This window comes from Pseudoalteromonas sp. S408 (assembly GCF_005886645.1).
Classification (GTDB): domain Bacteria; phylum Pseudomonadota; class Gammaproteobacteria; order Enterobacterales; family Alteromonadaceae; genus Pseudoalteromonas.
Genome location: NZ_PNDY01000007.1, coordinates 1 through 57,671, shown reverse-complemented (window position 1 = coordinate 57,671; position 57,671 = coordinate 1). Strand labels below are relative to the sequence as shown.

Genomic DNA, 57,671 nt, shown 5'->3' with positions numbered 1-57,671 from the left:
TGATGGCGCAGCGGCAAAATATGGCTCTGATGCAATAGCGGGTGTAATCAATTTATCACTTAATAATTCAACAGGTGTAACAACGGGCTTTGTTCAGTATGGCGGCACAAGCGAAGGCGATGGCGATACGGTTACTGCAGGCTTAAACCGTGGTTTTGAGTTAGGTAGTGAAGGCGGTTTTATTAATTTATCACTGGAGTATCGAGATGCCGACGGGACTAACCGTGCAGAGCGCGATACAGGGGGTTCATTAAATGTAGAACCTGGAACGCTTTCAGAGGATGTTCGTTGGGGACAGGGTAACGCGGATAGCGAATTCACATCGCTGTTTTATAATATGGCACTGCCTGTTGGCGATAGCGAACTTTACTCGTTTGGTGGTTACTCAGAGCGAAGCGCGTTAGGTAATGGTTTTTATCGTAACTTTAATGAAGCGTCTAAAAACGTGACTCAAGTTTATAGTGATGGTTTTTTACCGCGTATATACAATGAAGCACAAGACCTTTCATTTGCAATAGGGTTTAAAGGCGACATAAACCCAGATTGGACTTACGATGTGTCGGCTGTATATGGTGAAAACGAATACGACTTTACCTCGCGTAATACCTTAAATGCGTCATACGCAGCTGAGTACTTATTTAATAACCCTGATGCAAGCGATGCTGATATTGCAGCCAATGCAGGCCCAACAGGTGGTTATTCAGGTGGATTTAGATTTGATCAAACTACATTTAATGCTGGTTTTAACGGTATTGTAGATATTGGTCGCAGTGAACCATTATACGTAACTATTGGCGCTGAGTACCGAAAAGAAAACTACGAAATAGTCCCGGGCAGCCAAGCGTCGTATGCCTGTGGCTTAGCTAATACTGACACTTCATACCCTTCAGTTAATGATGAAAACCAATTTGCGCAGTGTGGTTTCCAGGCTTACAACGGCCTTCGCCCAGAAGCGGCAAACGAGAGCGATCGTAATAGTTATGCCGTATTTGTTGATGTAGAAACAATGATCACAGATGCATGGAATGTCAGTGGTGCACTGCGCTTTGAAGACTTTTCAGATGCGGGTGACGATTTAATAGGTAAACTAGCAACGCGTTATGAGTTTAATAATGACTTTGCTGTTCGTGGTGCGGTATCAACTGGCTTCAGAGCGCCTTCATTACAACAAAGTGGTTATACTGCGTTTACAACGAACCTAGGTTCTGACGGTTCGTTAACCCAGTCATTTACTGCCAACACTGGTACGGCATTCCCAAGTGCATTAGGTGTAGATACGTTAAAGCTTGAAACTTCAACTAACTACAGTGCGGGTTTTGTTTACGATGTAAGTAGTGAGCTTTCGCTTACTGTTGATTTTTACCGTGTAGAAATTAAAGACCGTATAACACTAGGTAGTTTGCTGTCGGCCGACGACGTCTCGTTTAGTCCAGACGCGCTTGCTGCACTGCAAGCAACCGGTGCAGTACAAGCCAATTACTTCTCAAATTCCGTTGATTCTACTACGCAAGGTGTTGATATTATTGCTTCATACCGTACTGAAATCGACGGCGCTAATTTAGGTGTTACTTTCGCTGGTAATTTGAACGACACTAAAATTGATAACGTTAATGCTGAAGAAGGCATTCCAGAAGCGGTTGCCTTTGATGACTTACAACGTAGCTTTTTTACTGATGGGCAGCCAAGTGAACGTGCAACACTGACATTTGATTATGAGCGTGAAGCTTATACTACTACGCTTCGTTTTAATTACTTTGGCGAGACCGATGTAAAGTATTTTGGTAACGACCACATTTCATTACCCGGTGAGCTTTCGCCAACGGGCTCGTTTAAACCAACAAGTACTGTTGAAGCTGCTGTATTGGTTGATGTGAACGTAAGTTATGACATTAATGAGATGTTTACGCTTTCGGTTGGTGCCGACAACGTATTTGATGAAACACCTGATGAGTTAGGTGATGATGAAGTGCTAAACTTTATCACCAATGGTGCGTTTAAATACCCTGTACGTGCATTGCCTTATGGTTTTGACGGGCGTACTTACTACGCAAAAGTAAGCTTTGAATTTTAATTATTTGAGCTAAAAACTATTTAACCTGAGCTCTGGCTAGAGATAGATTTATTATCCAGCGTTCAGGTTCTTTACTAAGCGCAGTTATTTACTGCGCTTTTTTTATGCCTATTTATTATGAAAAAATAGCGTTGTGTAATGATAAAAATACTTGCAAGGTTGAAAATTAGGCATACAATCGCCACTTATTTAAGGACTTACTGTTGTTAGTGAGTACTCAATCTATAGGAAATCAAATGGCTAAAAAATCGAATAACAAATCGGTAAATAAAAGCGCAGTAGACACCGGTCGTGGTGTTATTAATCATAATGCGCTGGCGGCTTTAGTAACCTCTAAAGTGTTTAAACCACAAGTGGTAAAAGCTAAAAAAGGGAAAGGCTCGTTTAAACGCAGCAGCAAACACGTAGGACGAGAGTCTTATTTAATCGCGGCTTAAATAGCACCGATCAAATAAGACTTTTAAGTGCCTACTTTTTGCCAAACATACGTGTAAGTGTGTTGTCTTTATCAATAATATGGTGCTTTAAGGCGCCCACAATATGTAAACCTAACGCGATAAGAAGCGCATTTGCTGTAATACCGTGAACGGTTTTACCTAAATCTGACCAGCTTTCGCTAAATGGCATGCTTTTTTGTGGGTTTTCTGGGTTAGGATTATGCGGAATAATTTCTAGCCCAAATAAGTCTACGCCATGCCCGCCCATACCAGAGGTTATTAATCCTGAAATTGGCATTAGTAACATGCTAATTATCAATACGTAGTGAATAACTTTAGCGAGTATCATTTCATACTGTGGATGGGTATTAGTGTGTTTTGGCCAGCCATTTATAATGCGCCACGTTACTCTTAATAAAGCAAAAGCAAAGAGTAATACCCCAAACGATTTATGCCAGCTCATTAGAAAAAACGCTTTAAAGTTTTCCATGTACAGCCCTGAGCCTGCTCACGCGAGATGCGGAGCATCTAATTACTTAAATTATTAGATGTTGCAAAGCACTTAAAACCCTATTTTTGACTTATTGATCTTCAATAAAAATGCACAAAGAGAAGAGAATGAGGAGTAAATGAGAAGTGAAAGCTGCAGGCGCGAAGCTTGCTCGCGCAAGATGCTATTTACTTCTCTAAAAGCGAAGCGCCTCTTAATCTCTTTGTGAATGCATTAGCTTTATTTACGAGCTATCGCTCGTCACGCCAGCAAGCTGCGCGTCTACAGGGAATTTTACCGTTGAGTTAAATTTGGCGGTAGGCGTAGAGGTTGCTTACACGGGATGCGCAGCATCTAATAATCTAAGTCACTTTCTTTTAAATTATTTGCTATGGTTTTTGATGGGTTCTCACCAAAAAGCTGCGTATAGTCTTTAGCAAATTGCCCTGCATGCCAAAACCCCCAGTTTGCAGCAATGACTGAAATTGACTTGGTTTGACCAACTAATTTAAGTTCACGCCGTACATTATTTAAACGCGATAAGCGTAAAAATCGCAGCGGGTTAATACCTAATATACTTTCAAAGCTGTACTGTAAAGTTCGCCTGCTAACATGTGTGAGTTCGCATAGCTGTGTAATAGTCACTGTGCTCTGTGGATCAGCTTTAATATATTCTTTTACTTTGTCTACCACGGCTTTGCGATGCTTATAACTTGGCGCAATGTTGTGCTGCTGACTTTCAGTTTTTAATAAATTTAGCGCAAGCATGTAAAGCATTTCTTGTTGTAAATTGGCGTTTAAGCCATGGGCACCATGATTAACCATGCTGTTAATAATACTGCGCGCTCTGTTGAGAGTTGGGCTATTTACTGTGAGTCGCTCTGCGCCGAAGGCATTTATGTTTTGTAAATTAATACCGTGTAGTTGCGCCATGCATTCAATTGATTGCCAGTTAATCACTACCCCATAAATATTAAATTTTTCAGGTGTTATTAATTCAAAATCGCTGTGACTACTGCGGCACATAAATTGGTTATTTAGAACATCTAAGCCATTAATTTTACTTTCGCACGATGTTTTAGGAATACCCAACCAAATAGAGTCATCGGCAATAACACATTGCTGGCGAAGCGCACGCTCTGTGTACTCTTCAAATACGTGAATATTAGAATGGGCAACGCCTTCAATACAACCAAAAAAGCCACCCTCGCTGACCTGATCATACTTTTGTTGCCAATTGATTAGGTTACTTGCTTGTTCATCAATATCGTGAGTATGTACTTTGCTCTTTTGTGGTGCGTTAGATAAATGCTGATGCGCCATTTTGGATTCGCTCTTTATTTTGTATTGCTTATTGAGGAACTTTAACCGTGTTTTAAATACTTTAAGTTACTGAATTATATTTAAAAAACCGATTTGCCAAAATTCGATAGTGCTTTGGTACGAATTAAGCTTTTAGTACTTAAATGACAAATAACTATAAATAATGCTTTAGCAAAACCTGTACCAAGGTTTGAAAGAGTTAGATGAGGTAAAGAATGGGGCAAACGTATCGCTACACGCTTGGTACAAAAACCTACCAATTTAGAGATTTAGCCGAATTGATGGCTAAAGCGACCGCGCAGCGTTCGGGCGATAGGTTGGCTGGCGTTATTGCGCAGTCGGCGCAAGAACGAGCCGTGGCACAAATGACATTAGCTGAGGTGCCACTTAAAACATTTTTAAATGAAGCGTTAATTCCTTACGAAGACGACGAAATAACACGTCTAATTTTAGACGATCACGATGCACACGCATTTAAGGCAATAGCGCATTTAACTGTTGGGGATTTTCGTAATTGGTTATTGAGTGATTTTGCCACCCCAGGGGTATTAGCCAGTGTAAGGACCGCAATAACCCCTGAAATGGCCGCAGCAGTTAGCAAAATAATGCGTAATCAGGATTTAATTTTAATTGCTAAAAAATGCCACGTAACCAGTGCATTTAGAAATACGATTGGTTTGCCCGGGCATTTATCAACGCGTTTACAACCTAATCACCCAACTGATGATATTAATGGGATTGCGGCCAGCATGTTGGATGGCTTGCTTTACGGGAATGGTGACGCGGTAATAGGTATAAACCCTGCCACCGATAATGTAGCTCAGGCCATTAAGCTAATGACGCTAATGGATGATGTTATACAAAAATACGAAATTCCAACACAAAGCTGCGTGCTGACTCATGTAACTAATACGATTGAATGCATCGAAGCAGGCGCACCAGTTGATTTGGTTTTTCAGTCAGTAGGGGGCACAGAGGCAACAAACACAAGCTTTGGTTTTAATTTAAATACGCTCGCTGAAGCGCAAGATGCCGCGCTTAGCTTAAAGCGCGGTACGGTGGGCAACAATGTGATGTATTTTGAAACCGGGCAAGGTAGCTCGCTTTCAGCAAATGCGCATCATGGGCTTGATCAACAAACATGTGAAGCACGAGCATATGCTGTGGCAAGAAAGTTTAATCCGTTACTTGTTAATACAGTTGTGGGGTTTATTGGCCCAGAGTATTTATTTGATGGCAAAGAAATTACCCGCGCGGGTCTGGAAGACCACTTTTGTGGCAAGTTGCTTGGTATTCCTATGGGTTGTGACGTGTGCTACACCAATCATGCAGAAGCCGACCAAAACGACATGGATAACTTACTTACGTTATTAGGTGTAGCGGGGTGTTCGTTTGTAATGGGGATCCCTGGTTCTGACGACATTATGTTGAATTATCAAACCACGTCGTTTCACGATGCGTTGTATGTACGCCGTGTACTGGGTTCAAAACCCGCACCTGAATTTGAGGCATGGCTGAGCAAGATGAAAATAATGCAAAGCACTGAAAATGTGACTTTGTCAGACTCATTACCTGCGGCGTTTGTAAAGCCACTTAACGCGATTTCAGGAGGGAACTAATGGCAAATAACCCTAAAGCTTTAAATGTAAACACCAATCATAAAAGTAATGGCAAGGTGGTACATAATCCGTGGAGTGATTTACGCCGCTTTACTGATGCGCGAATTGGCCTTGGTAGAGCCGGGATTAGTTTACCGACTTCAGAAATGCTGGCGTTTCAGTTATCTCATGCCCAAGCCCGCGATGCAGTGAGTTTTCCGCTGGATATTAATCAAATGAAAAATAGCCTTGGTGTTTTAACTCCCCGCACTCCTATTTTGCATTTACATAGCCAAGCGGGTGATCGAGTAAGTTATCTTCAACGCCCTGATTTAGGGCGTAAGTTAAGTAAAAAAAGCCAAGATATTTTGCTTGATTTTATGGCAGAGCAAAAGCAAACCACACCTTTAAATTACGATTTGGCTCTTGTCGTGGTCGATGGTCTTTCGTCACTAGCAGTACAAAAAAATGCGCACCCATTTATTAGTGAACTGTTGGCACAACTGGGCAAAAATCAGCAACTTAAACTAGCGCCAATAACCTTAGTAGAACAAGGACGTGTAGCCATTGGCGACGATATTGGCGAGTTATTAAATGCGCAAATAGTCATGGTGCTAATAGGTGAGCGCCCAGGGCTTAGCTCGCCTGATAGTTTGGGGCTTTATTTAACATGGGCGCCAAAAACAGGGTTAAACGATGCGTGCCGAAATTGTATTTCAAATATTCGACCTGCGGGTTTGTCTTATGAAGAGGCGGCTCGCCGTGCTGTGTATTTAGTACGCGAGGCCAAAAAGCTCAAGTTAACAGGCGTTAACCTAAAAGATCGAACACAAGATAATGTAATTGAACATCAGCAACCTAATACCCACTTTTTAATTGGCTAATAGTAAGCAATTAAAAATTAAAACAATAAAAATGAAGCATCAACGGAGATAACAATGTCGAATAATAATTCAGAATACCTTGCCAAAAGGCAATTAAAAAGCGGTACCGCAGGCTGGTTATTACTAGCCGGTCTAGGGGTGTCGTATGTTATATCGGGCGATTTTGCTGGTTGGAATTTTGGCATAGCTGAGGCGGGTTGGGGTGGTTTTGCCATTGCAGCAGTGCTAATGGCAATTATGTATTTAACATTGGTACTTTCGCTGGCTGAAATGTCAGCAGCTATACCTGCAGCAGGAGGCGGATACAGTTTTGCTCGCCAAGCAATGGGCCCCGCTGGTGGCTATTTAACAGGCCTTGCCGTATTAATTGAATATGCTCTTGCACCCGCCGCTATTGTTATATTTATTGGCTCTGCGGTAGAAGCATTAACTGGGTTTAATGGCCCGTGGGTTTATGCGCTGTTTTACTTGGCATTTGTGGGCATTCACTTAGCGGGTGTAGGTGAGGCACTAAAAGTGATGATGGTAATAAGTGGGTTAGCGGTGCTTGCTATTGTTGCCACTGCGGTTGTGCTTGTAACTAATTTTGACGCAGCTAATTTATTTGATGTGGCGGTCAGCGACGCCGCTGGCGCAACTGAGTTTTTACCCTTAGGTTGGTATGGCGTATGGGCCGCACTGCCATTTGCTATGTGGTTATTTTTAGCCGTTGAGGGTGTACCACTTGCTGCAGAAGAAGCAAAAAATCCCGCTAAAGATGTGCCAAAAGGCATTATTGGAGCAATGGTATTTTTACTGTTCACTGCATTGTTAGTCGTGGTGTTAGTGCCCGGTGCTGCTGGTGCCAACGCCATGGGAGCAAGTGCAGTACCTTTAGTTGATGCGCTGAACGCCACGGGTAATACAAGCTTAGCCACGGTGGTCAATATTTTAGGCTTAGCGGGGTTGGTCGCATCGTTTTTTTCTATTATTTATGGTTATAGCCGTTTAGTGTTTGCCCTTTCACGAGCGGGTTATTTACCACAATCTTTGTCAATTACCACAAAGCGTAAAGTACCGGCTCGTGCGTTAATAGTGCCTGCTATTTTTGGTTTTATTGCCTCACTAAGTGGTGAAGGTGATTTAATGTTGGCAATGGCGGTTGTGGGTGCAACGGTATCTCACGCATTATTGGCATTAAGCCATATTATGCTACGTATTAAGCAACCTGAATTAGTTCGCCCTTATAAAACGCCTGGTGGTGTGGTTACATCGGGTATTGCACTTGTACTATCGCTTATTGCACTTACCGGTGTATACGCCTTTGACCCTCGAGCGTTTTTATACACGGTAATTTTATTTGCATTGGGTGCGGCATATTATTTTGGCTACAGCTCTAAGCATTTAATGGCTAAAACGGCTGATGAAGAATTTGCTATGTTAGCTGATGCAGAATCTGATTTAGCAATGGCGGTAAACGAGGGGTAATAAAGGTTAAGGAATACCAATCTGCAATAATACTTAATCATTTTGCGGGGCTAAACGTTCAACACGTTTTACCACCCTCAAAATAGATCAGTTAATTAAACGAATTGGTATAAACCGATAAGGCAGGCTAAAAACAGTGTTTTAGCCTGCTTTTTCTGAATTAGTCAATATGGGCGGTTGAATCTCTAACTACCAGTTCAGGGGTATATTGCTTGATAATGTCGCGTTCGTTGCCATTACGAATTTGCGCAATTAATAAGTTAGCAGCATCTTGCGCTATTTGGTTGTTAGGCTGGTGAGCAGTGGTAAGCTTAGGCCATGTTTGGCGCGAAAACGGGCTATCTTCAAAGCCTGTAATTGATAATTGACTCGGTATGTCAATTTCCATTAAGCGCGCTGCAAATAGCGCACCTGCAGCGATTTCATCGTTACAAGACACAATAGCGGTTGGCCGGTTGGTTTGATTTATTAATACTTTAGCCCCTTCAACACCTGACTCAAACGAGTACTCTCCGGCAATGATCAACTGCGAGTCTATTTCAATATTATGCTGCGTTAAAGCTGCTTTATAGCCCTCTAATCGTTCTTTAGTTGAGTTATGCTCTGAGCCACCTGCTAAAAAACCAATACGGGTGTGTCCATTATTAATTAAATGCTCAGTAATAGATTTCGAAGCGCAGTTATCGTCAATCATAATACACGGTGTTAACGTATCTGGAGCGCTGTGGCCCGATAGTATGCGCACAACTTTAATATTTAACTGCGTGAGTTTTTCTACAAAATTGGGCATTTCTGAAAAGGGCGGTGTGAGTAAAATACCTGCAATTCGCGTGCGTTTTACCATGTCGGTAATTTCATCTATTATTCGTGTTTCTTTCGCATCGCATGGGTGAATGAGTAGCTCAAAGCCTTGTTTTTTACAGGCATCTAAAATACCTCTTTGCATGTCTATGATGTAATAGGCATTAGGATTATCGTAAATATAAGCAATACTGTAAGCTTTTGTTCCTGCTAGGCTTCTTGCTGCTAAGTTTGGATGGTAGTTTAGCTTTTCAACCGACGCCATGACTTTTTCACGCGTATTGTCACGCACAGACGCTTCGTTGTTTATTACTCGCGATACCGTTTTTATCGATACCCCTGCATCTTTTGCCACGTCGTTTATTGTTGCTTTCATAAGCTTAATAGACCTTTAATATTATTTTTTTTGGCACTAATTCATTAGTTAATATCGACAGTTAAAATAGCGATAACTGCGCATTGGATATCATTTTTAATGAACAAATTATAAAGACATCCGTTGAGATTGATAGTTAATTTATTGAATGGGTATCGCAGATCATGAAAATCCTGAAATTTTTTATAAAAAAAATGACTAATTTATTATTTATAAAATACAACACATTATGTAATTTATATGATTTATTATGTAAATATTTTGTATCTTTTTTGCGCTCGTATGTAGCTATGAAAATAAAAACGGTGTAAAGTCGCTCCGTAATGACAACGCTGTCATGAGGTTTGGCACACAATGACATGACACCGTAGCGCGTTGTTTATTTATAAAAAATACTGACACTCAGACACTAGAACACTAAAAAAAATGAAACACCAATAAGGGGAAACCAATGTCAAATTCACTGTTTAAAAAGGGAATGCTAGCTAGTTCAATTGCACTTATTTTATCTGGTAGCCTATCTGCTGCGGCCATTGCACAAGATGCGCAATTAGCACAAGAAGAAATGGAAGTTATTGAGGTTAAAGGGATCCGCAGTTCACTAAAAGAAAACCTTAATGCAAAACGCTTTTCTTCAAATGTGTCAGACGTGATCACGTCTGAAGACATTGGCAAGTTCCCTGACAAAAACGTTGCTGAAACACTGTCTCGTATTACTGGTGTTGCAGTTAGCCGTGAATTTGGTGAAGGTGAAAAAATCAGTATTCGTGGTGCTGGCCCAAAATACAACCGAACATTGTTAAATGGTCAAACGGTAGGTACTGCTGATTGGTTTATTTTAGATGAAGCAAACCGAAGCTTTAACTACACCATGCTACCGTCAGTTATTGTAAAAGGACTTGAGGTGAACAAATCACCTGTGGCAAGTATTGATGAGGGCTCTATAGGGGGCACTATTGTACTTAAAACACGCCGCCCGTTGGATATGGATGCCAACTCAGTTAGTTTGTCATTAGAAGGGCAGTATTCAGAAACATCTGGCGAAACAGACCCACAGTTAGCGGGAATGTATTCGTGGAAAAATGACGATGAAACATTGGGTGTTATGGTATCGGCTGTTAAGCAAGAACGTAATTTAGAGCGTCAAGGTTTTGAAGTGCTAGGTTGGGTTGAAAGCGACGATGATGAGTATATTGTACCTCGTAACATTGGTGCACCTAAATTTATTCAAAGCCGGGAGCGCGAAACCTTATTTGCAACCCTCCAATACGCACCGAACGATAACTTATTAATGACGTTAAATTATCTAGATTCGCAAATGGATGTAGACAATCAAAATTCTAACTTAATTAATTTTGCGTTTGGCGACCGCGCTGAAATTATTGCTAATGCGACTAAAGTTAAAAATGGCGCTATTTTAGCATCAAGCGCAGGCGGTAATTATGCTTACAATTACATTAATCGCGTATCAAGTACTGAAACAGATCAAGTACATCTTGATATTGACTACCAAGGCGACGGTTACAGCCTTAATTTTGAGCTAGGTAAAACCGCAGCGAGTGGGGGGACTTACCGTGAAACGTCTTGGGAATATGTTGCTGTTGGCTCAGGCTATGATTACGACTTAACGGGTACACCCAATGTAAATTTGGGTGTTAACGCCGCCGATGGTAATAACTTTGCAGCTGGATGGATTTGGGGCGGGGCAAAACCGACTACCGATGAAGAAACCTTTGCTCAGGCCGATTTAACATACGATGTTGAGTTTGGCCCATTCACAGCAATAAAAACAGGTGTTAAATATCGCCAAGCAGAGCGAACTCAAGGGCGTCATGCTTATAGTTGGCATGCACCGTTTGCCGACGGTGGTGCAAATTCAGACAATTATCTAGATCACATTTTTGACACCTGCCCAACGCTTGCAACGTGTGGCTTAGATGCCAATGGCGCTACAAGTATTGATGCTGCTGTGACTGGTAATATTACTGAGCAAGTTTCACATAACCGTAAACTAATGGAAGAAATTGCCTTTAACGGTTTAAATGGAATATCTGCCAGTTATGCAATTCACGATAATTTAGCCGAAATTTGGGAAGTAGAAGAAGATATTTTAGCGCTGTATGTACAAGGTGATTTTTCTGGAGAGGGTTTCAGAGGTAATGTAGGTATGCGTTATGTAAGCACCGAGCAGACCTCTTATGGTTATGAATTTTCAGGTGATTCGTGGGGCTTAAATACAATTAATGGTGATTGGTTAACGCCAAGCGTTTTAAACTGGGTAAGCCAAGATAATGACTATGCTGAGTTTTTACCAAGCTTTAACATTGCTTTTGATCTAACTGAAGAGCAAATTCTTCGTATCGGTGCTGCACGTGTTATGGCTCGTCAAAATTGGGCCGATATTTCATCGTCAGAAACCTTCGGTTCATTAACCGGTGGTCGTGGCACAGGTAGCCGTGGTAATCCAAACTTAGCACCCACTATTTCAAATCAGTTTGATTTGTCATGGGAATGGTATTACAACGAGGCATCAATGCTATCGGTTGCTTACTTTGCTAAAGACTTAAGCTCATTGCGTTCTACCGTTACCGTAACAGAAGACCGTTATGATCAGGAAAACGAAGTATTTGTTCCTGTTGATTTTGCACAGCCGGGTAATGGGCTAGGTGGCACAATTCAAGGTATTGAGCTGGGACTACAACATGATTTTGGTGGTTTTGGTGTATCAGCGAACTATACATACACAGATGCAAGTGCTGATGAGCAGCGCGATACAAATCAGGTTGGAAGTGGCTTAGTCGAAGGGACATCGAAAAATATGCTTAACTTAATGGCATATTACGAAAACGACGATTACCAAGCGCGCATTATGTATAACTACCGAAGCGACTGGTATAAAGGTCTTCACTTTAATGGTGATGAGCTTTTCAATGACGCCTTTGGCCAGTGGGATGCAAGCGCCTCTTATAATGTAAATGAATACGTAACGCTTACTTTAGAAGCGGTTAACTTAACAGATGAAGAAATTGTTGAGTACAACACGAATGAAGAACGCATTATGTCTATTTACTCTAATGGACGCCGTTATGTGGCAGGTATTCGTGTTAACTTTTAAGTTAATATGAATAAGCATTTCAAAAGCCGAGTTTAGCTCGGCTTTTGGTTATTAATCACCTTGATACAGATTATGGTCTTTAATTATGCGTGCTTTAAAACAGGTCGCAACTTGGCATAATGTAACTCCAGCTATGTTTAAAAACGACATAGCACCACTAGCCGAGCCCGCTATTTTAAAAGGATTGATAAGTGATTGGCCGTTAGTAAAGCAAGTAACTAGCTGCACAGGCGAGAACCCTCATGCTTGGCTTAACATGTTAAGCGAGCATTATGTGGGTGGCAGTGTTCGAATGGCTGAAATACCGCGAAGTGAATCACCTCAGTTTTTTTATAACAAAGCGCGTGATGGATTTAACTTTACCCGCAAAGTTGCACCTTTTATGCAATTTATGCAGGTGTTATTACAAAATGCAGAGTTAATAAAGGTGGGTAATAACGCTGGTGCTGTTGCTATTCAAAGTGCCCCAGTTGTTGATTATTTTAATGACCTTGCAACAACTCACACTATGGCATTATTTGCAGATAAACCACAGCCGCGATTTTGGCTGGGTAATCAGTCAACGGTGGTGGCTCATTATGATGATGCAGAAAATATTGCCTGCGTAATTGCTGGTGAGCGCAAGGTTACTTTATTTGCACCGCATCAAATAACAAATTTGTATGTAGGCTCTATTGAGCATACGCCAGCGGGTGCGCCAGTTTCAATGGTGGATTTAAATAATCCCGATTTTGAAAAATTCCCCAAGTTTAAGCAAGCACTCAATGAGGCACTTGTCGCTCAGCTACAACCGGGGGATGCATTATATATTCCTACCTTGTGGTGGCATCATGTAGAGGCATTAAGTCCTATAAATATGATGATGAATTATTGGTCGGGCGGGTCTATTGCAAAGAGCAGCGAACCCGTGCCAATGGATGCATTATTGTTATCAATTATGGCCATTAGAGATTTACCCACAGCTCAAAAAAAAGCGTGGCAGGCTTTTTTTAACTACCATATTTTTGACTTTGAAGAGGCGCAAAATCAGCATATTCCTGAACAGCTTAAAGGAATTTTAAACCCGCTTACAAGTCAACAACGAGCGCAAGTTAAGCAGTGGCTTATCAAGCAGCTCAGTTAATAGATTAAAGGATACAGGCAATGACACTCAAATCATTACTGATAGCAGGCTGTATAGCATTGAGCTTAACAGCGTGTCAGGACACAAAAACACACAAACATAATGTTGAACTGGTTCAAGCGAGTAATAGCGCAATAGAGTCACTCGCTAATATGCTACAAATACAGTACGAACAAGTCGATAATAGACCGTCAAAATACTGCGATAAAACCATTGAAAACGGTAATTGCTTTGAAGCAAAGCTACACATTAAGGCAAGTGGTGCCGTTAATGTGGATGGGTGGAAAATTTACTTTAGTCAAATTACGCCTATTCAACAGGCTCTCAGTGATGAGTTTACTATTACTCATGTTAATGGTGACCTTCATGTAATTGAGTTAAAAGAGGCGTTTACGGGGTTTAAAGCAGGCGAAACCAAAACTATTACGTTTTATGCTAATTTTTGGTCGTTATCGCAAAGTGATGCAATCCCAAATTATATTTTGGTTAACCATAATGAGTACGCCAAGGTAATTACAAGCACTAAGCCCACTGTTGACCCTGAGACAGGTTTAGAGCTATTACCTCATGTTGTACCTTATAGTGATTACGAGCGACAATTTAAGCGTACTAAAAACGATGAAACACAATGGCTGACAGCAGAACGTTTGTTTGAGCGGAACACAAAGTATGATTTTTCACCTTATTTAACAGATGAAAATAAACAAGTAGCACAGCACATCATTCCTACTCCAACTCAGGCTACATTTAGTCAAACACAAGAGCTAGATATTAGCCAAGGCTTACGCTTTAACCTCAATGATGTAAATGAAAAAGGGGTAACTGCGGCCATTGAGCGACTTAAATTATTGGGTTTAACGACAAGTGAATCTGGTGTTGCGGTAAATCTTAATTTAACACCGACAAAAGATGGCTCACAAGGTAGTTATACATTAGCAATTAATGCCAGTGAAATAAATATAAGCGCCACTGATGAATCTGGTGTGTTTTATGCCTTGCAGAGCTTGGCGAGTTTATACCAAGTAAACAATACAACATTGCCAATAGGTCAGGTGAACGATGCTCCTCATTATGAATTTAGAGGCGTGTTGGTGGACGTGGCCCGTAACTTTCAAGACAAAGAATTTATATTAAAGTTACTTGATCAAATGGCTGCATATAAGCTTAATAAATTACACTTACATTTAGCCGATGACGAAGGTTGGCGTTTAGAAATCCCTTCTCTTGAAGAGCTTACTGATGTTGCTTCAAAACGCTGTTTTGACCTCTCAGAGCAGGAGTGTTTAATGCCACAACTTGGTGCTGGTATAGATACTTCTAGCCCGGTTAATGGTTTTTATTCAGTGGATGATTACCAAGAAATCCTTAAATTTGCGAGTGCGCGACATATTCAAGTTATTCCTTCATTAGATATGCCAGGTCATTCGCGAGCGGCTATTAAGGCTATGCAAGCTCGTTATAATAAGTACATAAAACAGGGTGATAAACAAAAAGCTGAACAGTTTTTACTTTATGATCCGCTCGATACCACCGTGTATTCTTCGGTACAGCATTACAACGATAACACCATCAATGTATGTTTAGATTCATCGTATGCGTTTATACGCGAAGTTATGGAGCAAGTTAAAATAATTCATAATGAAGCGCAGCACCCGCTAACGCGTTATCACATAGGTGCAGATGAAACAGCGGGTGCATGGGTATCGTCTCCAGCGTGTACTGAGTTTATTAAACAAAATAATTTGCCGTTTACCAAAGCTGAGCAATTAGGTAGCTACTTTATAGAGCGTGTGTCGAACATGTTAGCTGACATGAATATTGAAACAGCTGCATGGAGTGATGGCCTATCGCATACTAACCCAAATAATATGCCTAACATTGTGCAAGGTAATAGTTGGGATTTACTGATGTGGAATGGCCACCAGCGCGCACACCAATTTGCTAATCGTAATTGGCAGGTAGTGGTGTCATCACCAGATGTTTTATATTTTGATTTTCCTTATGAAGCCGATCCTCAAGAGCACGGTTATTACTGGGCTTCAAGGCATATTAATACAGAAAAAGTATTTCAATTTATGCCTGATAATTTACCCGTACACGCCGAATTTTGGTTAGACAGAGAAGATAGGCCTTACACCGCAAACGACACGGTTATAAAAAATGATGCAGGTGAAGTTGAGTTTGCACCGCTTGAAAAAGGTAAGCAATTTATTGGTATTCAAGGTCAGTTATGGAGCGAAAATACCCGTACCAATAATATGGCTGAGTATAAGCTTTTTCCTCGTTTATTATCGTTAGCACAACGCGCATGGCACAAAGCGCAATGGGCGGTGCCTTACGATCATGATGGCTTTGTTTATAGCCGAAATACGCAGCGTTTTACGTCTTCACTGAAGCAGCAGCGAGACCAACAATGGTTAACGTTTGCCGCTAGTTTAGGGCTTAAAGAGTTTAATAAGTTAGAGAGGGCAAATGTGCACTTTCGCATTGCTAACGCAGGAGCCAAAATTGAAAACGGCATGTTGTACGCTAACGTTGCTTACCCCGGTTTGCTAATAGAATATATGCAAGCCGGAGGACAATGGCAGACGTATAATGCGCCGGTAAAAGTAACTCAAGATGTGTGGGTGCGTACCAAATTGCCAGTATCTGGTCGTGTTAGTCGTACATTAAAAGTAACACAGCCGTAGCATACACACCCCTTAAATTATAAGGGGTGTAGAAACATAATTTGAATATAAATTAAATAATGACAACGCTGTCATTTGTGTTAGTATAAGATTCATCCGCTCTGGCAGCGTGTTTTATTTTGAGTGTTATGCAACACGGTCGAACAAGTAAAGAGGCAAAAATGATCACCAATACAATTAATAATGAACTCTTTGTTGGGATCGATGGGGGCGGCACTAAATGTAAAGCAATTATCGTTAACAGCGCGAATGAAATTTTAGGAACGGGTATTGCTGGGCCAGGAAACCCTTTACATGGATTTACACAGGCCATTAATTCTATAGAGCAGTCAGCTCAATTGGCTCTTAATGATGCAGGTTTAAGTGAAACCCCTTTATCTTACTTAGTGGCGGGTGTGGGGTTGGCGGGTGTTAACTTACCAAGCCTACATAAACAAATGATGCATTGGAAAAGCCCCTTCAAAACAATGTATTTAACTACCGATTTACTTATTGCTTGTATGGGTGCACATCAAGGTGATGATGGTGCAGTGATAATTGCTGGTACGGGTTCGTGTGGTTTTTCATATGTTAAAGGACAGTCTTTTATGATTGGCGGACATGGCTTTCCGCATGGCGATAAAGGAAGTGGTGCATGGATTGGTTTTACAGCATGCCAAAACGTGTTGTTGAGCTTAGATAAGCTAATGCCTAATAACACGCTGACTGAATGTATTTTAAAGTATTTATCGGTCAATGATGCCATGGAGTTAGTCGAAATTATTGCAAATAAACCGGCTGCATTTTTTGCTCAATTAGCCGGGTGTGTATTTCAGTCAGCTGCGGCAAACGACGATATTGCTATTAGTATTTTAAAAGAAAGCGGTGCCTATTTGAGTGACATTGCTCGTCAATTATTAGCCAAAAAATCACCAAGATTATCTTTTATAGGTGGATTGTCTTCGGTTATGACGCCTTGGCTAGACATAGATATTCAAGGTGTTTTATCTGCGCCTTTATCATCACCCGAAATGGGATCAGTACTTTACGCGAAACAACAGCAAGTTAACTACAGCAGTCAGGAGTTATGATGTATCACACATTAATGGAAAAAGAAGCGGCGCAAACGCCCGAAGTCATTAAACAGCAAATTCTTGCTAATCAGCCTCTAGTAGAAAAAATTGGCCAAAAACTACGTGATATTGCGCCTAAAATGGTGATGATCATCGGCCGTGGTTCGTCAGATCATGCTGGAGTATTTGGTAAATATTTAATAGAAATTGAAGCCGGTATCCCTGTTAGTTCAGCGGCGCCGTCGGTTGCCAGTGTGTACGGTAAAACACTGAAACTTGATAGTGCATTGGTGATTGTTATTTCTCAATCAGGACGAAGCCCAGATATTATTGCCCAAGCTAAAATGGCAAAAGAAGCTGGCGCTTACTGTATTGCACTGGTAAATGACGAGGCGTCACCGTTAAAAGACATTGTTGATGACTTTATTGGGCTTAAAGCGGGAGATGAAATATCGGTTGCGGCGACTAAAAGTTATTTATCTACGCTGTCAGCTTTAGTGCATTTAGTTGCTAATTGGACTCAAAATAATGAATTATTACAAGGGTTAAAGCAGTTACCTGAAGCATTAGATGCAATCATTGACTCACCAATACAACTTCAGCCAGACGCATTTTTGCCTGTTAAAAACATGGTTGTATTAGCACGCGGTTTAGGGTTTTCAGTCTCTAAAGAAATGGCATTAAAACTTAAAGAAGTGTGTGCTATTCATGCAGAGGCATTTAGTAGTGCAGAATTTTTACACGGCCCCGTTACGTTAGTTGAACAAGGTTTGGTGATTTTAAACTGCGCGGTAGAAGATGAAACCGCATACTCTCACCAGCAGCAAATAGCAGACGTAACCCAGCGCGGCGCTCACATTATCAACCTTACTCAAAATGGAATTGCAGTGCACCCACGTTTAGCGCCGTTTTTAGTGTTGCAGCGTTTTTATTTAGATATTGCCAAAGTGGCAGTTAAGCGAGGCTTTAACCCCGACGAGCCCAAAGGGCTTAAAAAAGTAACAAGGACATTATAAATGTCAGTTCAACGTATTTTTGTTGCTACGCTGTTTGATGGTGATCAGTTTTTAAAAGAAAAAGTGCTTACAATTGACGCGGGTGTTATTACCGCTATTGATGATAATACTAATAATGTAGATGAAACCTTATCAGGCGTAGTTACCCCTGGGTTTATAGATTTACAGGTAAATGGTGGTGGAGGTGTATTGTTTAACCGAGCACGCAGTGCATCAGAGGTTAAACGAATGCTTATGGCTCACGCTAAGTATGGCACAACAGCCATGCTGCCTACTTTAATTACCGATACAGTTGAAGTTATGCGCCAAGCGGCTGATGTAATAGCCGATGCGATTGTTAAACACACACCTGGCATTTTGGGCATTCACTTTGAAGGACCGCATTTATCTATAGCTAAAAAAGGGGCACATAGCGAAGAATTTATTCGTCCGATTTCAGATGATGAGTGGCAAGTTTTATCGCGCAAAGATATAGGCAAAGTGGTGGTTACATTAGCCCCTGAAAATGTACTACCTAGTGATATTACTCAAATGCGTGAGTTAGGCATACATGTTTGCTTGGGCCATACAAATGCGTGTTTTGAGCAGGCACAACGAGCCGTTGATGCTGGCGCTACAGGATTTACACATTTATACAACGCCATGTCGCCTTTGCAAGGGCGTGAGCCAGGCGTTGTGGGGTGTGCTTTGCTAAATGATAATACCTATTGTGGCTTAATAGTTGATGGTCATCATGTTGATTATGCTGCATGCCAAGTAGCACTGAAAGCTAAACCTAAAGGGCGTGTGTTTTTAGTGACCGATGCAATGCCACCGGTAGGTACAAACGAAACTGAATTTGCTTTTTTCGATCGAACAGTAACACTTAACCAAGGCAAGTTAACCTCAACAACGGGGGAGCTTGCAGGCTCAGTACTTGATATGGCAACGGCTGTAAAAAATAGCGTAGAGCATTTACAGTTGCCACTATCAGAAGCACTAAAAATGGCATCTTTATACCCAGCACAGTATATTAACTTACCCACAACACATGGAAGGTTAATTGTTGGCAGCCCTGCTAATTTTGTTCAACTCGATACACACCAACAGGTTATAAGCACGTGGATTGGTGGTGAACAGCTTTTTTAAAAAACGATAATAAATATAAATAAAGGAAAAATAACATGACAACAAATGTTATGGATACACCTAAAAGCAGTAGCATGCTGCCCATGGCTATTGTGGCAGTATTATTTTTTATACTGGGGTTTGCAACGTGGCTAAATGGTTCACTAATGCCTTATTTAAGCCAAATATTAAAGTTAACGCCATTTCAGGGTTCGTTAATTTTATTTTCGTTTTATATCGCGGTGACTTTTACCGCATTGCCATCGGCAGTGTTAATTAAAAAAGTTGGTTACAAAAACGGTATGGCGATGGGCATGGGGTTAATGATGATTGCCGGCTTGTTATTTATTCCTGCTGCGATGTCGCAAGTTTTTCCTTTATTTTTGCTAGCACAGCTAGTGATGGGCGCAGGACAAACATTGCTTCAAACTGCCGTTAATCCTTATGTTGTAAGGCTTGGGCCAGAAGAGTCTGCAGCGGTTCGCATTAGTATTATGGGCATACTCAATAAAGGGGCGGGGGTTATTTCTCCTTTAGTGTTTACCGCGTTAATTTTAAGTAATTTTACAGATACAGTAGGCACTGAGCTTAGCCAGCAACAAGTTGATGATATGGCAAATGGTCTTATTCTTCCTTATTTAGGTATGGCACTATTTATTGGACTATTAGCGTTTGCCGTTAAAAAATCACCATTACCCGAACTTATTACTGACGATGCTGAGCAAACAAGTAGCAACAGTGAAATACGCGAAACTTTATCTCACCCTAACTTAGTTTTTGGGGCGATTGCCATTTTTTTATATGTTGCAGTAGAAGTTATTGCTGGCGATACCATTGGCACTTTTGCGCTTTCTCTTGGCGTTGCTAATTATAGTGTGATGACTTCCTACACCATGATCTTTATGGTGTTTGGCTATATTTTGGGTATTTTGCTTATTCCCAAATTTATAACTCAACAAACAGCCCTCACACTATCAGCCGTATTAGGTATTGCTATTACCTTGTGCATTTTATTAATTGATGCGCAGTCGTTTATTATTGCCAACGCATTGTTAATACCATTAGGTGGCGCTAACTTACCCGATGTATTACTACTTATAGCTTTTTTAGGCTTAGCAAACGCCATTGTTTGGCCCGCGGTATTTCCACTTGCGTTGTCGGGGCTTGGAAAACTAACAAGCACAGGCTCTGCACTGTTAGTAATGGGTATAGCAGGCGGTGCATTTGGTCCGGTGTTATGGGGTTTATTGAGCGGCTTTACCTCGCTACAAACTGGCTACTCTGTATTGTTACCTTGTTACTTATTTATATTATTTTACGCCGTAAAAGGCCATAAAATGAAAAAGCAATAACGTCCACCAGCTACACTAACTCCAGTGCACTTTGCAATATAAAGTGCACTGATGATTAACGAACCTGAGCTTTGGCGAGGGATAGATTTATTACCCACAGTTCAAGTTAACTATTACACGTTAACTTAAGCGCGTTACTTTTAGTTTTATCCTGCCAGCATTTGCCCCATAAAAACGGCTTAAATCGTTAGCGAAAGGGCAAAACTCGCCCGATTTAGTCATGGTTATATCTGCTCCTTGCGCTATTTCAAATAAGGCTTTGTCACTTTTATCAATGGCGCCAATTAAAGCAAACCAATCAGCATTTGGCTTGCGCCTAAAAGGCTCCAGTAATGCCATAGGTATTTCTTTTACGCCAAGTTGCACGTTATCACGATGCCACCCTTTGGGTGTACACTTTATGCCGTCGTCAAACCAATATTGCTCAGGGTATGGGGTAAAGCGATAGGTTGCACCTTGCTCAAGCATCAAACCCGTACTGTTATAAAACTCACTCGCAAATACCACCACATCTTGGCTTTGGCCAATACTTAATACGCTCATATTTTGGTTGGCAAGCGTAATGTGCGCACTTAAGCCGGTAAAACTTAATGTAGAGTCGTCACTGTAGCTAATTTTGTATGTTAGCTTTTTAAGTGACTCAGGACGGTAGCTGGTGAGCTTATTAATTCTTGTAGCCACACTGTGGTGTATAAGGGGCTCTATAGTGCTTACCTCATTATCAACCAGTACAATGCATTCTCTATCTACCAGTTTAAAGAGCGAATTAAACCAAAAGTAGTTTTGTTGGTGGCTAAGTGCAAGTGGATCTGGGATCACAGTAACATCGTCTTGTGCAATTAAATTACTCGTTGGTAGGAGTGTTTCGTAATTTATCTCGTGACTTGTTAACAATGAAATAGCTAACGGTTGTTCAATTAACCACTCAAGTGCATAACGTAAGCAAATATCGGCTAATCCGTCGCGGTAATAACCACCCCCTATATCTGAATGGGCGCCTGCAAACCACAGTTCAGTAATGTTATTTTGATGGTTCATTAGCGTGGGCTCAAACGCACGGCGTTTTTCATCAAGCGCAACACAATGCAGCGCCGCGGTTATATTATGTGCAATGGTGTGGTTTTCAAAAATAACATGCTCTGCGCCGCGTGTCGCTTTACTTACTTTAGAAAGCCCAATAGAGGCAACGGTATCAAACACACATAAATAAACATGCTCGCTGATAAGGCTTTCTAAACATTTTGCAAAGCGTCTAGCTAGGGCTGCACCTCGGCTAAAACCAGTAAGCAGCACAGTGTCGCCTAGTTGGTAATGTGCTTTAAAGTCGTTAATTGCTTGATTCAAAATGCTAGCAACATCGTCACCGCGCGGTGCTAAAGTTTGATTTAAAATGCGCTTTAAGCGGCTACCTTTAGTGCCAATGCCCTGATAATAAAAACTAAGCTGGTTTGTAAATGGAGTGGTGGGGAAGTCATCAAGTTTGCCACCTAATAATAAATGCAGCTTGAGGATGTTAGAAATACTACTGTCTTCTTTAAAATGGTCTGAGTTAAATTGCTCTGCGTCGCGAGGCTCGCCCCCGGTACCATCAAAATTAAAAATTAGCGTTTTGCCCGTCATTGCCTATTTCCCTCAGTAGTTTGTATAAATTTATATGGGAATTGTGAAGAATCAAAGACAGCGGTAATAAATATTTATTAAACGTGTTTATTACCGCCTTAAGCTTTTTATTAATGTAATTTCATTTTAGGGCGCACTACACGCAGGACTTTTTCGCTTATCCATAACGCAAAGGTTTTTGCGCTGCCATGAATGGCGCGTTGGTGCATGCGATAAAGCGATATATACATAAAGCGGGCTATGCGCCCTTCTATAAAAAAGGTGTTGCTGGTTAAGTTACCCATTAAGTTACCTACCGTACTGTAGCGCGATAAGTTAACTAACGAGCCATGATCGCTATATTTAAAGCTACACAAAGGTTGTTGTTTTAAAGTGGCAATGAGGTTTTTTTCAACACATAGTGCCATTTGATGCGCCGATTGCGCGCGCGGTGGAACGAGCTTCCCGTCTTCTTGAGTAAAGGCGCAGCAGTCGCCCAGTACAAATATACTCTCATCGACGGTGCTTTGTAAAAACTCATTAACTTGAATTTGGTTGTTACGGGTAAGCTCAAAAACGCCTAAGTCTTTAATAAAGTCTGGCGCTTTTACGCCTGCAGCCCACACCATAATATCGGCGTTTATGTGTTCATCGTCTTTGGTTATAAAGCCTTGTTCAGTGGCTTCCTTCACTTGTGTTTGCTCGCGTACGTTTACACCTAACTTTAATAATTCACGTTTGGCGCTTACGGCAATTCGCTCTGTTAATGCGGGCAAAATACGTGGCCCCGCTTCAATTAAATGAATGTGCAAACGCTTAGACGACATATTTGTAAGCCCATATAGCTTTAACAGCTCAGATACATGATACAGCTCCGCTGATAGCTCAACACCGGTAGCTCCTCCACCAACAATTGCAATATCAAGAGACTGTTGCTGGTTATCGTCTTGGTGTAGGCGAGTAAAGCTATCGAGCAATGAATGCTGAAAACGTTCCGCTTGTTGATTTGAGTCTAAAAAGTAGCAGTGCTCTTTTATGCCAGGTGTATTAAAGTCGTTACTTACACTGCCAATAGCAATAACAAGATGATCGTAACGTACAGTGCGCTTGGGTAAAATAGTATGCCCAAGTTCGTCAAAAAGAGGGGCGAGAGTAATGGTTTTATTACTTTGGTCGAGATTGCAAAAGGTACCAAGTTGAAAGTTATAATGATGTTTTGCGGCATGGGCAGAGTAAACTACGCCATCTAAATCGGGGTCAATAGAGCCTGTTGCAACCTCGTGCAATAGCGGCTTCCATATATGGGTGCGGTTTTTATCAATGAGTAGTATTTCGGCGTGTTTTTTCTTCCCTAGTTTATGCCCTAACTGAGTTGCAAGCTCTAATCCACCTGCGCCACCGCCAATAACGACGATTTTAGGTTTGGTTATATTCATGACTATGCCCTTAAAAATAATATACCCAAGCGATCTGTTTTATTATTTTAAAATGACTTGGGTATCAAAAATTATTTTGGCAAAGCACACGTTTATGGGGCTATATTGTGCGCCTAATTAAAGGAGATGTCAGCATTAAATCATGTTATTTACTGTATACTAACTTGCAAATACTTCATCTTGGCTGCACTTTTGTTTTAGCCCTGTGTTTACATCGCCTAAAAGGACATTTTTATGAATACGCCGTTATTACAATCACTTGAGCAGCATTTTGGCTTTTCACAATTTAGAACTGGGCAACAGCAAACCATAGAGCAACTTTTAAATGGGCGGTCGTCGTTGGCTATATTTCCCACGGGGTCGGGTAAATCGTTATGTTATCAGCTAACGGCTTTACATTTACCTCATTTAACCTTAGTGGTATCGCCTTTACTTGCATTGATGAAAGATCAAATAAGCTTTTTAAATAGTAAAGGCATTTATGCTGCAAGCCTTGACTCAAGCCAAGATCAAATGCAAAGCAGCACGGTAATGAACGACGTGCGCAGTGGTAAAGTAAAAGTATTAATGGTCTCGGTTGAGCGCTTTAAAAACGAGCGCTTTAGAGAGTTTATAAGCCAAGTTGCGCTTTCTATGTTGGTGGTAGACGAAGCGCACTGTATCTCTGAATGGGGCCATAACTTTAGACCCGATTACTTAAAACTACCGCGCTACCGTGATGAGCTAAATATTCCACTGGTACTATTGCTAACCGCCACAGCCACTAAAAAAGTAAAGCGTGACATGGCTGAGCGTTTTAATATATCGCCTGAGTGTATTGTACAAACCGGCTTTTACCGCGCAAACCTCGATTTAAGTGTGCTAAGTGTAAAAACAGCTGATAAAAACACCGAACTTACTAACATAGTGCGTGCGCAAACTGGCCCCGGTATTGTGTATGTCACACTACAACAAAGTGCAGAGCAAGTTGCCAATATATTAAGCGCGCAGGGTTTGCAAGCGGTGGCGTATCATGCAGGGCTTGAAGATACGCTTCGCGGGCAAATTCAAGACGATTTCATGGCGGGCAAAATTAACGTTGTTGTAGCAACAATAGCCTTTGGCATGGGAGTTGATAAATCAGATATTCGCTTTGTTATTCATTACGATTTACCTAAATCTATAGAAAACTACAGCCAAGAAATTGGCCGTGCAGGGCGTGATGGCAACCCTTCAAATTGTTATACATTGGCTAATTTAGATGGTCTAAACACAGTAGAGAATTTTGTGTACGGCGACACCCCCGAGCTTAGTGGTATTGAGCACGTTATTAACGATATTCGCCAAAGCCAACAGCAATGGGAAATGCAAGAGTACAGCCTTTCAAGCGAGAGTAATATTAGGCAGCTAGCGCTTAAGACTTTGCTGGTACAACTAGAAATGCAAGGTGCAATAACGCCGCAGTACGCCTATTACGCCGATTTTAAATACAAGTTTTTGGTTGATAAAAACGAATTGCTTAGCCAGTTTGACGAGCAACGCCAAGCCTTTTTATCGCAAATATTTAGCCACACCGATTTTAAAAAAATATGGGGCACGCTTAATTTTGACACCCTTACCCAAGCCGCGCAGGTTGACCGTAAACGCGTAGTGGCTGCACTTGACTATCTAGCCGAAAAAAATCTTATTACTCTTGAAACCAAACGTATTACCCAAGTATATAAGGTGCATGGTGAGGTTATAAATAACCCAGAGCTTGCCGCGCAACTGCACCATTACTTTGTTGACAAAGAACAGGCTGAGATTAAACGAATTGCTGCGTTAGTGCGCTTTTTTGAACTGCAAACGTGCTTGAGTTATAACTTAGCGCGCTATTTTGACGATCAAAATGCGCCAGCGCAATGCGGGCATTGTAGTGTATGCCGTGGTAATGCTGTAAAGCTTGAGTATTCAATAGAACCTGCTCACATTGCCGGTGATGTTGTTTATCAAAAAGTGGATGAGTTTTTAGCGCATATGGCAACAAAAGGTATTCACAGTGTAGGTATTGAAACGCAGTGCCGCTTTTTAGCCGGCATGAGTGTCCCGTTGTTTGCTCGAAATAAAGTGCGTCAACTAGGTGGCTTTGCACTGTGCGAGCAGCAGCGCTATAGCGAAATTAAAGCAACACTGCTTGCAAGATAGTATTGAAATGATGACCAAACTCGCATAATTATAAAAAATGTTAAATTTTTGTTTGTTTTTTCAGCGTTTAACTATACTCAACATGACTATGAAGGTCATATAAAAATGAGGTGAACGATGAAACTGCAAAAATTGATGCTGTTAGGAGTGTTTATTTCAGGGACTAGTTACGCTGAAATTAACATTTCAGGCTTTGCAAGTATTAACGCTGGTAAAGTACTAAGTGGAAGTGGTGTGCCGCAATACGGTGTTGAGCCAACTTTTTTGGCTGACTACCCTAATGTGAGTGGCTATACAGAAGATTTATCTTTCTCGCCTGAGTCGTTAATTGGCATACAAGTGTCGGGGGACCTTGGTGAGGGCTTATCTGTCACAGGTCAAATTGTTGCACGAGGTGTAAACGATTTTGATGCTAATTTTGAGTGGGCATATATTTCGTATGAAATTAACGATAATTGGACGGTTCAAGCGGGTAAAAAACGTTTGCCTCTTTTTTATTACTCAGACTTTTTTGACGTAGGTTACGCATATGTGTGGATGCGGGCACCTGCCGACAATTATACATGGCAAGTATTTAACTATGAGGGCGTAAACCTTCTCTATTCTGGCTCGATTGGAGAGTGGGGAGTATCGGCTAATGTATATGCTGGTAAAGAAGATGATGACGACAACAAACTGCTATCAGACTTTTTCTTTCAAGAGCCTACCCGAGAAATTTGGGAAGATATGCTAGGTGGGGTACTTTCGTTAAGCCATGATTGGCTTGAAGTGAGAGTAACGCACATGCAATACACTAATAAACGGTTTCGTTCTGGTGAGCCTGTTTTATGGGATGGAAAAGATAGCCGTGATGGTAAATTTTATGGTTTAGCTGCCAATTTTGATTTTGGCGATTTTTTTGTACTAAGCGAACTTAACCGTTTAGACCTAGATGGAAACCTAGACACCTACATGATCAGTGCGGGATACCGGTTTGATGCAATTACACCTTATGTGATGTTTTCAGATTTTGAGCAAGAAGGTGAAGGTGACACTGAAAGCCATAATACCTTTGCGGTGGGGGTTCGTTGGGATTTTCATCCTTCAGCGGCACTCAAAATGCAGTACGATAGAGTCAAAGATGATTCATTCGATTTAGCGGTAGCGGGTGATAGTAAGGCAGTCACGCTTGGTGTTGATGTTGTATTTTAAGAGGAATTAAAAATGAAAAAATTAATGTTATGTGTACTGTTTTTGTTTAGCAACGTTGCCTTTGCTGATTTTGCTATTATTGTACATCCGTCAAACGAGAGTAGCTTTGATGAATCCGTTATTAGTCGAATCTATACAGGAAAAGAAAAGTCGTTTAGTAATGGCAATACGATCATTCCAATTTCACAAGATTCAAAAAACCCGACTACCGAGCAGTTTAATAGTAAGTTGCTTAATAAAAGCGCCTCACAGTTAAGAGCTTATTGGTCAAAGCTTATTTTTACGGGAAAAGGTACACCACCAAAAGAGCTAGAAAATGACGCTGAGGTGATCAAAATGGTTGCAGCTAACCCAAATACGATTGGGTTTGTTTCGGCATCTACCGTGTCTGATGATGTTAAAGTAGTATTAACCTTTTAATTTAACACTAAAACCAAACAATAAAGCGTGCTAAATAGCAGCACGCTTTATTTTACTGTATTTGTTCATCATTAAAATTAACTAGCGCGTTTAGCGTGCTCGTGTATCCTATCTTATGTGTTTCTTTTATTTAAGCCACCATGCCACATACCGTTATTCCAAGTAAAACAATTGCATCTACGCCAGAGCCAATTACATGTGCCAATTGCCAAGCGTGTTGCTGTCAATTAGAAGTGCGTATAGTAACCGACACCGGTGTCCCTTTTAATTTTATTGAATACGACAAATGGGGCAGTGAAGTAATGAAACGCGCTGATGATGGCTGGTGCGAAGCACTCGATCGTAACACGCTAATGTGCTCTATTTACGAGAACCGCCCTTTGGTATGCCGCGAGTTTGAAATGGCATCGGGTGAGTGTATTACCGAACGTGAGTTAGCGGGAATATAGTTTGCACTTTAAAAAGGGGGCTTAACAAGCCCCTTTGGTTTATCTGTGTTTTGTACTTAAGCTAATTAATCGTATTTAGCCTCTAACTCATTAGCTGTATGAAACTTTTCGTGACTTTGTAATTGCTCGTCGTATTTAACGAGATTTTTAAAGTGACCTAGCTGACCAGCGTTTTTAACAATTTCAACTATAAACGACATCATAAAGTCGGCACCGGTTAGAGTGTCGCCAACTAAATAACGTTTACCTTCTAGGCGGTCGTTGAAGTAACTAATAACTTTAGCGGTTTCGGCATCAGCGTATCCTTCTAAAAACTGTGTTTTAGCGCCATCTTTTAGCACAAACATTTTAAGTAGTAGTGGTAAAATTGCAGAGCTTTCTGCAAAGTGAAGCCATTGCTGATAATCAACGTATTCAGCAGTACCTGCTTTTGGCGCAAATTTACCGTTACCGTATTTAGTAATTAAGTAATCGGTGATGGCGCCAGATTCAGTAACAATCAAACCATCGTCTTCAATAACAGGCGACTTACCTAATTGGTGCACTTTTTTTAGTTCGTCAGGCGCTAAAAAAGTTTCTGTATTGCGCTGGTAGGCAACAATTTCGTAATCAACATCTAGCTCTTCTAAAAGCCAAATAATACGTTTAGAACGCGATTTATTTAAATGGTGTAGTTTTATCATGTCAGTCCTTGTTGGCGTTACTGCATAGGCAGTAACGCTTAGTAAAATTTAAAGAGGCTCGTTAATTTTAACAACGGTTTTGCCAAAGTTTTTACCACTAAGCATGTCGTTAAATGCGCTTATGGTGTTTTCAATACCTTCTACAATGTGCTCGCGGTATTGTACTTTGCCATCGCGTAGCCATTTTTGCATGTCTTGTGCAAATTCGTCGTAGCGGTGGCCGTAGTCGTCAAAAATTATAAAGCCTTGCATTTTAATACGTTTAGTAAGCAATTGCCCCATAAGCATACCTAAGCGATCTGGCCCTTCTGGTAAGCTTGTTGCGTTATACTGCGATACTAAACCACACAGCGGTACACGAGCTGCGGTATTGAGTAGGGGTAATACGGCGTCGAATACTTTACCGCCCACATTTTCGTAATATACGTCTATGCCGTTATCACAGGCCTTTTCTAGTTGCTCTGCAAAGTCATCGGCTTTGTGATCGATACATGCATCAAAGCCTAGCTTTTCAACGGTATGGGCACATTTTTCGCTGCCACCAGCAACGCCAACTACTTTACAGCCTTTAATTTTAGCTATTTGACCAACGGTTGCGCCCACTGGCCCTGTTGCGGCGGCGACGACTACCGTTTCGCCTTCTTTAGGCGCACCAATGTCAAGTAAGCCCATGTAAGCCGTAAAGCCAGGCATACCCATAATGCCAAGCGCATAAGACGGATTTGCAGGTTCTTTGCCTAATTGCATTAAGCCCTCGCCATTGGTAATGGCGTAGTCTTGCCAACCAGTGTAGGCAAGCACCCATTCGCCTTCACTAAATTTATCGTTTTTAGACTCTTCTACTTGGCACACTGTAGCGCCAACCATTACATCGCCCACGTTTACCGGATCAGCATACGACTTTGCATCGTTCATACGGCCACGCATGTATGGGTCAAGTGAAAGGTAAATAGTGCGCAGCAGCACTTCGCCATCTTTAAGCGCTGGTAGGTTTACTGTTTTAAGTTCAAAATTTTCATCGGTAGGGGCGCCATGTGGGCGTGATGCTAAAGTAAGTTGACGACTAGTTGCAGACATAAAATCTCCTTTTGAATATGAACCCACTTAACGAATGTGTATGCGTTTAATAACCTGTTTGGCATAAACAATAATGCGCGCTAAGTAGTCTATATATGTACAAATTTGTACCTTATAACAGGAGTTTTGGGCGGGGGGCTGATAATTCAAGCTTTGCTAAGATAATTTAATCTGCGCTTTAAATAATAAACCTATCTCAAGCAGCAATTTATGCGCTAGCTGTTTTGTTTTAGTTTGCTAAAAATATGGCTATTGTAAAACACGCCATCTTTATAAATGGCCTGTTTAAGTATGGCCTCGGCTTCAAAACCACATTTAGTCAGTGCCTTTATAGTGCCAATATTGCCAGCAAATACAGCACCAAAAATACGGTTTAAATTTGAGCTTTTAAACGCGTCATCGCAAATTTGCGAAATAGCGTGTGTTATTATTCCTTGCCCCCAAAAGTGACTATTAAGCCAATAGCCTATTTCGCCACTGCGGTTGTATTCAAATTCTCCTGGGGTGATACCTATACAACCTGCACATTGCCCATTAACAACTATGGCTTTAATTATACCATTTTTTGAGCCTTGGTTTATCCACCAATCCGCATCAGCTTTAGTGTATGGAAATGGAATTTTAGACGATAAAAAGCGTGTCACCAGCCCATCGTTTAAGGTTTTAATAATATGCGGGGCATCGTGCGGTTTAAAATCTCTTAGGGTGATCATTGTTTTAATTAAGTGTCTGTTGCATACGGGGCAAGTTAGCAAGCAATTAGAGATTGCACAATCACAAAGATTAACCGTTTACGCCTATAACTTTGTTTTAAAGTACTCTAATATAAGCAAAATATGATACCTGTTTAAGATACTTTTATGCATCCACACATAGCCGCCCTTTATAATAGTGCCCAAAAACCAAGCCGTTTAATTATAGGTTTAATGAGTGGTACTTCGTTAGATGGGCTCGATGTCGCTTTATGTAAGGTAAGCGGTGCAGGCTTAAACACGCATATTGAAATACTAAATTTCACTACCGTTGACTATAACAATGAGTATAAAAGCAAAATAAAGCAGGTATTTGCAAAACGAGAGTGCGATTTAGAACTTGTAACCTTATTACACCCGTGGGTGGGTAAATTACATGGCGATATGGTTAATAAGTGCTTACATACTTGGCAGATAAATCCGGCAAGCATTGATGTTATAGCCAGTCACGGGCAAACAATTTACCACTGCCCACAGTCACAACATAATCATAAAAGCTTTACTAATGGCACATTACAAATTGGCGATAGCGACCAAATAGCCGTTACTACCGGCATTACAACTATTGGCGATTTTAGGCAAAAGCACATAGCCTCAGGGGGCGAAGGCGCACCTCTTGCAGTTTATGGCGATTACTTGTTTTTTTCAAGCCTTGTTGAAAACCGTATTTTGCTTAATATGGGGGGTATCGCTAACTTAACATTTTTACCCAAGTGCGGTGATGCTAGCGCGGTATTTAGCTCCGATATTGGCCCGGGTAATACAATAATGGATGCCTACGTACAAAAATATTTTGAGGGGATGCATTTCGACAATGGTGGAAAGATAGCAAAAACAGGTAGGGTGAATACACTTTTGCTAAATGCGTTATGCACGGATGACTTTTTTAATTTAAGTATGCCTAAAACAACTGGGCCAGAAGTATTTAATTTAGCGTATTTAAAAGCGGCTCAAGCACTCTCCAATACACAGGATTTAACTCATCAAGATGTAATGGCAACACTCAATGCATTTAGTGCTAATGTAATAAGTGCTGCAATAAAAGAGTGCGCTAAAAACAAGGGAAACTGTGTGGTATATGCCAGTGGCGGCGGAATACATAACCCGTTATTAATGGAACAGCTTTTAACTCTTTGCCCAGAGGTTAAGGCATTTAAAAATACTCAAGTATTGGGAATCGATCCCGATGCAAAAGAAGCCGTATTGTTTGCCATTTTAGCAAACGAATGCCTAGCAGGTGAAAAACAACATTTTAAAGGCTGCTCACAAGGTATTGCGGGAGTAACGATGGGGAAAATAAGCTTTCCCGATTAAGCTTTCTCGATCAAACCGTTTTAAAATAACGATAAAAAGGTTGATCCTACCCCTGCAAAATATCGGCGCAACCCTTGTGGTTTTGATTGCTCGATATTGATGAGTGGCGCGTTATAGCCTCCCTCAAAGGCGTTAATATTCATATCAAACTGAAGGCTATTTTTTAAGGTAGCGTATTTTCCATGCAACATTAGCTGCATTACAAAACATTGACTGTGGGTGATTTTGTTTAAAGTAAGGTTAACGTAACCACGCTCTAAATCAGCTTGCGTAATAATGTTTTCAGTAAAGTACTGAGCACCACGGGCACTTGGATGTGTTGCGCTAAGCGAAATAACATCGCCTTCATGTACCGCATCGGGTAAATCGCATTGCAGCGTGATTGCATGAAGCGCATTAGCTTGTACCGAAAGGTTTTCGTATTCCATGGTGTGGCTCATTGCCGCAGACATCGGGTCATCAAGTGATTGCAGTGCAAATGTTAGTTGCACTAGAGGTGTGGTCATTTTACTTCGTCTTCTTACAACAGTATCAGTTTATCGAATAGAAATTATCCACCATCAACATTACAGAATTATGACTATTGTACGAAATCGTATAATTATTGAGTAGTTTGATCAAAAGCGATCTTAACTAACCGGAGCTTCAGTTAACTATTAAGGTCTGTTGAGTTTTCAAGATTGAATTTACACCAGTTTGTTTGGTATTTAGGTAAGGCAAAGCCAATTTAGTTTATTCTCCATAAATTGGCGATAACGTCGCTTTATTGCCAAACAGGCGCTGTCCAATGGGGCTCGTAGGGGCTATTTACGCTTATTTGCCTTCATGGGTTTAGGTGGGGGCGTGAGCAGGACGCGGAAGTTTACTCGGTTTTTATTTATTATTACATGCATGTAAGCCAGTAAAATAAATTAGGAGCCGTTATCAAGCACACTAGGTTACAAACCTCGCGCCGCTATTAAATAGCCCCTAGTTTGAACAAAATTTAATCCACAAAGATCAACAGACCCTAGTTTAAGATCGACTTATGTTTTTTACTGTTTAGGCAGAGTGAATATTTTCTTTAAATTTTAGACAAGTTTATTGGAAATAAAATTTTACGATATGAACTCTTTATTCACTCAATACTAAACATTGGGTATAGTTGTTTAAACTCTTCTTTATAAAGTAACTTTATGTTAAAAAAATTAATTTTATTGTGTGCGTTAAGCTTACCACTGGCAGCATGTGCGGATGATGTTGCGCCATTTTCGGGTGAGATAAGTACACAAGCACTATTAAGCGACTACGATAAATTTAACGAACAATACAACGCATTTACGCCAACCGAACAAGATATTGCCTTAATGCAAAAGCTAGAAGGTAAGGAGCTAATTGTATTATTTGGTACTTGGTGCCACGACAGCCATCGCGAAGTGCCTAAGCTGATTAAGTTACTTGAAGAATCAAAGGTAGAGCTTGCAAGTATTGACTACGTGGCAGTGGGTTACAACAAACGCGATGATGCCGGAATAGCTGAGGCATACGACTTGCAGTACACGCCTACGTTTATAGTAAAAGACGATGGTAAAGAGTTAGTTCGCGTAATTGAAAAGCCAACCGGAACATTAGCAGAAGATTTAACGCAAGGCTTGTAAGGTCTATCCTTATGTTATAGCCATTCAGTTAGGGGCTATGAAGCTTGGCTTTTTTGATTTGTTGCTAACCATAGGCAGATATTTAGCGTCGGTTTGATACGCGTTATGCGAACATCAACCAGTAATTTTATTTAAAATTAATAGGGATATTTATGAAGTGTAAAAAGTGTAAATCAGGGATTACCTCCCCAGTTGTTAAAACAATAAATATTGATGGTACGCCAATAACATCATCAACGTGCCCTGTATGTGGTGAAAATTTAGATGGTTCAAAAAGGTATTGGGTTATATTAATTATTTTACTTATAGGTATTGGTGTGGCACCAAGGTACTTTTCTTGAGTTTGGTTATATTGACCAAATATGTAAATAAGCAAGGCATTGGCTTTGTTCATTAATCGCTTATTTTATCCGACTCATTTTAGTCTTTTATTTAAAAGTGAAGTGACTTATGAAGTTAATGAGCTCTGAAAAAATTCAATTGTGGTTCTTGGTTAATGCCAACAAACTATATGTAGCTGCAGCTATTTTTGGTGCTATTTTTATTTTAATTTTGGGAGATGCTTCTCAATGGGAATACGAGGAAGATAAAAATCACTTCAGCACTTTTTTTTCATCCATTGATAGCCGAATTAGTTTTGTAAGGCATGGTTATTCAGGTACCAGTTTAAGAGTTGTTTTAAACTTTGATGCTGAAGGGCTCACTTTGAATGAAATCGAAAGTATAGCCCCAAAATATAAAAACTTGATTCTTGAACTAATTTGTAATGACTTAGAGAGTTTAGAAATTCTAGAAGACGGCTACTATTTTGATGTGGATTTTAGGGATATTAGTTCCGAACACATGTTTAAAAACTATTTTAATTTAATAGTTAAGCATGAAAGGTGTGCTACCTAACGCAAGAGAGTTTTAGCTCAGCTAACAGGCACGAGAAAAACTAAAGAGCTCAAATTTCGACTTAACATATTGAACTTTATCTCAATTTGCTAATAGTGCCTTAATTCTCACATTGTGAGTACTATTCACTAAACAGGCTTTTCTCGAATGCTTGCGCGGCATGCGAAGACGGTCTGTCTTTATAATGCAGTTGATAAAGTGGCCGAGAGAGTTGCTCGTTATTTTTTTGGCTCAGGCGTGTTAATTTGCCTAGCTGCACTAAATCTTCTGTGACTACATTTGGCAATAAAGCGACCCCCATACCTTGAGCAACAGCCCTTGCTATGGCTTCGTTGCTGCCTAATTGCATACTGCGGTCAGCTTGTACGCCATGCTCTGCTAATAACTTAACCGACATTTCTAACGTGCCAGAGCCCGGCTCGCGCAGTAGCCAAAACTGCTCGTTTAACCATGCGTTTAAGTCTTTAGTAGGCTTAAAGTTGCTCGGTATAACAACACTCATTAAATCGTTTTGCCAGTGCTTACTTATGATATGTGATTCGGTCGGGGTGCCCTCAACCAGTGCTAAATCGATAGTGCACTCTAGCAATGCGTGTTCAATTTGCGCGGTATTAGCCACTTGTACTTCTACTTTTATATGTGGGTATTGGGCGCAAAATTTAGCTAAATAAGGCGGTAGCCAATAACTGGCAATGGTGGTGCTGGTGCCAATAACGAGCGTGCCACGCTTAAGCCCTGTGCGCGATTTAATATCGTCAAGGGCGGCTTTTTCGATAGCAAAAATACTGCGGGCGTGATCATACAAGGCTTGGCCGCCTTCGCTTAAGGTGAGCTTTTTACCTTTAGATGCACGTTCAATAAGTTGAATATTTAACTGATGCTCTAGCTCTTTTAGCGCTTTAGAAACAGCGGGCTGGCTTATAAAAAGTGCCTCGGCTGCGCTTGAAAAGCTACCTACTTTAGCCACCGTATAAAACACCCTAAGCGCATGTAAGTTCATTATGCCTCTCAAATTTCATAACTTTAAGTTATTGAATCATGATTTTAATATATTGGAGTTATATTTTGAGGTTTCTTACAATTAAGTCAACACATCAACATGGTTTAATTGAGGAAGTAGAATGCTTAGCGCTATTAAAAATGGGTTTCAGCCTTTGGGTATTAATACTAAGCAATACGGCGATACGCGCTGGTGGTTAGGTATACTGCTGGTGGTTATTTTAGCGGGGGCATCTGTTGCATTAAGTAACTTACCCATAATGCAAAGTGCGCAATTTAGCTCACTCACTATTGGTATTGTGCTTGGCATTATTGTGGGCAACAGTGTGTTTTCGCGCATAGCTACGCGTACCGATGTAGGTGTTGATTACGCTAAAAGTATATTACTCAAAGCAGGCATTGTTTTATTTGGGTTTAGAGTTACTTTTTCGCAAGTAGCGGGCGTTGGTTGGCATGGCCTATTAACCGATGTGGTTATGCTGTTAGGTACATTTATTTTGGCAGTGCAGCTAGGTAAGCGTGTTTTTAAGCTTGATGAACATACAACCATACTAATTGGTGCGGGTAGTTCTATTTGTGGCGCCGCAGCGGTAATGGCAACCGAGTCAGTTATAAAAGCGCAGGCGCATAAGGTATCAGTAGCGGTGGCAACGGTGGTGGTGTTTGGCACGTTAAGTATGTTTGCCTACCCAATACTGTTTGAGTTTATGGGGCTGAGTGAACATGCGTACGGTATTTTTGTGGGGTCAACCATTCACGAAGTCGCGCAAGTGGTTGCAGCGGGCACAGCCGTAAGCGCCAATGCGGCCGACACCGCCGTGATTGAAAAAATGCTACGCGTAATGATGCTTGCACCATTTTTAGTGGGCTTATCGTTTTGGCAAAGTAAAAAGCACGTCAAGGTTAACAATAATGGCCATTGTGGTAAGCAAATTTCGGGAATTACGATTCCTTGGTTTGCAGTGTTATTTATAGTAGCAAGTGGCGTGCATTCGTTATCGGTTATTCCGCAAGATACTACAAACGCTATTATATGGTTTGACAATATATTACTTACCATTGCCATGGTGGCGCTGGGGCTTCGGACGCAAGTGGGGGCTATTCGCCAAGCAGGCATACAGCCCCTGTTGTTAGCAGGCTGTTTGTTTTTATTTTTAACCTTGGGTGGCTATGCCATTAATATAGGCATGGCGCAACTTTTCGGGGTTTTAAATCATTAACCTATACAGGCCAATCTACCTCGTTTAAGTGATCAAGCTGTGCAGCTGAATGTTGATTGCCTTGCCATTTATTGGTGTAGGTACCGTTTGGATCAAACTGTGCAGTTTGCTTTTGTATATTAAAGTGGCGTCCGCCACGTGGGTCAACGCCAACTCCTGCTATGTACTGCCAATTTCCCCAGTTGGCTGCTACATCGTGATCAATTAGCTGCTGCTCAAAATAAGCTGCGCCGTAACGCCAATCAAGGCCAAGCTCGTTAACTAAGCAGCTTGCCACAATTTGCCTGGAGCGGTTTGTTATAAACCCGGTTGCATTGAGTTCTTTCATAATGGCATTAACTAACGGGTATGGGGTTGTGCCTTGGCACCAAGCAGCAAAACGGTTTGGCATAAACGTAGTGAGCGGCTTAGTTTGCTTTTGCCCTTTAAAACTAAACAAGCTGCTTTGTACGTTTAGTGCATGCCATTTAAAGTATTCACGCCATAGTAGTTCAAACTTAATCCAGTAGGTTGAATCGTTAGCGGTGTATGTTTGTTCGTATTGTTCAACAGCATTGTATACTTGTTTTGCGCTAATACACCCAAAAGCAAGCCATGGGCTAAATTTAGTGGTGTTGTCAAAGCCATCAAGCGCGTTACGAGTTATTTTGTAAGTGCTAGGTAATTCGCCTGAAAAGTATTGTTCACAGTGTTTTTGTGCGCTTGTTAGGCCACCATGCATTGAGGTGTTTATTGCTTTTGGCAACTCAATTGGGTTTTTAGCGCACAGCGTAATAGGTTTAGGCAGTAGCTCGGTTGTAATATGCGAGAGTGTAATTGGAACACTGGCTGCTTCAACCTTCTTTTTAAACGGGGTAAAACTTTTAGGTAAATCGTTTAAATTAAAAGGCAGTTCGTTTTGTTGGTACAAGGTATCCTGCAGGGTACTGGTAAATTGAACTTCAGGGCAATGAGCTTTTAATAAATTAATTTCGCGTTGTTCGTACACACCAAATTGCTCACTGTAAACCACTTCATCAATGTGTTGCTCTTTGATACGTTGTTTTAAAACGCTCACCGGTTCACCTTCTAGCACATGCAAGGTTTGCCCACGAGCAATTAATGCTTGCTGTAACTCATAAAGGCTTTGCATTAAAAAGGTGTACTTGTTTTCACCATACTGCTTTTGCTGATAATTTGTGTTTTTAAACCAGTTAGGGTTAATTACAAACACGGCGTCTAGCGCGCATTGTTGTTGTGCAAGTTTACTAAAAATGGGGTTGTCGTTTAGGCGTAAATCGTTTTGTAGCCAATATAAAATGCGTTTGCTCATACTTTTGCTCTGGTTTTTATGATGATCAAATCTACGAAGCAAAAGTAGTTGAGGATTAATTAATCGTGTTTAATCGACTAAATTTAAAAATGAGTGCAAGACTCTAAGTTAGAAAAAGGCGGTAAAGTTACCGCCTCTGATTTTATTGAAGTAGGGTTAAATTATCCTTTTTGCTCTGCTATCCAATCGTTTATAACGTCTTCTAGTACTGCCATAGGCAGAGAGCCTTGGCCAATAACGGTGTCGTGAAAGCTGCGTATATCAAATTGAGCGCCGAGTTCTTTTTCGGCTTTTGCGCGCAGTTCGCGTATTTTTATTTCGCCCATTTTGTAAGAGAGCGCTTGGCCTGGCCATGAAATATAACGATCAATCTGATCTTCCACGGCGCTTTGTGGTAAAGCCGTGTGACTGGCTAAGTAGTCAATTGCTTTTTGACGGCTCCAACCAAACGCATGAATACCGGTATCAACCACCAAACGCACAGCACGCCACATTTCGTAACCTAAGCGGCCAAAGTCACTGTATGGGCTTTGGTAAAAGCCAGCTTCTTTACCTAAGCGCTCTGTGTATAGCGCCCAACCTTCCCCAAAAGCAGAGTGGCTAAGTGTGCGTCTAAATTCGGGTACATCCAGCTCCATAGCAATGGCATTTTGTAAGTGATGCCCTGGTATGGCTTCATGCAGGCTGAGTGCTTCTAAATTATATAAAGGCTGCAGTTTAGGCGTTGAGGCTAAAAAGTAAGTGCCAGGAGAGCGGTTATCAGGCGGTGGCATATAAAACGCACCACGACTCGCTGAGCCTTTTATAGTAAAGGTGTTACGCGGTAAATGGCCAAAGTAAGTGGGGAGTTTGCCATACATTTTTTGCGTAATAAAAGCGGTTTTTTCAAGTAGGTCCTGCGCGTCTTTTGCGTAAAATTGCGCATCGGTTGCTAAAAATTCTAAAAAATCGCTGTATGTGCCATCAAATTCTACTTCATCAATGATGCTTTGCATTTGCGCTTTAATACGTGCGACTTCTTTAAGGCCTAGTTCGTGTATTTGTTTAGGTGTCGCGTTTGTTGTGGTGTAGTAATTAACAGTGTATTGGTAGTAATCAAGCCCGCCTTTTATGCTTGCTATACCAGGCTCTGCTCTGCAGTTAGGCATGTAATCATTTTTAAAAAAATCGTAGAAATGTTCGTATGCGGGTAATACGCTTTTGGCAATTATCGCTTTAGCCTTGGCTTGATAATCTGCCTTTTGCTGTGCGGTAAATGTATTAGGAATACGCGTAAAGGGCTCATAAAGGGCACTGTTTTCAGAGTTTTTAACTATATGCGCGCTAATGCTTTGGCCGTAATTTTCAAAGGTTTTACAATAATGGGTAAAGCCTGATTTTATACCCTGTTTCATTAAATCAATATTTTGCTGATTAAAGCGTGGGTAGTCGGCAAGGCTGATTAAAAATGCGTTGTAATCATCAGCTGTTAAAAAAGCCATATTAGCTGGCGCTTCTGCAAAGTAAGTATGCCAGCCACTTAAAAAATTAACCGGAAAATACTTATCTTGATAAAGGTAGCTTTGTTGCTCGGTTTCTCGCTCATATTTAAATAAGCGGTAGTTCATTAGTTGCTCGGTGTTGAGCGTTTTTGGGTCTATGCTGGCTAAGCTCTTTAGAACGCTGTTGTTGTAGGCTTGGCGCTTAGCAATGGCTTGCTCGCTCCAATTTGGCAATGTGCCGTTTGGTTTCCAACCGTCTGGATCGGTACGAAAAAATATTTTTTCAACTTTGGCGTTTTGCCAGTGATTATCAATAATGCTTTTTAAATCGCTGTTGCTGTCGGCAAGGCTTGGAAGCGATATGGCTGCTAAGCACATAGCTAAAATACGTTTTTTAAACATAATCATCCGTTATTGGCGAGTTAGTTGTTATTAATCGCGCTTTTTTATTTTAATTTGTGCTCAATATAGTACCAAGTTAATTTAATCAATGCGCTTACTTTTACAGCCCATATTTATTGGTTTTATATTTTGATTGAACAAATTTCACTGCGTAACTGATTGGCGTACTAGTTTATTGTTTTATCAGCGTTTAGAATGACTAAAACTTATTATAAAAAATGATTGTCATGTTTAATAAAGTAATTACCTTAATTGATGAAGCAAACGACCAAGACCCTAATACTGAGCAGCACAATGGACAAAGCTTTCCTAAAGAAAGTTTATACGCCTTGCGCATGAGCGAAATGTTAACTCGTTTTAAACCAGATGCCGATGAACTCATGCAAATTGCAGTGCGTGCACAGCATATTCAGCGTTGGAAGTCGCCACGTAGTGATTTTGAAATGAACAAACAGGGCTATCATCAGTGGCGCAGTGCACTTTATATATTTCATGCTAGCAGCGTGGTTGCGCTCATGAAGCAAGCTGGTTACGGTGAAGCTGAGCAAAACCGAGTGTACGATGCGGTCGCTAAAAAAAATATTAAACATAACCCAGACAGCCAATTAGTTGAAGATGTAGCAAGCCTTGTATTTATTGAACATTATATGCTTGGGTTTGCCAATGCAAAACCAGATTACAATGAAGAAAAATGGATTGGGATTATTCGCCGTACATGGCAAAAAATGTCAGATGAAGCCCATGAGTTTGTACTTGCAGGTAATATTACATTGCCCGGGCCGCTTGTTGGGCTTATTCATAAAGCACTTGAGTAAAAGAAAATAAATAAAAAGGAATTTTAAATGTATTGTCCTCGTAGTAATACGCCACTTGAACCTTTACTTGTTGGCGGAATTACTGTTTTTACGTCAGCGCAAGGCGGCGTATTTTTTGATAACAGCCAAATTTTTAAGTTTAGTTCGCCGGAGTTAAAGCATGGTCAGGTTTTACTTAAGTATTTGAATAATTATACCGAAGGTGAGGGCGAAGTCTCATCGCGAGTAAATTGCCCTAAATGCCCAAGTATTTTGATGATGCGCCGGTATTTTTCGCCACTCAAAGTGGTTGAAATAGACGAATGCCCAGGTTGTGCAGGCATATGGCTTGATAGCGGCGAGCTGGCAAAAATACACGAAAACCATTTGACCCCCCGAGAGCGAAAGCTGTTAGCCCACGAAATGGCAACCAATCATGGGTTTATAACTATTAAGCCGCCAAAATCAAAGTATTACCCCAGAGCGCCTAAAAATGTTCAAGACACGACAGTTGAACGGCTGGTGCAATTAGCATTACTTAATTTTCAGTAATAAAAAACGGCGTACTAAAAAGTACGCCGTTTTTTTGTAATAAATTAACGCTTATGCAGTTTATTTATTACGGTTTTCTTTAGCAAATGCACGTATTTTACGTTTTTGCGAAAGCGTTACTTTATTAGTACGCCCTGCAAATGGGTTATCACCTTCTCTAAATTCAATTTTGATTGGGGTGCCCATAATTTTCAGTGCTTTACGGTAATAGTTCATCAGGTAGCGTTTGTAGCTATCTGGTAAATCGTGAACTTGGTTACCATGAATTACAATACGTGGCGGGTTATAACCACCGGCATGCGCATATTTAAGCTTAACACGACGACCACGAACAAGTGGCGGCTGGTGATCGGCTTGTGCCATGTCCATAATACGGCGAAGCATTGCGGTGCTAATACGCTTAGTAGCCGACTCGTACGCTTCATCCACCGACTCAAATAAATGACCAACACCTGTACCATGCAGTGCAGATATAAAGTGCAAGCGTGCAAAGTCAATAAAACCTAAACGACGGTCAAGCTCTGTTTTAATACGATCTTTAACGTAGTCGTCAAGGCCATCCCATTTATTAACGGCAATAACCAGCGAACGACCTGAGTTAAGCGCAAAACCTAATAAGCTTAAGTCTTGATCAGAAATACCATCGCGCGCATCCACAACAAGTAAAACCACGTTACAATCTTCGATTGCTTGTAGTGTTTTAATCACTGAGAACTTTTCTACTACGTCGCTTACTTTTTTACGTTTACGAACACCTGCTGTATCGATTAACACATACTCTTTTTCGTTACGTGTCATAGGGATATAAATAGAGTCGCGTGTTGTACCAGGCATATCGTAAACAATCACACGTTCTTCACCAAGTATACGGTTTGTAAGTGTAGACTTACCGACGTTAGGTCGACCAATAATAGCAAGCTTTACTGGTTTATCTGCAAATGCTTGGTGGTCAGTATCGTCGCCTTCACCTTCTTCGTAAAGCTCAATGAGCTCTTCATCATTATCGGCTACGTCTTCATCTTGTGCTGCGAGTTCGGCAATAATAGGCTGAAGTGTGTGCTCAAGTAAAAGCGTAATACCGCGACCATGAGCTGCCGCAATGTGATGAATCTCACCCAGTGATAACTGGTAAAATTCAGCACAATTTGAGTCAGCATCAATACCGTCAGTTTTATTGGCAACAACAAAACATTTTTTGTCTTGCTTGCGAAGATGATTAGCAATAGCTTGGTCGGCAACGGTCATGCCTACGCGGGCATCAACTAAAAACAGTACGATGTCGGCTTCTTCAATTGCAAGTAGCGATTGGTCAGCCATTTCGATCTCGATGCCTTCTTCAGTGCCATCAATACCGCCCGTGTCTACCACGATAAATTCATAGCCATCGTAACTAGCTTGGCCATATTTTCTATCTCGTGTTAAACCTGGAAAATCGGCTACGAGTGCATCACGAGTACGTGTTAAACGGTTAAATAATGTGGATTTGCCCACATTGGGTCGCCCAACTAGAGCGATCACGGGAAGCATAAACTACCTCTTAAAAAAACAACAAAAGGCTTCGCAGAGCGAAGCCTTATAAAAACCATATGACTATTAGTAAGTTAGTTTGGTATTGTTACCGCACTTACTTCACCGTCACGGGTGTATAATATCAGTTTGTCGTTGGCAACAACAGGTTCAACAAAGAAGCCTGAGCTATCAAAGTCTTCACGCGCTACTAACTCGCCAGTTTCCTTGTTTAGCCAGTGTAGGTTACCTTCTTGGTCACCTAGGGCTAAATAGTTACCTGTAACAGCAGGACCTGTTAAGTACCAGCCACGAAGTGCGGGTTGGCTCCAACGTTCAATACCTGAATTTTTATCTAATGCATAAACAACGCCGTTGCTGTCTACTACATAAATACTTTGTGCATCCATCGAAATTTCGCGGTAGCTGCTGTATTCACGTTTCCAAACCACATTACCAGAGCGAATATCAACTGCTGCTAGGTTACCGTTGTATGCAATTGCATAGGCGTACGGGCCGCTAATGAGTGGCTGCGTGTCTACGTCAACCAGGCGTTCAAATTCTGAAGCACCTTTTGCAGCTGCAATTTCTGCGCTCCAAGCTGAGTAACCACTTTCTGAAATTAAAACGCTTAATTTACCTGTTTCTAGGCCAACTAAAACGCCACCGTTTGCAACCGTAGGTGCACTTTGTCCGCGTAATGTAAGTGCTGGCACTTCTTGTTCAAAGCTCCAACGCTCTTCACCTGTATCAGGGTGAAGTGCTAATAATTTACCTGAGCCTAGGTTTACAAATATAAGGCCGTCGCCGGCTGCTGCTTTTGAAAGTGACTCACCGGGTACGTTTTTGCGCCATACTTCTTCGCCAGTTTCGCGATCAAGTGCCACTACAAAGCCGTGTTCAGAACCAATATACAGTTTACCATAAGCTTGTAATATACCGCCTGATAATTTTGCTGTACCGTCGTCGCTCCAAGGCCAAAATGAGGTGTCTTGACGTACGTCGGTCTCCCACTGTACATCGCCGTTAGTAAGCGACAATGCTTCTACTTGACCTTCGCGGTTTGCAACATAAACAGTGTCTTTGTATACAGCAGGAGTTAAGCGAGAAAAATAATGCTCTACGCCGCTACCTACAGACTCTTGCCAAACCACATCAGTTTCAAACTGATTGGCGATTTCGGGAAGGACTAGTTCGTCTTCTTCATCACTTGATGAACAACCCATTAGCGTTGCCATACATAGGGCAAGGGTTGCGGTCGTTAATTTTTTCATACCTAAAACCTTATGCCGCTGGGCTAGTTACTGCTAGGTCATCTAACTTAACTTGTAAAAGTGGGTTGCCTGTTAACCCACCTGCATCTACCGCAGCCTGATAGGCGGTGCGCGCTTGCTCTTTATTACCTTGCTGAGCATAAATATCGCCTTTAAGCTCTGCAACGTTTGCATTAAACGCTTCAGGTAATGGTGCATTTAGTGTGTTTAACGCATCGTCAAAATTAGTTTGTGCAATTTGTATACGCGCTAAACGTGTAATAGCAATCGCTTTTAATTCTGCATTTTCAACGTTTGATACAATCCAGCTTAACTTTTCGCTAGCAACATCTAACTTTTGCGCTTCTACCGCGTCTTTAGCTGCTACAAACGCCGCAAGGGCTGCATAGTTTGTGTCTTTATTTTCACTGATAAAAGCATCAGCTGATGATAAAACATCATCGCCTTCTACTAATTTAGTGTAAGAATCTGACGCTTGCTCAGCGGTTGTAATTTGGTTTTGGTTGTAGGCTTTCCAACCGTATAAGCCACCTAAACCTACAATTACACCGAGTGCCAGTGAAAGACCGTTTTCACGGAAAAAGCGTTTAATGGCTTCTGCTTGTTCTTCTTCTGTTGAATGTATATCCATGATTACCTCTAATATCTGCTTAGCCGTTTATAAGCTCAGCTAGTAGCGCTTTAGCTTGTTCTAATTCTAATGTGACTTGTTCTTTACGATCACGTAAATACTTTATGGTCACCACGCCTTGTTCTAATTCATCTTCACCAATAATTACGGCAACAAGTGCATCGCTTTTATCGGCACGTTTTAATTGTTTTTTAAAGTTTCCGCCACCCGCGTGAACCATCACACGAAGGCCAGCCACATCACGGCGTAGTTCAGACGCAATAATCGGGGCTTGAATACTTGCTTTGTCGCCCATGGCCGCTAAATATACATCAGCATTACGGCGAATGTCACCAACACATTCAAGTGCTTGGAGTAACAACACTAAGCGCTCTAGGCCCATTGCAAAGCCAACTGCTGGGGTTGCTTTTCCACCAAGTTGCTCAACTAAGCCATCGTAGCGTCCGCCAGCACACACAGTACCTTGCGCGCCAAGGCTGTCGGTTACCCATTCAAATACTGTGCGGTTGTAATAGTCTAAACCGCGCACTAATTTTTCGTTAACCGTGTATGAGACGCCAGCTGCGTCTAAACGTTCACATAAATTTTCAAAATGTTCTTTTGATTCAGCATCTAAATGCTCTGACAGTTTAGGTGCATCAACTAATATTGCCTGTACGTCTGGATTTTTGCTATCTAGCACACGTAATGGATTTGAATACATGCGGCGTTTTGAGTCTTCATCAAGCACGTCGGTATGTTGTTCAAGGTAGGCAACAAGCGCATCGCGGTATTGTGCACGAGCTTCATTAGAACCCAATGAGTTAAGCTCTAATCGCACATGCTCGGTAATGCCAAACGCTTCCCAAAGCTGTGCTGTTAGTAAAATAACTTCTGCATCAATGTCGGCTGTGGCAATGCCAAAGGTTTCTAAACCAAATTGGTGAAATTGACGGTAACGGCCTTTTTGCGGGCGCTCATGACGAAACATAGGGCCCATGTACCAAAGACGTTGCTCTTGGTTATACAATAAGCCGTTTTCGTTACCAGCACGAACACACACTGCGGTGCCTTCTGGGCGAAGAGTTAGTAAATCACCATTGCGATCGGCAAACGTGTACATTTCTTTTTCTACTATATCGGTCACTTCACCAATAGAGCGTTTAAATAGATCGGTTGATTCTACAATAGGAAAACGAATTTCTTGATAACCGAACGAAGCTACTGTCTCGCGTAAAATGTTTTCTACTTTCTGCCAAACTTGCGTGTCGCCCGGCAGACAATCGTTCATACCGCGAACTGCCTGAATTTGTTTTGCCACTGATAAATCCTAAATACTGTTTATGTGTAATAAAAAAATGCTTACACAACAAGAATGCTAAAAATTGACCCAATATTATATACCCAAACGACCTCAAGATGCGAGCGTCGTTGGAATTAAAAGAAATTACCATTATTAAAAGTAATACTTTGATATAAAGCCCGATGAAGCGCTGAACTCTGTATTTTGTGAATGCTTGGGTAAATCTATTATAAAGGTCAACGCCAAACACGAGTGCTTGGCGGTTAATACGTTATTTATTCGACTATTTTTACATCGATAGGGGTTTGGCTTTGCTTTTTATCGATGAAATCGCGAACGTAGCCCTCTAGTTGCTCAACAATGTTGTTGTTATCTATACGTGCTTTTTGGCGTTCGCCATTAATGTATAAACCTGAGCGACGGTTTGCACCGGCAAGGCCAATATCACTAACAAGGGCTTCGCCTGGGCCGTTTACTACACAACCAATAACTGAAACAGAAACAGGCTCAATGATATCTTCAAGGCGTTCTTCTAATTGGTTCATGGTGCTCACTACATCAAACTCTTGGCGTGAGCAGCTTGGGCAGGCAATAAAGTTAATACCGCGTGAGCGTATGCGCAGCGATTTTAAAATATCAAAGCCTACTTTGATCTCTTGTACCGGGTCGGCGGCGAGTGATACACGTAGCGTATCGCCTATGCCTTCGGCAAGTAGCATACCTAAACCAACGGCCGATTTAACCGAGCCAGAGCGCATGCCGCCAGCTTCGGTGATCCCTAAATGTAGAGGTTGTTCTATTTCTTTAGCAAGCAAACGATATGCGCCTACAGCTAAAAATACGTCTGACGCTTTTACCGATATTTTAAACTGATCAAAATCAAGACGGCGTAATATATCTACATGGCGCATTGCTGATTCGAGTAATGCCTCGGGTGTTGGCTCGCCATATTTTTCTTGCAAGTCACGCTCTAACGAGCCACCGTTTACACCAATACGAATTGGAATGTTATGTTCGCGAGCTGAATCAACAACGGCTCTAATACGCTCTTCGCTGCCTATATTACCTGGGTTTATGCGCAAACAATCTACGCCATATTTTGCCACTTTTAAGGCTATGCGGTAATCAAAGTGAATATCGGCAACAAGGGGAATACTGACTTGCTCTTTTATACTTTTAAACGCTTCTGCTGCGTCCATAGTCGGTACTGACACACGAACTATATCGGCTCCTGCGTCTTGAATTGCTTGTATTTGTGCAACGGTTGCATCCACATCCATGGTGTCGGTGTTGGTCATCGATTGCACTGCAATAGGTGCGCCGTCGCCAATAGGCACATTGCCTACATTAATACGGGTGGATTTTCTGCGTTTGATAGGAGATTCTGAAAACATAGCGACTACTCTGCTAATGGTAAGGTAAATTTGGCTAAACGGTTTTTAGGAAAAGCCGAGATATCCACTGGCTCACCGTTTAAAGTAATGTTAACTACATTGTGCTTACCAAGCACAACAGCAAAAGGAGGTGTGCCAGAAACAGTCATTCTGTAACCTGCTTTTTTAACGCCAAAGGCTATTTTTTCCCCTTCGCCGTCGTGTATTTCGACCCAACTTTCGTCATTGAATAGCATTTCTATTGTGCTGATGTTGGCCTTACCCGTATCTGACTCTAGGGTTTGTTCGTCAAGTGTTTGTGTTATTTCGTCATTTGTTAAGTCTGTACTTTGCTCAATAGACTCTTGACGTAACTCCTCAGCGTCGTTTGCCGATTTTTGCTGTTCAATATTTGTTGATTGAATTGCTTGGCGCTCACTCATTATAGTGTTGCCAATATTTATATTTGTGGTTTGCTCTTCTATGGGGGTAGCGTTTTGCCAAAACCATAATGCAGACGAGCCAATAACGATGGCCAATATAATGTAGGTCACTAACATTAAACGGCTATCGCTGGCTTCTTTTTCTGTACGACGAGAAAAGCTTTGCATGTTAGCTGGTTTTGCTGGCTCTGGTGGCGCTGGCAACATGGCTAATATTGGTGTGCTATCTACCTTTAATTCGCGGCAATAGTTTTTTATGTACCCTTTTACAAAGGTAATAGGTCCTAACGCTTGAAACTCATCGTTTTCAAGGTGTTTAATTTGAAATTCAGAGAGCTTTAGCGGTTTAGCAATGGCTTCAATGCTTACCTTGGCTTGCTCTCTGTGTGCTTTTAGAATTTGGCCTACGGTAGGCTGTTCGCTCTGCGTTTTTTCTTCATTCATAATAAGTATGAGTCTGGATCCACTAGTAAAAGTCTATGTCCTGGTTTTAGCTCTATATCAGGACTTAATTTATTCCATCGCATTAATTCATCAATTAATACTTGCTTCTGGGTAGCAATATCGTAAAGGGAGTCGCCAGATTTAATTTCGTAATAAATATTAGGATCGTTTAAGTAAATTTTGCTGCCATTCATTACCCGATCCGACTCTTTTAATCCATTCCATTGCAGGAGTTTTTGTAGTTTAACATTGTATCGCACCGAAATGCTAAATAGGTTTTCACCAAACTCAATAATATGAAAAGGCACACGTAATGCTGCCACTTTAGGGTTTAACATCGGTAATGCGGTTTGCTTATTTGACGCTAAGTTTGTAAATGTAACATCATTACCGCTTTGGTAATCACTCGTTTCAAAAATATCTTCGTTTTTAGTGGCTTCGTAAAAAACAACATTTGATTCGTTATTGGCAACGGTAGTATTTGCCGTGACTGCTGGCTGATTTGTTTGAGGTGAATTAAAGTTAGCCGTTTTAGGCGCCCCAAAAGAAATAATTTTCACCTCTTCTTTTGGTGGTGCTGATGCTACTTTAGCTGCCACTGTTGCAGGTGCTGTACTAGGCTTAGTGGCGGGCTTTTCAATAACTGTCTCAGGTCTATTTGGTGCTTTGGGTTCAGTTGTTAAAGCAAGTAATACCGCAGATGTATCTGTTGATGGCCCCGTAGGTGTAACTTGCTTTATTTCAGCTTGTTCTGGCTGTTCAGCAATTGCTGTTACTGCCGTTTTAGTTGTGGCTTTTTTTGAAGCCATTTTTGGTGTTGCTGAAACTTCAGCAACAGTGTTTTCAGCGCTTATGCTTGAATCATTTCTTGCTATGACTGGATTCGCGTCTTGCGTGTTTTGCTCAGGCTCTACAGATCTAACTTGCGCTGGTTGTTTAATGATCAGGCTTTTTGTGTCATCTTGAGTAGGTGCTTTTTTTCTGACTATTTTTATTTTTGGTTTTGCACTTATATATGTGCTATCTGCATCAGCTTTTAGCTCATTTAGTTTGGCTTTACGGTATTTTTCACGCAGCATTTCAAATTCGTTAAAACGTGTTCGTTGCTCTCTGATTGCATACGCTTCGTTACTAGTAGAGTAGGTTTGTAAAAGGGTGCTTGCTACCTTTTCGGCTTCCTCTATTCGGCCCATACGATTTTTTACTAAATAGCTAAGCATCAAAGCACGCGACGATACTCGACCTGTGTCGTCGTGTTTTTTAAGAATGTCGTTTGCTTTGTATAAATCACTTTTTGCATAAAACAAAGCCGCTAAACTTATAAGAGTTGAGGTTCGTTGAGAGCTGTGATTAAGCGCTTGCTTGAAGTAAGTTTCTGCGTTTTCAAAATCGTCAAATTCAATAGCGCATAACGCTAGATTTTCGTAGCTTTCGGCAACACGGATATATGTTGGAATTTCAATGGCTTTTAAAAATTGGTCGGTGGCGCGGTCGTATTCATCAATGCCACACAAAAATACACCGTAGTTGTTAAGTGTATTAGGGTCATCTGGTTTTATATCTAGTGCTTTTTGATAGGCTCTGTCGGCTAATGGGTTTTCACCTACTTGCTGGTAATAATACGCCATAGAGTAATGAACTTCAGGTAAGTTGGGAGCGAATTCAGCTGCGCGTTCTAGGTTGTATTTTGCTTGTGAATTATTACCTGTTTTTAGGTACTGTAAGGCTAAAGCTATTCGCGTGCGTGCTGCCCCGGCGTTATTGATTTTATTTTTGACAACGGGCTTATTACTGCCGTTATAACTACTTTCGGTAACACAGCCACTTAAAGCCAGTGCCGATAGTGTTATAGCAAGTATAGATCGCATTACCTTATCTCTTTATTTTTGTCCATATTGCCTATATTACCTAAAAGCCCTCATGTTGCATCAATTATTTAATAATAAACGATTTAACAGGAGGGCTTTAGGTAGTTTAACTAAATTAGGCTTGTTGGATGTTAACTGAGATTTTGTTATCGTCGCGCATTTTCTTTTTTGCCATACGTTTTGTACGGTCAACGACATCTCCGGCTAATTGTCCACAGGCTGCGTCAATGTCATCACCTCGAGTTCGGCGAACAATACATGTAATGCCAGCAGCTTGTAAAACCTTAGAAAAACGGTCAATTCGGCTGTTGCTTGAACGTGTATATTCGTTACCTGGAAACGGGTTAAACGGAATAAGGTTTACCTTAGATGGCGTGCCTTTTAACGTTTTAACAAGTTCGTGTGCTTGGTCGGTACTGTCGTTTACGCCATTAAGCATTACGTATTCAATTGTTACGTCTTTATTGGCTTTAGAGCCATCAATGTATCGACGACATGCCGCTAAAAACTCTTCAATAGGGTACTTTTTATTAATTGGTACCAAAATATCACGCAGTGCGTTATCTGGTGCATGAAGTGAAATAGCAAGCGCTACGTCAATCTTCTCTTTTAATAAATCAAGTGCAGGTACTACGCCCGATGTACTTAATGTTACGCGGCGCTTAGATAAACCAAAGCCCCAATCGTCCATCATCAATTCCATTGCTGGTACTACGTTTTTAACGTTAAGTAATGGCTCGCCCATACCCATCATTACTACGTTAGTAACAGGGCGTTTTTCGCTGTTGCCATCTAGGCCAATATCTTTGGCTACTCGCCAAACTTGGCCAATAATTTCTGATACTTTTAAGTTACGGTTAAAGCCTTGTTGTGCTGTTGAGCAAAAAGTACATTCTAGTGCACAACCTACTTGTGAAGATACACACAATGTTGCGCGCTCTTTTTCAGGGATCCACACAGCTTCAACTTCTTGTCCGCCTTCAAGTACTAATGCGTATTTGATTGTACCGTCGCTCGCTTGTTGGCGAACTGAGATTTCAGGGGCGACAATTTCGCACTCAGCTTTAAGCTTTTCTTTAAGCTTTTTATTCACGTTGCTCATTTCGTCGAAGTTATCTACGCCAAAATGATAAATCCATTTCATCACCTGATCGCCACGAAATGGCTTTTCACCGAAAGATACAAATAGCTCGCGCATTGCATCTCGGTTTAAATCTAATAAGTTAATCTTTTTTTGCGCAGTGGTCATGAAACAACCTTAATCAGTAACGGTGGTGATAAAATTTACAGAGACAAATTGTACACAATTCGTTCACTTTAATCATTAAGTAAAGCATCATAAATAGCAGAGTAATACTTTAATTAATGACTAAAAAAGGGCTCGAAAGCCCTTTTCATACTTTGCAACACAGAGTTAGCTGTGAAACTCGAATTAACGAGTACGTGGGCAAAGTTCTTCGTCAGCGAAGAAGTACGCGATTTCGCGAGCAGCAGATTCAACAGCATCAGAACCGTGAACAGCGTTTTCGTCGATGCTATCAGCGTAGTCTGCACGTAAAGTACCAGCTAGCGCTTCAGCAGGGTTAGTAGCACCCATGATTTCACGGTTTTTAAGAACAGCGTTTTCGCCTTCAAGAACGGTAACCATTACTGGACCAGATGTCATGAAAGATACTAAAGCGCCAAAGAAAGGACGTTCGCTGTGTTCAGCGTAGAAACCTTCAGCTTTCTCTTGAGAAAGGTGAACCATTTTAGCTGCAACGATTTTAAGACCAGCAGTTTCGAAACGGTTGTAGATAGCGCCGATGTGGTTTTTAGCTACTGCATCAGGTTTTACGATTGAGAAAGTACGCTCTAAAGCCATCTTTATGCTCCAATAATTTATAAGTAAAAGTGTGAATATTAACGGGCGCGAATTATACGCGTTTTAAGTGAAAAATCCTAATTTTATTAAAAACCAGTTCAATTACAGTTTTATGATCTTGATCAAGGGGAAATTTTTAGTGCTATTTATACTGCCGCGCTTCTGCTTTTATATTTAAATTTATGACGCACACAATTGGCTCAATGCCTGTTGTTGTAGGGAGCGCACATGCCATCTGTTTCATCTAGCCCATTTATACCAGAACTATTATGCCCAGCAGGGAGCTTAAAAAATATGCGCTATGCCTTTGCTTATGGTGCTGATGCGGTCTACGCAGGGCAACCTCGTTACAGTTTGCGCGTAAGAAATAATGAGTTTGATTTAGAGACCTTACAAATAGGTATTAATGAAGCACACGCATTAAATAAAAAATTTTATGTAGTATCAAATATCGCGCCCCATAACGCCAAAGTGAAGTCGTATTTACGAGATATAGAACCTGTAATTGCTATGAAACCTGATGCGTTGATCATGTCAGACCCAGGTCTAATAATGCTAGTACTTGAAAAGTGGCCCGATATGCCAGTTCACCTTTCTGTACAAGCCAATGCGGTAAACTATGCCAGTGTATTGTTCTGGGCAAAACAGGGTATTGAACGGGTGATTTTGTCTCGTGAGCTATCGCTTGAAGAAATCAGCGAAATACGTTCTCTGTGCCCTGAAACCGAGCTAGAAGTATTTGTACATGGTGCGTTATGTATGGCTTATTCTGGACGTTGTTTGCTTTCTGGCTACATAAATAAACGCGATCCAAACCAAGGCACATGCACTAATGCGTGTCGTTGGGAGTACGATGTAAAACCCGGTACTGAGAATGAAACCGGTGAAATGGTGCATAAAATTGACCCTAAAGCAGTTATACCCACTTTAGGTGAAGGCGCGCCAAGCAACGATGTTTTTATGCTAGAAGAGCAAGGTCGCCCGGGTGAATATATGCCTGCATTTGAAGACGAGCATGGTACTTATATCATGAACTCAAAAGACTTACGCGCCGTGCAATATGTGGAGCAGCTAACAAAAATGGGCGTGCACAGCCTTAAAATAGAAGGGCGCACTAAGTCATTTTATTATGTCGCCCGTACCGCACAGGTATACCGTAAAGCCATTGACGATGCCGTTGCAGGTAAACCATTCGACGCTGATTTATTTAAAACACTTGAAAACCTAGCTCACCGCGGTTACACCGAAGGTTTTTTAAAGCGCCATGCTCATCAAGATTATCAAAATTACGAATACGGTCACTCTGTATCAAATCAGCAGCAATTTGTAGGTGAGGTATTAGGGCGAAATGCTAATGGTTTGGTTGAAATAGATGTAAAAAATAAGTTTTGTGTTGGCCATTCATTAGAGCTAATGACGCCGAAAGGTAATGTTAGCTTTACCCTTGAAAGTATGGAAAATAAAAAAGGCGAAAGCATTACCGATGCCAAAGGTTCAGGCCATATTGTTTTCATTCGTTTAGATAATACTATAAATTTGGAACATGCTATTTTGATGCGCAACTTGGATGAGCACCAAGATACCCGAAATCCATTTAAGCAAGTCGCGGCTAATTAATAATTAAACCCAATAACGAATGAGGCTGTGTATTACTGGGCAATTAAAGTAATTAACTAATGCTTAGATATTTTCGAGCTAATTTAGAAGCAGCCTATTAAATTAAATTTTCATTATGTTATTTTTTGCTTGAGTCACTTATTAGTTTGAGCAAAATTATGGTAAGTACGAGTGCAGGGATTACCCATATATAAGCATTCATTGTTTTTAACTCCAAAATTGAAAACTGAAATCAACATTAATGATTTGGCAACGTTTTGCAAGGAAACGATTACAAGCGCTCTTCAATCTAAAACTATCCGGCATAACGATAATTTTAAAAATGGTGATAAAAAATAAACAGAGTTAAGCATTCAATTAATAAAGGTACTTGAACTTAAAACAAAACCCCTACCGATTCTTGTTTTATAAATTATATTAATGAAAGAGGTTAATAGTGGCTCTACTTATAAATAGCAAATGCATTAACTGTGACAGTTATAAGGTTTTCAATTAAAGTCTTTAAAAACAACTTGTTACTTTGTCGTGCTATGGCTTGTGCTACGATTTTACGTAACTCGTTAGCACTTAGTTAGTATCTTAAAAATAACCTTAAAAGGCAAATTGTATTAACTGAATAGTTGAAATTTTAGACTTGTAGAGTCTTTGAATCTTATATTTGTGTTTTGTAGGTTATAGAATTAATTTGGAAAAGAGAATTGGTAGTTAATAAAAGTAAAACTTAGATTTTTCTTTTTTAGTCCTGACCATAAAGTGCCTTTTAGGGATTTTTAAGCTGCATTTTGGGCCTTAAAGTGACTTGTTGGTCACTTTAACTACCGTCGGCTATATCAAAAAAGTTAAGTTTTTTACTTAATCTACTTTCTTAGCGTGTTTAACAAGCTTAATTAGAATTATCGTCAACACAGCAGCCGGTAATAACCATATAAAATCACTCATCTTAAATTCTCAATGTTTGAAGTAGTACTCTAACCTTAATGCTTTTGATGTGTTTTGCAAATTTACGTCGCTTATCTATTACCTTTCAATTTTTCTCCTCACTTATGCCTAGTTAGTTTTAGGACAAATAACTAGGGAAAACCATGAAAGACAAACAATCGAAATTCATCCGCCAATATGTACGCGCTAGTAAATCACCGTGGGATGACAGTTCAACAATTTTGCTACTAGCTGATGTTGTTGATAAGCAAGAACTTGAACTGAGCTTCACCAATTACATTTATTTACACCGAGATAGCGTGGGGAGTGTGCTGGGTATTAGTATTTCTCAACAGTTACTAGCTGCTAATCCTGAGTTCTCGGAGAGGTATTTGGAAGGTATTGAGATGTATGCTTTTTTACTCATACATATTGAAGAAATAACAAAATTTTGTGGGTTGTTTACTGCAGAATTTGAGCAACTATTTATGCTAAAACCGAATGAGTATTTTGCAGCTACAGAGTGCCATTGGTTAGATATATTAGAAAATACCTAAAAACCTTTAGCGAACCACGTGGTTCGCTTTTTTATTTCCCTGCAACGCTACTAGTTATATGTATAGAACCAAAAATAAGTTACACACTGCATGTTCATTACTCCAAAAAATTGCACCGAGCCTGGCGCTAAACAGGCTTACCTACCTGAAGAGCCTTTGTGGTGATTCACTGCATTTAAATGAATATTCATACTCTGTATGACGTACAGGGTTATGTAGGGAGAAAACAATATAGCGATTGTTTTGGCAGCAGGGCCCGAATGCGCGGTCTTAGTTACCTAATGTAGACAGGTTAAAAATAAAAAGGAGTGAATAATATTCACTCCTTTTTTACATTCAAATTTTACCGTTTTGATATTCTATGCGAAATATCAACAATGCCTCTTAGTTGTGCATACCTAATTAAAATAGGTCATATACATAAGAGATATTATGAAAAATAAACCAATAAAATGGCAGTTCGGGGTGATAGTTCGAACACTCTCAGATGTGTGCTCCATAAGCGGCTACACATTTGCGTTATCGGGTTGGCTTCATTACAAAAAGGTCTGTGATATACCATTAATTACAGATATGGCAGCTAACTCGTATGTACTATTGATTTTAGCGTGTTACGCAAGCCATTTGACATTGGATATTATTGCGCAGTGGTCTAATCGCCATTAACTTCTAGAGCATCATTTTGATGCTCTTTCTTATGAATAGAATAACGCTGTAATTTCATCGCAAAATTTTGTGCGATACACAATCGCAGATTGTAATAACGCAGCATCTTTGTGAGTCATGAATGGTTGTTGGGTTCTCTTATTTATGCGCTCTGGGAGCTCTGTCAGTAACTGGGTGTGTAATCTTTTTATATCTTCAAATATTTGCGTAGATTGTGAAAATATAAATACCTGTTGGTAGTGGCCTGCTTTAAGTGAGGCGAGGTATTTGAGCAGTATAGTCTGACGTGTCGATTTACTTTTAAATGAGTTTTCAATTTCGATAGCAACGACGGTTCTATCTGGTAATACGGCCACACCGTCTACAATTCGCGCACTGCTTTGATTATAAAGTCGTTTAAATTCTGGCTCAGATAAAAATCCTGTCCATAGCGGCCTGTAAACGCCGTCTGAGGTATGGTTATGTAATCCGCGAAGGGCAACAAATGTATTCATCAGGTCGTGCATTATGTGGTTGTGGTTAACCTGCAGTGCGGGGTTTGATTTTGAGCGAAAGTAAGTATCAATACTGGTTTGCTCTTGTGCGTATTTAGCTCCTGAGTAGCTAGGAATATAGACCCGCCCATCAGGACTTCTATGTGTAGGGACCATCGTTAACAGTTTTTCGTCTACTAACTTATTTAAATGGGCAAGCGCTTGAGGTTGACTAATATTATAGAACCAGCGAATAATCACTGGCGCGACAATAGAAAACCTGACCGCAATAAGGACTGTTAGAGCAGTACGGTTTACCCCCTTTTGATAGTTGTTAGCACCTACGTTATATCGCATATCAATGTCAAAATAGCGGGCGTATTGGTGAGCATAGTCGTTATCTTTTTGCATTTGAGTTCACTTAATCAGGAGTCATAATTTATATAACTCCCGAGTATGCGAAATTGACTGCTTATTTAGCGCGAATCATCAAAAATTGCCCATCGTTATATACATCACCAAACGCGATACTCATAAGCTTTTCACTACTGGCGCCGTTACGTGATTTAGACTGCGTTATATCAACCACAGTCACTGCGTTAGTACTCAGTTTTAAATCTTTTGCTGCAATGAGCACGTTATCAACAGCACGCGCAATCTCGGTATGGCCTCGGTAGTTTTTGCCTGTTTTATCTGTATGGTGCAGTATCAAAATTGACTTTCCTTCGTTTCGTAATGCATCAATACATTTGTTGTAGTAGTTCCAGTCGTTTTGATTGAGCTCTTCTGCGGATGTATACAGTGCGGATAGGTTATCGAAAATCACTACATCGGCCCATTCAATATCACTGACGAGTGCATCAAAACCGTCAGGTGTTGCGAGGTCGGGCATTCCTCCTGGAATACTTTTTCTATGAATTACTCTAAATAATTGGTCACCAGGCCCAGCGCCTATCGCGTTAAAAATATTGGCAAAACGTGTTTGTATCTGATGCAAACCTAATTCAGCATCAATATACAAAACTTTTTTAGCTTCGCACGGCTCATTACCAAAACTAGTAGTGCCAGCAGCAACACACGCTGCGATATACTGAGATATATAGGTTTTTCCAGAGCCAGCTCCGGCAGCAAGCAGCGTAGCCTCTCCGGCGGTTAATATCGAAGGTACAATGATGCATGGTTGAGGAATATCGGCCTGAACAATACTAAGCACGCTATCGGCTTTTCTTAATTGATGTAATGGATTAGGTGTGTTTGTTGATTCACTGCTTTGTGTAAATTGTTGGCTATGTTTTTGGTCATTCATATTAATAAACTCCTATGAGATTGCGATATTTCGGAATTTCTAAATAGGATGTCGAAGAACGAACTAATTGCGGTTTATGTAAAATTATCCAATTTATTTTTTATTTTTATTAAGCGTGTTTTTAAACGTAGAAAATTTGTGTGAATTAAACCTATAAAGTAAGGCCTCC

The 57,671-nt window shown here is 40.8% G+C and carries 49 protein-coding genes (1 of these 49 running past the window's edge); 25 read left to right on the top strand and 24 right to left on the bottom strand.

What is annotated here, in order from left to right; translation table 11 throughout:
* Together CWB62_RS06785 and arfA are read left to right on the top strand one after the other, a co-directional pair.
* Nucleotides 1-2,071, top strand: partial view of a TonB-dependent receptor plug domain-containing protein gene (locus CWB62_RS06785; protein ID WP_138529354.1) — the 3' portion only. 470 nt of this gene lie to the left of the window's left edge; 2,071 of the gene's 2,541 nt are visible here — the last part of the coding sequence; its start codon lies beyond the left edge, outside the window; the stop codon is at nucleotides 2,069-2,071.
* A 236-nt stretch (nucleotides 2,072-2,307) separates the two neighbouring features.
* The gene (arfA, locus tag CWB62_RS06780) at nucleotides 2,308-2,508 is read left to right on the top strand and encodes an alternative ribosome rescue factor ArfA (protein WP_058404542.1); all 201 of its coding nucleotides are present in this window, start codon (nucleotides 2,308-2,310) and stop codon (nucleotides 2,506-2,508) included.
* Between the two features lie 31 nt (nucleotides 2,509-2,539).
* On the opposite strand, the gene CWB62_RS06775 is transcribed toward arfA, so the two are convergent.
* Both CWB62_RS06775 and CWB62_RS06770 read right to left on the bottom strand, forming a co-directional pair.
* A complete protein-coding gene (locus tag CWB62_RS06775; RefSeq protein WP_349303965.1) occupies nucleotides 2,540-3,004 on the bottom strand; it encodes a cytochrome b in 465 nt (154 codons plus the stop codon).
* 348 nt (nucleotides 3,005-3,352) lie between these two features.
* Nucleotides 3,353-4,321, bottom strand: coding sequence for a helix-turn-helix domain-containing protein (locus CWB62_RS06770; RefSeq protein ID WP_058404544.1), 969 nt, complete (start codon nucleotides 4,319-4,321; stop codon nucleotides 3,353-3,355).
* Nucleotides 4,322-4,536: 215 nt separating this feature from the next.
* On the opposite strand from CWB62_RS06770, the gene CWB62_RS06765 reads away from it, so the two are divergent.
* Genes CWB62_RS06765 through eat form a run of 3 tightly spaced genes read left to right on the top strand, consistent with a single transcriptional unit; the run spans nucleotide 4,537 to nucleotide 8,270 of the window.
* The gene (locus tag CWB62_RS06765; protein WP_138529358.1) at nucleotides 4,537-5,940 is read left to right on the top strand and encodes an ethanolamine ammonia-lyase subunit EutB; all 1,404 of its coding nucleotides are present in this window, start codon (nucleotides 4,537-4,539) and stop codon (nucleotides 5,938-5,940) included.
* The gene (gene eutC, locus CWB62_RS06760; RefSeq protein WP_058404546.1) at nucleotides 5,940-6,803 is read left to right on the top strand and encodes an ethanolamine ammonia-lyase subunit EutC; all 864 of its coding nucleotides are present in this window, start codon (nucleotides 5,940-5,942) and stop codon (nucleotides 6,801-6,803) included. The genes CWB62_RS06765 and eutC overlap by 1 nt, the downstream gene beginning before the upstream one ends.
* Before the next feature lie 54 nt (nucleotides 6,804-6,857).
* The gene (eat, locus tag CWB62_RS06755) at nucleotides 6,858-8,270 is read left to right on the top strand and encodes an ethanolamine permease (RefSeq protein ID WP_138529360.1); all 1,413 of its coding nucleotides are present in this window, start codon (nucleotides 6,858-6,860) and stop codon (nucleotides 8,268-8,270) included.
* Nucleotides 8,271-8,430: 160 nt separating this feature from the next.
* On the opposite strand, the gene CWB62_RS06750 is transcribed toward eat, so the two are convergent.
* Complete coding sequence (locus tag CWB62_RS06750) at nucleotides 8,431-9,447, bottom strand: LacI family DNA-binding transcriptional regulator (protein ID WP_138529362.1); 1,017 nt, start codon at nucleotides 9,445-9,447, stop codon at nucleotides 8,431-8,433.
* Nucleotides 9,448-9,898: 451 nt separating this feature from the next.
* Between CWB62_RS06750 and CWB62_RS06745 the strand changes: the two genes are divergently transcribed.
* The 7 genes from CWB62_RS06745 to nagP all read left to right on the top strand — a co-directional run bounded on the left by CWB62_RS06745 (nucleotide 9,899) and on the right by nagP (nucleotide 20,902).
* On the top strand, nucleotides 9,899-12,562 hold the full coding sequence (locus CWB62_RS06745) for a TonB-dependent receptor (RefSeq protein WP_138529364.1): 2,664 nt from the start codon (nucleotides 9,899-9,901) through the stop codon (nucleotides 12,560-12,562).
* An 85-nt stretch (nucleotides 12,563-12,647) separates the two neighbouring features.
* Complete coding sequence (locus CWB62_RS06740) at nucleotides 12,648-13,685, top strand: cupin-like domain-containing protein (protein WP_058404549.1); 1,038 nt, start codon at nucleotides 12,648-12,650, stop codon at nucleotides 13,683-13,685.
* 20 nt (nucleotides 13,686-13,705) lie between these two features.
* Nucleotides 13,706-16,375 (top strand): family 20 glycosylhydrolase, encoded by a 2,670-nt coding sequence (locus tag CWB62_RS06735; RefSeq protein WP_138529366.1) that lies wholly within the window; start codon nucleotides 13,706-13,708, stop codon nucleotides 16,373-16,375.
* 161 nt (nucleotides 16,376-16,536) lie between these two features.
* Complete coding sequence (nagK, locus tag CWB62_RS06730; protein WP_058404551.1) at nucleotides 16,537-17,445, top strand: N-acetylglucosamine kinase; 909 nt, start codon at nucleotides 16,537-16,539, stop codon at nucleotides 17,443-17,445.
* Nucleotides 17,445-18,443: a glucosamine-6-phosphate deaminase NagB-II gene (gene nagB-II / locus CWB62_RS06725; RefSeq protein ID WP_058404552.1), complete on the top strand. Its 999-nt coding sequence runs from the start codon at nucleotides 17,445-17,447 to the stop codon at nucleotides 18,441-18,443. Before nagK ends, nagB-II begins: the two co-directional genes overlap by 1 nt.
* Nucleotides 18,444-19,571, top strand: coding sequence for an N-acetylglucosamine-6-phosphate deacetylase (gene nagA / locus CWB62_RS06720; RefSeq protein ID WP_138529368.1), 1,128 nt, complete (start codon nucleotides 18,444-18,446; stop codon nucleotides 19,569-19,571).
* Nucleotides 19,572-19,606: 35 nt separating this feature from the next.
* Nucleotides 19,607-20,902 carry an N-acetylglucosamine MFS transporter NagP gene (nagP, locus tag CWB62_RS06715; protein WP_058404554.1) on the top strand — a complete coding sequence of 432 codons (1,296 nt, stop codon included), beginning with the start codon at nucleotides 19,607-19,609 and terminating at the stop codon, nucleotides 20,900-20,902.
* Nucleotides 20,903-21,022: 120 nt separating this feature from the next.
* Here the strand turns inward: nagP and CWB62_RS06710 are convergent, their stop codons facing one another.
* Together CWB62_RS06710 and CWB62_RS06705 are read right to left on the bottom strand one after the other, a co-directional pair.
* A complete protein-coding gene (locus CWB62_RS06710; RefSeq protein WP_138529370.1) occupies nucleotides 21,023-22,522 on the bottom strand; it encodes a phospholipase effector Tle1 domain-containing protein in 1,500 nt (499 codons plus the stop codon).
* Nucleotides 22,523-22,632: 110 nt separating this feature from the next.
* The gene (locus tag CWB62_RS06705; RefSeq protein ID WP_138529372.1) at nucleotides 22,633-23,937 is read right to left on the bottom strand and encodes an NAD(P)/FAD-dependent oxidoreductase; all 1,305 of its coding nucleotides are present in this window, start codon (nucleotides 23,935-23,937) and stop codon (nucleotides 22,633-22,635) included.
* Nucleotides 23,938-24,171: 234 nt separating this feature from the next.
* On the opposite strand from CWB62_RS06705, the gene CWB62_RS06700 reads away from it, so the two are divergent.
* The 4 genes from CWB62_RS06700 (at nucleotide 24,172) to CWB62_RS06685 (ending at nucleotide 28,160) form a co-directional block, all read left to right on the top strand.
* Entirely contained in the window at nucleotides 24,172-26,100 is a 1,929-nt protein-coding gene (locus tag CWB62_RS06700) for a RecQ family ATP-dependent DNA helicase (RefSeq protein WP_138529374.1), read from the top strand.
* A gap of 117 nt (nucleotides 26,101-26,217) precedes the next feature.
* Nucleotides 26,218-27,291, top strand: coding sequence for a porin (locus tag CWB62_RS06695; protein WP_138529376.1), 1,074 nt, complete (start codon nucleotides 26,218-26,220; stop codon nucleotides 27,289-27,291).
* Nucleotides 27,292-27,303: 12 nt separating this feature from the next.
* The gene (locus CWB62_RS06690; RefSeq protein ID WP_058404559.1) at nucleotides 27,304-27,711 is read left to right on the top strand and encodes a substrate-binding domain-containing protein; all 408 of its coding nucleotides are present in this window, start codon (nucleotides 27,304-27,306) and stop codon (nucleotides 27,709-27,711) included.
* 140 nt (nucleotides 27,712-27,851) lie between these two features.
* Nucleotides 27,852-28,160: a YkgJ family cysteine cluster protein gene (locus tag CWB62_RS06685; protein WP_058551455.1), complete on the top strand. Its 309-nt coding sequence runs from the start codon at nucleotides 27,852-27,854 to the stop codon at nucleotides 28,158-28,160.
* Nucleotides 28,161-28,225: 65 nt separating this feature from the next.
* On the opposite strand, the gene CWB62_RS06680 is transcribed toward CWB62_RS06685, so the two are convergent.
* From CWB62_RS06680 to CWB62_RS06670, 3 genes are all read right to left on the bottom strand, one after another.
* Nucleotides 28,226-28,843, bottom strand: coding sequence for a glutathione S-transferase family protein (locus tag CWB62_RS06680; protein ID WP_138529378.1), 618 nt, complete (start codon nucleotides 28,841-28,843; stop codon nucleotides 28,226-28,228).
* A gap of 48 nt (nucleotides 28,844-28,891) precedes the next feature.
* On the bottom strand, nucleotides 28,892-29,920 hold the full coding sequence (gene curA / locus CWB62_RS06675; RefSeq protein ID WP_138529380.1) for an NADPH-dependent curcumin/dihydrocurcumin reductase: 1,029 nt from the start codon (nucleotides 29,918-29,920) through the stop codon (nucleotides 28,892-28,894).
* 215 nt (nucleotides 29,921-30,135) lie between these two features.
* Complete coding sequence (locus CWB62_RS06670) at nucleotides 30,136-30,633, bottom strand: GNAT family N-acetyltransferase (RefSeq protein WP_138529382.1); 498 nt, start codon at nucleotides 30,631-30,633, stop codon at nucleotides 30,136-30,138.
* A 147-nt stretch (nucleotides 30,634-30,780) separates the two neighbouring features.
* Between CWB62_RS06670 and CWB62_RS06665 the strand changes: the two genes are divergently transcribed.
* Nucleotides 30,781-31,986 carry an anhydro-N-acetylmuramic acid kinase gene (locus tag CWB62_RS06665; RefSeq protein ID WP_138529384.1) on the top strand — a complete coding sequence of 402 codons (1,206 nt, stop codon included), beginning with the start codon at nucleotides 30,781-30,783 and terminating at the stop codon, nucleotides 31,984-31,986.
* A gap of 20 nt (nucleotides 31,987-32,006) precedes the next feature.
* Here CWB62_RS06665 and CWB62_RS06660 read toward each other — a convergent pair whose 3' ends face one another.
* Nucleotides 32,007-32,492 carry a hypothetical protein gene (locus tag CWB62_RS06660; RefSeq protein WP_058404565.1) on the bottom strand — a complete coding sequence of 162 codons (486 nt, stop codon included), beginning with the start codon at nucleotides 32,490-32,492 and terminating at the stop codon, nucleotides 32,007-32,009.
* A 669-nt stretch (nucleotides 32,493-33,161) separates the two neighbouring features.
* On the opposite strand from CWB62_RS06660, the gene CWB62_RS06655 reads away from it, so the two are divergent.
* Nucleotides 33,162-33,623: a TlpA family protein disulfide reductase gene (locus CWB62_RS06655; protein WP_138529386.1), complete on the top strand. Its 462-nt coding sequence runs from the start codon at nucleotides 33,162-33,164 to the stop codon at nucleotides 33,621-33,623.
* Nucleotides 33,624-33,750: 127 nt separating this feature from the next.
* On the opposite strand, the gene CWB62_RS18630 is transcribed toward CWB62_RS06655, so the two are convergent.
* Nucleotides 33,751-34,017, bottom strand: a complete 267-nt coding sequence (locus tag CWB62_RS18630) for a hypothetical protein (RefSeq protein WP_171034608.1) — start codon at nucleotides 34,015-34,017, stop codon at nucleotides 33,751-33,753.
* A 65-nt stretch (nucleotides 34,018-34,082) separates the two neighbouring features.
* Here CWB62_RS18630 and CWB62_RS06645 point away from each other — a divergent pair, with 65 nt between their 5' ends.
* Nucleotides 34,083-34,520, top strand: a complete 438-nt coding sequence (locus CWB62_RS06645; RefSeq protein ID WP_249310757.1) for a hypothetical protein — start codon at nucleotides 34,083-34,085, stop codon at nucleotides 34,518-34,520.
* A 121-nt stretch (nucleotides 34,521-34,641) separates the two neighbouring features.
* Here the strand turns inward: CWB62_RS06645 and CWB62_RS06640 are convergent, their stop codons facing one another.
* Nucleotides 34,642-35,520, bottom strand: a complete 879-nt coding sequence (locus CWB62_RS06640; protein WP_138529392.1) for a LysR family transcriptional regulator — start codon at nucleotides 35,518-35,520, stop codon at nucleotides 34,642-34,644.
* Nucleotides 35,521-35,641: 121 nt separating this feature from the next.
* Here CWB62_RS06640 and CWB62_RS06635 point away from each other — a divergent pair, with 121 nt between their 5' ends.
* Complete coding sequence (locus CWB62_RS06635; RefSeq protein WP_138529394.1) at nucleotides 35,642-36,739, top strand: YeiH family protein; 1,098 nt, start codon at nucleotides 35,642-35,644, stop codon at nucleotides 36,737-36,739.
* Between the two features lies 1 nt (nucleotide 36,740).
* Here the strand turns inward: CWB62_RS06635 and CWB62_RS06630 are convergent, their stop codons facing one another.
* Complete coding sequence (locus CWB62_RS06630; protein WP_138529396.1) at nucleotides 36,741-38,051, bottom strand: DASH family cryptochrome; 1,311 nt, start codon at nucleotides 38,049-38,051, stop codon at nucleotides 36,741-36,743.
* Nucleotides 38,052-38,212: 161 nt separating this feature from the next.
* Nucleotides 38,213-39,934, bottom strand: coding sequence for a DUF885 domain-containing protein (locus CWB62_RS06625; RefSeq protein ID WP_138529398.1), 1,722 nt, complete (start codon nucleotides 39,932-39,934; stop codon nucleotides 38,213-38,215).
* A gap of 227 nt (nucleotides 39,935-40,161) precedes the next feature.
* Here CWB62_RS06625 and CWB62_RS06620 point away from each other — a divergent pair, with 227 nt between their 5' ends.
* Both CWB62_RS06620 and CWB62_RS06615 read left to right on the top strand, forming a co-directional pair.
* A complete protein-coding gene (locus CWB62_RS06620) occupies nucleotides 40,162-40,749 on the top strand; it encodes a DUF4202 domain-containing protein (RefSeq protein ID WP_058404581.1) in 588 nt (195 codons plus the stop codon).
* A gap of 27 nt (nucleotides 40,750-40,776) precedes the next feature.
* Nucleotides 40,777-41,280 carry a TFIIB-type zinc ribbon-containing protein gene (locus CWB62_RS06615; protein WP_138529400.1) on the top strand — a complete coding sequence of 168 codons (504 nt, stop codon included), beginning with the start codon at nucleotides 40,777-40,779 and terminating at the stop codon, nucleotides 41,278-41,280.
* A 60-nt stretch (nucleotides 41,281-41,340) separates the two neighbouring features.
* Here CWB62_RS06615 and der read toward each other — a convergent pair whose 3' ends face one another.
* The 9 genes from der to ndk form a co-directional block, all read right to left on the bottom strand.
* The gene (gene der / locus CWB62_RS06610) at nucleotides 41,341-42,807 is read right to left on the bottom strand and encodes a ribosome biogenesis GTPase Der (RefSeq protein ID WP_138529402.1); all 1,467 of its coding nucleotides are present in this window, start codon (nucleotides 42,805-42,807) and stop codon (nucleotides 41,341-41,343) included.
* A 74-nt stretch (nucleotides 42,808-42,881) separates the two neighbouring features.
* A complete protein-coding gene (bamB, locus tag CWB62_RS06605) occupies nucleotides 42,882-44,060 on the bottom strand; it encodes an outer membrane protein assembly factor BamB (RefSeq protein WP_138529404.1) in 1,179 nt (392 codons plus the stop codon).
* Nucleotides 44,061-44,070: 10 nt separating this feature from the next.
* Complete coding sequence (locus tag CWB62_RS06600; RefSeq protein WP_058404575.1) at nucleotides 44,071-44,691, bottom strand: YfgM family protein; 621 nt, start codon at nucleotides 44,689-44,691, stop codon at nucleotides 44,071-44,073.
* 19 nt (nucleotides 44,692-44,710) lie between these two features.
* Nucleotides 44,711-45,991, bottom strand: coding sequence for a histidine--tRNA ligase (gene hisS / locus CWB62_RS06595; protein WP_138529406.1), 1,281 nt, complete (start codon nucleotides 45,989-45,991; stop codon nucleotides 44,711-44,713).
* 257 nt (nucleotides 45,992-46,248) lie between these two features.
* Nucleotides 46,249-47,367: a flavodoxin-dependent (E)-4-hydroxy-3-methylbut-2-enyl-diphosphate synthase gene (ispG, locus tag CWB62_RS06590; protein WP_138529408.1), complete on the bottom strand. Its 1,119-nt coding sequence runs from the start codon at nucleotides 47,365-47,367 to the stop codon at nucleotides 46,249-46,251.
* A gap of 5 nt (nucleotides 47,368-47,372) precedes the next feature.
* Nucleotides 47,373-48,233, bottom strand: coding sequence for a RodZ domain-containing protein (locus CWB62_RS06585; RefSeq protein WP_138529410.1), 861 nt, complete (start codon nucleotides 48,231-48,233; stop codon nucleotides 47,373-47,375).
* The gene (gene pilW / locus CWB62_RS06580) at nucleotides 48,230-50,101 is read right to left on the bottom strand and encodes a type IV pilus biogenesis/stability protein PilW (RefSeq protein WP_138529412.1); all 1,872 of its coding nucleotides are present in this window, start codon (nucleotides 50,099-50,101) and stop codon (nucleotides 48,230-48,232) included. The genes CWB62_RS06585 and pilW overlap by 4 nt, the downstream gene beginning before the upstream one ends.
* 115 nt (nucleotides 50,102-50,216) lie before the next feature.
* Nucleotides 50,217-51,350, bottom strand: coding sequence for a dual-specificity RNA methyltransferase RlmN (gene rlmN, locus CWB62_RS06575; protein WP_006793574.1), 1,134 nt, complete (start codon nucleotides 51,348-51,350; stop codon nucleotides 50,217-50,219).
* Nucleotides 51,351-51,533: 183 nt separating this feature from the next.
* Nucleotides 51,534-51,965 (bottom strand): nucleoside-diphosphate kinase, encoded by a 432-nt coding sequence (ndk, locus tag CWB62_RS06570; protein ID WP_008111339.1) that lies wholly within the window; start codon nucleotides 51,963-51,965, stop codon nucleotides 51,534-51,536.
* A gap of 228 nt (nucleotides 51,966-52,193) precedes the next feature.
* On the opposite strand from ndk, the gene trhP reads away from it, so the two are divergent.
* From trhP to CWB62_RS06555, 3 genes are all read left to right on the top strand, one after another.
* Nucleotides 52,194-53,582: a prephenate-dependent tRNA uridine(34) hydroxylase TrhP gene (gene trhP, locus CWB62_RS06565; RefSeq protein WP_138529414.1), complete on the top strand. Its 1,389-nt coding sequence runs from the start codon at nucleotides 52,194-52,196 to the stop codon at nucleotides 53,580-53,582.
* A gap of 1,082 nt (nucleotides 53,583-54,664) precedes the next feature.
* Nucleotides 54,665-55,057 carry a hypothetical protein gene (locus tag CWB62_RS06560; RefSeq protein ID WP_138529416.1) on the top strand — a complete coding sequence of 131 codons (393 nt, stop codon included), beginning with the start codon at nucleotides 54,665-54,667 and terminating at the stop codon, nucleotides 55,055-55,057.
* A 432-nt stretch (nucleotides 55,058-55,489) separates the two neighbouring features.
* Entirely contained in the window at nucleotides 55,490-55,723 is a 234-nt protein-coding gene (locus tag CWB62_RS06555) for a hypothetical protein (protein WP_138529418.1), read from the top strand.
* A gap of 29 nt (nucleotides 55,724-55,752) precedes the next feature.
* Here CWB62_RS06555 and CWB62_RS06550 read toward each other — a convergent pair whose 3' ends face one another.
* Together CWB62_RS06550 and CWB62_RS06545 are read right to left on the bottom strand one after the other, a co-directional pair.
* A complete protein-coding gene (locus tag CWB62_RS06550; RefSeq protein ID WP_138529420.1) occupies nucleotides 55,753-56,607 on the bottom strand; it encodes a hypothetical protein in 855 nt (284 codons plus the stop codon).
* A 61-nt stretch (nucleotides 56,608-56,668) separates the two neighbouring features.
* Nucleotides 56,669-57,502 (bottom strand): AAA family ATPase, encoded by an 834-nt coding sequence (locus tag CWB62_RS06545; RefSeq protein WP_138529422.1) that lies wholly within the window; start codon nucleotides 57,500-57,502, stop codon nucleotides 56,669-56,671.
* Nucleotides 57,503-57,671 lie beyond the last annotated feature (169 nt).

Bases quoted from the DNA above. Each gene is read 5' to 3' on its own strand.
- arfA (WP_058404542.1), top strand. From the start codon at position 2,308: ATGGCTAAAAAATCGAATAACAAATCGGTAAATAAAAGCGCAGTAGAC.
- CWB62_RS06770 (WP_058404544.1), bottom strand. From the start codon at position 4,321: ATGGCGCATCAGCATTTATCTAACGCACCACAAAAGAGCAAAGTACAT.
- CWB62_RS06765 (WP_138529358.1), top strand. From the start codon at position 4,537: ATGGGGCAAACGTATCGCTACACGCTTGGTACAAAAACCTACCAATTT.
- eutC (WP_058404546.1), top strand. From the start codon at position 5,940: ATGGCAAATAACCCTAAAGCTTTAAATGTAAACACCAATCATAAAAGT.
- eat (WP_138529360.1), top strand. From the start codon at position 6,858: ATGTCGAATAATAATTCAGAATACCTTGCCAAAAGGCAATTAAAAAGC.
- CWB62_RS06750 (WP_138529362.1), bottom strand. From the start codon at position 9,447: ATGAAAGCAACAATAAACGACGTGGCAAAAGATGCAGGGGTATCGATA.
- CWB62_RS06745 (WP_138529364.1), top strand. From the start codon at position 9,899: ATGTCAAATTCACTGTTTAAAAAGGGAATGCTAGCTAGTTCAATTGCA.
- CWB62_RS06740 (WP_058404549.1), top strand. From the start codon at position 12,648: ATGCGTGCTTTAAAACAGGTCGCAACTTGGCATAATGTAACTCCAGCT.
- CWB62_RS06735 (WP_138529366.1), top strand. From the start codon at position 13,706: ATGACACTCAAATCATTACTGATAGCAGGCTGTATAGCATTGAGCTTA.
- nagK (WP_058404551.1), top strand. From the start codon at position 16,537: ATGATCACCAATACAATTAATAATGAACTCTTTGTTGGGATCGATGGG.
- nagB-II (WP_058404552.1), top strand. From the start codon at position 17,445: ATGTATCACACATTAATGGAAAAAGAAGCGGCGCAAACGCCCGAAGTC.
- nagA (WP_138529368.1), top strand. From the start codon at position 18,444: ATGTCAGTTCAACGTATTTTTGTTGCTACGCTGTTTGATGGTGATCAG.
- nagP (WP_058404554.1), top strand. From the start codon at position 19,607: ATGACAACAAATGTTATGGATACACCTAAAAGCAGTAGCATGCTGCCC.
- CWB62_RS06710 (WP_138529370.1), bottom strand. From the start codon at position 22,522: ATGACGGGCAAAACGCTAATTTTTAATTTTGATGGTACCGGGGGCGAG.
- CWB62_RS06705 (WP_138529372.1), bottom strand. From the start codon at position 23,937: ATGAATATAACCAAACCTAAAATCGTCGTTATTGGCGGTGGCGCAGGT.
- CWB62_RS06700 (WP_138529374.1), top strand. From the start codon at position 24,172: ATGAATACGCCGTTATTACAATCACTTGAGCAGCATTTTGGCTTTTCA.
- CWB62_RS06695 (WP_138529376.1), top strand. From the start codon at position 26,218: ATGAAACTGCAAAAATTGATGCTGTTAGGAGTGTTTATTTCAGGGACT.
- CWB62_RS06690 (WP_058404559.1), top strand. From the start codon at position 27,304: ATGAAAAAATTAATGTTATGTGTACTGTTTTTGTTTAGCAACGTTGCC.
- CWB62_RS06685 (WP_058551455.1), top strand. From the start codon at position 27,852: ATGCCACATACCGTTATTCCAAGTAAAACAATTGCATCTACGCCAGAG.
- CWB62_RS06680 (WP_138529378.1), bottom strand. From the start codon at position 28,843: ATGATAAAACTACACCATTTAAATAAATCGCGTTCTAAACGTATTATT.
- curA (WP_138529380.1), bottom strand. From the start codon at position 29,920: ATGTCTGCAACTAGTCGTCAACTTACTTTAGCATCACGCCCACATGGC.
- CWB62_RS06670 (WP_138529382.1), bottom strand. From the start codon at position 30,633: ATGATCACCCTAAGAGATTTTAAACCGCACGATGCCCCGCATATTATT.
- CWB62_RS06665 (WP_138529384.1), top strand. From the start codon at position 30,781: ATGCATCCACACATAGCCGCCCTTTATAATAGTGCCCAAAAACCAAGC.
- CWB62_RS06660 (WP_058404565.1), bottom strand. From the start codon at position 32,492: ATGACCACACCTCTAGTGCAACTAACATTTGCACTGCAATCACTTGAT.
- CWB62_RS06655 (WP_138529386.1), top strand. From the start codon at position 33,162: ATGTTAAAAAAATTAATTTTATTGTGTGCGTTAAGCTTACCACTGGCA.
- CWB62_RS18630 (WP_171034608.1), bottom strand. From the start codon at position 34,017: ATGAACAAAGCCAATGCCTTGCTTATTTACATATTTGGTCAATATAAC.
- CWB62_RS06645 (WP_249310757.1), top strand. From the start codon at position 34,083: ATGAGCTCTGAAAAAATTCAATTGTGGTTCTTGGTTAATGCCAACAAA.
- CWB62_RS06640 (WP_138529392.1), bottom strand. From the start codon at position 35,520: ATGAACTTACATGCGCTTAGGGTGTTTTATACGGTGGCTAAAGTAGGT.
- CWB62_RS06635 (WP_138529394.1), top strand. From the start codon at position 35,642: ATGCTTAGCGCTATTAAAAATGGGTTTCAGCCTTTGGGTATTAATACT.
- CWB62_RS06630 (WP_138529396.1), bottom strand. From the start codon at position 38,051: ATGAGCAAACGCATTTTATATTGGCTACAAAACGATTTACGCCTAAAC.
- CWB62_RS06625 (WP_138529398.1), bottom strand. From the start codon at position 39,934: ATGTTTAAAAAACGTATTTTAGCTATGTGCTTAGCAGCCATATCGCTT.
- CWB62_RS06620 (WP_058404581.1), top strand. From the start codon at position 40,162: ATGTTTAATAAAGTAATTACCTTAATTGATGAAGCAAACGACCAAGAC.
- CWB62_RS06615 (WP_138529400.1), top strand. From the start codon at position 40,777: ATGTATTGTCCTCGTAGTAATACGCCACTTGAACCTTTACTTGTTGGC.
- der (WP_138529402.1), bottom strand. From the start codon at position 42,807: ATGCTTCCCGTGATCGCTCTAGTTGGGCGACCCAATGTGGGCAAATCC.
- bamB (WP_138529404.1), bottom strand. From the start codon at position 44,060: ATGAAAAAATTAACGACCGCAACCCTTGCCCTATGTATGGCAACGCTA.
- CWB62_RS06600 (WP_058404575.1), bottom strand. From the start codon at position 44,691: ATGGATATACATTCAACAGAAGAAGAACAAGCAGAAGCCATTAAACGC.
- ispG (WP_138529408.1), bottom strand. From the start codon at position 47,367: ATGTTTTCAGAATCTCCTATCAAACGCAGAAAATCCACCCGTATTAAT.
- CWB62_RS06585 (WP_138529410.1), bottom strand. From the start codon at position 48,233: ATGAATGAAGAAAAAACGCAGAGCGAACAGCCTACCGTAGGCCAAATT.
- pilW (WP_138529412.1), bottom strand. From the start codon at position 50,101: ATGCGATCTATACTTGCTATAACACTATCGGCACTGGCTTTAAGTGGC.
- rlmN (WP_006793574.1), bottom strand. From the start codon at position 51,350: ATGACCACTGCGCAAAAAAAGATTAACTTATTAGATTTAAACCGAGAT.
- ndk (WP_008111339.1), bottom strand. From the start codon at position 51,965: ATGGCTTTAGAGCGTACTTTCTCAATCGTAAAACCTGATGCAGTAGCT.
- trhP (WP_138529414.1), top strand. From the start codon at position 52,194: ATGCCATCTGTTTCATCTAGCCCATTTATACCAGAACTATTATGCCCA.
- CWB62_RS06560 (WP_138529416.1), top strand. From the start codon at position 54,665: ATGAAAGACAAACAATCGAAATTCATCCGCCAATATGTACGCGCTAGT.
- CWB62_RS06555 (WP_138529418.1), top strand. From the start codon at position 55,490: ATGAAAAATAAACCAATAAAATGGCAGTTCGGGGTGATAGTTCGAACA.
- CWB62_RS06550 (WP_138529420.1), bottom strand. From the start codon at position 56,607: ATGCAAAAAGATAACGACTATGCTCACCAATACGCCCGCTATTTTGAC.
- CWB62_RS06545 (WP_138529422.1), bottom strand. From the start codon at position 57,502: ATGAATGACCAAAAACATAGCCAACAATTTACACAAAGCAGTGAATCA.